The organism is Modestobacter sp. SSW1-42, assembly GCF_046635825.1.
Lineage (GTDB): Bacteria > Actinomycetota > Actinomycetes > Mycobacteriales > Geodermatophilaceae > Modestobacter.
Window position 1 is genome coordinate 595,557 of record NZ_JBISCA010000002.1, and the last position, 54,781, is coordinate 650,337.

Annotated in this window: 59 protein-coding genes and 1 pseudogene (2 of these 60 only partly in view); 20 read left to right on the plus strand and 40 right to left on the minus strand. The window is 76.0% G+C overall.

The window, feature by feature from the left end; all coding sequences use genetic code 11:
- The 12 genes from ACGBYP_RS08110 to ACGBYP_RS08165 form a co-directional block, all read right to left on the minus strand.
- Positions 1 to 427 carry the beginning of a cytochrome c biogenesis protein ResB gene (locus ACGBYP_RS08110; protein ID WP_411582822.1) on the minus strand. 1,214 nt of this gene lie to the left of the window's left edge, so the window shows 427 of its 1,641 coding nt (coding positions 1-427); its start codon is at positions 425 to 427; its stop codon lies off the left edge, out of view.
- A gap of 49 nt (positions 428 to 476) precedes the next feature.
- Positions 477 to 1,304 (minus strand): cytochrome c biogenesis CcdA family protein, encoded by an 828-nt coding sequence (locus ACGBYP_RS08115; protein WP_411582824.1) that lies wholly within the window; start codon positions 1,302 to 1,304, stop codon positions 477 to 479.
- 1 nt (position 1,305) lies between these two features.
- On the minus strand, positions 1,306 to 1,887 hold the full coding sequence (locus ACGBYP_RS08120; protein WP_411582826.1) for a TlpA family protein disulfide reductase: 582 nt from the start codon (positions 1,885 to 1,887) through the stop codon (positions 1,306 to 1,308).
- Positions 1,880 to 2,551 carry a histidine phosphatase family protein gene (locus ACGBYP_RS08125; protein ID WP_411582828.1) on the minus strand — a complete coding sequence of 224 codons (672 nt, stop codon included), beginning with the start codon at positions 2,549 to 2,551 and terminating at the stop codon, positions 1,880 to 1,882. The genes ACGBYP_RS08120 and ACGBYP_RS08125 overlap by 8 nt, the downstream gene beginning before the upstream one ends.
- Positions 2,548 to 3,915: a glutamate-1-semialdehyde 2,1-aminomutase gene (hemL, locus tag ACGBYP_RS08130; protein ID WP_411582829.1), complete on the minus strand. Its 1,368-nt coding sequence runs from the start codon at positions 3,913 to 3,915 to the stop codon at positions 2,548 to 2,550. Before hemL ends, ACGBYP_RS08125 begins: the two co-directional genes overlap by 4 nt.
- Positions 3,916 to 3,994: 79 nt before the next feature.
- Positions 3,995 to 4,996 carry a porphobilinogen synthase gene (gene hemB, locus ACGBYP_RS08135; RefSeq protein WP_411582830.1) on the minus strand — a complete coding sequence of 334 codons (1,002 nt, stop codon included), beginning with the start codon at positions 4,994 to 4,996 and terminating at the stop codon, positions 3,995 to 3,997.
- On the minus strand, positions 4,993 to 6,561 hold the full coding sequence (locus tag ACGBYP_RS08140; RefSeq protein ID WP_411582832.1) for a uroporphyrinogen-III synthase: 1,569 nt from the start codon (positions 6,559 to 6,561) through the stop codon (positions 4,993 to 4,995). Before ACGBYP_RS08140 ends, hemB begins: the two co-directional genes overlap by 4 nt.
- A gap of 73 nt (positions 6,562 to 6,634) precedes the next feature.
- On the minus strand, positions 6,635 to 7,570 hold the full coding sequence (gene hemC / locus ACGBYP_RS08145) for a hydroxymethylbilane synthase (protein ID WP_411582834.1): 936 nt from the start codon (positions 7,568 to 7,570) through the stop codon (positions 6,635 to 6,637).
- Positions 7,567 to 8,973: a glutamyl-tRNA reductase gene (locus ACGBYP_RS08150; RefSeq protein WP_411582836.1), complete on the minus strand. Its 1,407-nt coding sequence runs from the start codon at positions 8,971 to 8,973 to the stop codon at positions 7,567 to 7,569. The genes hemC and ACGBYP_RS08150 overlap by 4 nt, the downstream gene beginning before the upstream one ends.
- Positions 8,970 to 9,671: a redox-sensing transcriptional repressor Rex gene (locus ACGBYP_RS08155; RefSeq protein ID WP_411582838.1), complete on the minus strand. Its 702-nt coding sequence runs from the start codon at positions 9,669 to 9,671 to the stop codon at positions 8,970 to 8,972. Before ACGBYP_RS08155 ends, ACGBYP_RS08150 begins: the two co-directional genes overlap by 4 nt.
- Before the next feature lie 218 nt (positions 9,672 to 9,889).
- On the minus strand, positions 9,890 to 10,153 hold the full coding sequence (locus ACGBYP_RS08160) for a glutaredoxin family protein (protein ID WP_411582839.1): 264 nt from the start codon (positions 10,151 to 10,153) through the stop codon (positions 9,890 to 9,892).
- Complete coding sequence (locus ACGBYP_RS08165) at positions 10,146 to 11,750, minus strand: AMP-binding protein (protein ID WP_411582841.1); 1,605 nt, start codon at positions 11,748 to 11,750, stop codon at positions 10,146 to 10,148. The genes ACGBYP_RS08160 and ACGBYP_RS08165 overlap by 8 nt, the downstream gene beginning before the upstream one ends.
- Positions 11,751 to 11,959: 209 nt before the next feature.
- On the opposite strand from ACGBYP_RS08165, the gene ACGBYP_RS08170 reads away from it, so the two are divergent.
- The 3 genes from ACGBYP_RS08170 to ACGBYP_RS08180 all read left to right on the plus strand — a co-directional run bounded on the left by ACGBYP_RS08170 (position 11,960) and on the right by ACGBYP_RS08180 (position 14,941).
- Positions 11,960 to 12,562, plus strand: coding sequence for a sigma-70 family RNA polymerase sigma factor (locus ACGBYP_RS08170; protein WP_411582843.1), 603 nt, complete (start codon positions 11,960 to 11,962; stop codon positions 12,560 to 12,562).
- 103 nt (positions 12,563 to 12,665) lie between these two features.
- Positions 12,666 to 13,970, plus strand: coding sequence for a hypothetical protein (locus tag ACGBYP_RS08175; RefSeq protein WP_411582845.1), 1,305 nt, complete (start codon positions 12,666 to 12,668; stop codon positions 13,968 to 13,970).
- A 59-nt stretch (positions 13,971 to 14,029) separates the two neighbouring features.
- Positions 14,030 to 14,941 carry an HAD family hydrolase gene (locus ACGBYP_RS08180; protein ID WP_411582847.1) on the plus strand — a complete coding sequence of 304 codons (912 nt, stop codon included), beginning with the start codon at positions 14,030 to 14,032 and terminating at the stop codon, positions 14,939 to 14,941.
- A gap of 18 nt (positions 14,942 to 14,959) precedes the next feature.
- Here ACGBYP_RS08180 and ACGBYP_RS08185 read toward each other — a convergent pair whose 3' ends face one another.
- From ACGBYP_RS08185 to proC, 5 genes are all read right to left on the minus strand, one after another.
- Positions 14,960 to 15,868: a lysophospholipid acyltransferase family protein gene (locus ACGBYP_RS08185; protein WP_411582849.1), complete on the minus strand. Its 909-nt coding sequence runs from the start codon at positions 15,866 to 15,868 to the stop codon at positions 14,960 to 14,962.
- Positions 15,861 to 16,991: an NAD-dependent epimerase/dehydratase family protein gene (locus ACGBYP_RS08190; RefSeq protein WP_411582851.1), complete on the minus strand. Its 1,131-nt coding sequence runs from the start codon at positions 16,989 to 16,991 to the stop codon at positions 15,861 to 15,863. Before ACGBYP_RS08190 ends, ACGBYP_RS08185 begins: the two co-directional genes overlap by 8 nt.
- A gap of 10 nt (positions 16,992 to 17,001) precedes the next feature.
- Positions 17,002 to 17,100: a 30S ribosomal protein bS22 gene (locus ACGBYP_RS08195; protein ID WP_012854759.1), complete on the minus strand. Its 99-nt coding sequence runs from the start codon at positions 17,098 to 17,100 to the stop codon at positions 17,002 to 17,004.
- A gap of 214 nt (positions 17,101 to 17,314) precedes the next feature.
- Positions 17,315 to 17,533 (minus strand): helix-turn-helix domain-containing protein, encoded by a 219-nt coding sequence (locus ACGBYP_RS08200; protein ID WP_163609812.1) that lies wholly within the window; start codon positions 17,531 to 17,533, stop codon positions 17,315 to 17,317.
- A 539-nt stretch (positions 17,534 to 18,072) separates the two neighbouring features.
- A complete protein-coding gene (gene proC, locus ACGBYP_RS08205; protein ID WP_411582854.1) occupies positions 18,073 to 18,897 on the minus strand; it encodes a pyrroline-5-carboxylate reductase in 825 nt (274 codons plus the stop codon).
- 45 nt (positions 18,898 to 18,942) lie between these two features.
- On the opposite strand from proC, the pseudogene ACGBYP_RS08210 reads away from it, so the two are divergent.
- A pseudogene (locus ACGBYP_RS08210) lies at positions 18,943 to 19,245 on the plus strand (hypothetical protein); the annotation flags it as partial.
- A gap of 97 nt (positions 19,246 to 19,342) precedes the next feature.
- On the opposite strand, the gene ACGBYP_RS08215 reads toward ACGBYP_RS08210, so the two are convergent.
- Positions 19,343 to 20,347: a hypothetical protein gene (locus ACGBYP_RS08215; RefSeq protein ID WP_411582856.1), complete on the minus strand. Its 1,005-nt coding sequence runs from the start codon at positions 20,345 to 20,347 to the stop codon at positions 19,343 to 19,345.
- Positions 20,347 to 21,291 (minus strand): Ppx/GppA phosphatase family protein, encoded by a 945-nt coding sequence (locus ACGBYP_RS08220; RefSeq protein ID WP_411582858.1) that lies wholly within the window; start codon positions 21,289 to 21,291, stop codon positions 20,347 to 20,349. Before ACGBYP_RS08220 ends, ACGBYP_RS08215 begins: the two co-directional genes overlap by 1 nt.
- Positions 21,292 to 21,379: 88 nt before the next feature.
- Here ACGBYP_RS08220 and ACGBYP_RS08225 point away from each other — a divergent pair, with 88 nt between their 5' ends.
- Entirely contained in the window at positions 21,380 to 22,219 is an 840-nt protein-coding gene (locus ACGBYP_RS08225; RefSeq protein WP_411582860.1) for a hypothetical protein, read from the plus strand.
- Here ACGBYP_RS08225 and ACGBYP_RS08230 read toward each other — a convergent pair.
- Positions 22,115 to 23,191, minus strand: a complete 1,077-nt coding sequence (locus ACGBYP_RS08230) for a helix-turn-helix domain-containing protein (protein ID WP_411582862.1) — start codon at positions 23,189 to 23,191, stop codon at positions 22,115 to 22,117. The two genes, ACGBYP_RS08225 and ACGBYP_RS08230, sit on opposite strands and share 105 nt — an antisense overlap.
- A 331-nt stretch (positions 23,192 to 23,522) precedes the next feature.
- On the opposite strand from ACGBYP_RS08230, the gene ACGBYP_RS08235 reads away from it, so the two are divergent.
- Positions 23,523 to 23,750 (plus strand): DUF3072 domain-containing protein, encoded by a 228-nt coding sequence (locus ACGBYP_RS08235; protein ID WP_411582864.1) that lies wholly within the window; start codon positions 23,523 to 23,525, stop codon positions 23,748 to 23,750.
- A 238-nt stretch (positions 23,751 to 23,988) separates the two neighbouring features.
- Here ACGBYP_RS08235 and ACGBYP_RS08240 read toward each other — a convergent pair whose 3' ends face one another.
- The gene (locus ACGBYP_RS08240; protein WP_411582866.1) at positions 23,989 to 24,669 is read right to left on the minus strand and encodes a winged helix-turn-helix domain-containing protein; all 681 of its coding nucleotides are present in this window, start codon (positions 24,667 to 24,669) and stop codon (positions 23,989 to 23,991) included.
- Positions 24,666 to 25,994 carry a sensor histidine kinase gene (locus ACGBYP_RS08245; RefSeq protein ID WP_411582868.1) on the minus strand — a complete coding sequence of 443 codons (1,329 nt, stop codon included), beginning with the start codon at positions 25,992 to 25,994 and terminating at the stop codon, positions 24,666 to 24,668. Before ACGBYP_RS08245 ends, ACGBYP_RS08240 begins: the two co-directional genes overlap by 4 nt.
- 243 nt (positions 25,995 to 26,237) lie before the next feature.
- On the opposite strand from ACGBYP_RS08245, the gene phoU reads away from it, so the two are divergent.
- Positions 26,238 to 26,906 carry a phosphate signaling complex protein PhoU gene (gene phoU / locus ACGBYP_RS08250; protein WP_411582870.1) on the plus strand — a complete coding sequence of 223 codons (669 nt, stop codon included), beginning with the start codon at positions 26,238 to 26,240 and terminating at the stop codon, positions 26,904 to 26,906.
- Between the two features lie 78 nt (positions 26,907 to 26,984).
- On the opposite strand, the gene ACGBYP_RS08255 is transcribed toward phoU, so the two are convergent.
- The 3 genes from ACGBYP_RS08255 to mshA all read right to left on the minus strand — a co-directional run bounded on the left by ACGBYP_RS08255 (position 26,985) and on the right by mshA (position 30,680).
- Positions 26,985 to 27,740, minus strand: a complete 756-nt coding sequence (locus ACGBYP_RS08255) for a phosphoglyceromutase (RefSeq protein WP_411582871.1) — start codon at positions 27,738 to 27,740, stop codon at positions 26,985 to 26,987.
- A 98-nt stretch (positions 27,741 to 27,838) separates the two neighbouring features.
- Positions 27,839 to 29,086, minus strand: a complete 1,248-nt coding sequence (locus ACGBYP_RS08260; protein ID WP_411582873.1) for an aminotransferase class I/II-fold pyridoxal phosphate-dependent enzyme — start codon at positions 29,084 to 29,086, stop codon at positions 27,839 to 27,841.
- A gap of 202 nt (positions 29,087 to 29,288) precedes the next feature.
- A complete protein-coding gene (mshA, locus tag ACGBYP_RS08265; RefSeq protein ID WP_411582875.1) occupies positions 29,289 to 30,680 on the minus strand; it encodes a D-inositol-3-phosphate glycosyltransferase in 1,392 nt (463 codons plus the stop codon).
- A 127-nt stretch (positions 30,681 to 30,807) separates the two neighbouring features.
- Here mshA and ACGBYP_RS08270 point away from each other — a divergent pair, with 127 nt between their 5' ends.
- A complete protein-coding gene (locus ACGBYP_RS08270; protein ID WP_411582876.1) occupies positions 30,808 to 31,584 on the plus strand; it encodes an SDR family oxidoreductase in 777 nt (258 codons plus the stop codon).
- A gap of 54 nt (positions 31,585 to 31,638) precedes the next feature.
- Here the strand turns inward: ACGBYP_RS08270 and ACGBYP_RS08275 are convergent, their stop codons facing one another.
- Together ACGBYP_RS08275 and ACGBYP_RS08280 are read right to left on the minus strand one after the other, a co-directional pair.
- Positions 31,639 to 31,920: a hypothetical protein gene (locus tag ACGBYP_RS08275; protein ID WP_411582878.1), complete on the minus strand. Its 282-nt coding sequence runs from the start codon at positions 31,918 to 31,920 to the stop codon at positions 31,639 to 31,641.
- Complete coding sequence (locus ACGBYP_RS08280) at positions 31,917 to 32,951, minus strand: UDP-N-acetylmuramate dehydrogenase (protein WP_411582880.1); 1,035 nt, start codon at positions 32,949 to 32,951, stop codon at positions 31,917 to 31,919. Before ACGBYP_RS08280 ends, ACGBYP_RS08275 begins: the two co-directional genes overlap by 4 nt.
- Positions 32,952 to 32,991: 40 nt before the next feature.
- Here ACGBYP_RS08280 and ACGBYP_RS08285 point away from each other — a divergent pair, with 40 nt between their 5' ends.
- Positions 32,992 to 33,837 (plus strand): class I SAM-dependent methyltransferase, encoded by an 846-nt coding sequence (locus tag ACGBYP_RS08285; protein ID WP_411582882.1) that lies wholly within the window; start codon positions 32,992 to 32,994, stop codon positions 33,835 to 33,837.
- Here ACGBYP_RS08285 and ACGBYP_RS08290 read toward each other — a convergent pair.
- Positions 33,803 to 34,387, minus strand: coding sequence for a TetR/AcrR family transcriptional regulator (locus ACGBYP_RS08290; protein ID WP_411582883.1), 585 nt, complete (start codon positions 34,385 to 34,387; stop codon positions 33,803 to 33,805). The two genes, ACGBYP_RS08285 and ACGBYP_RS08290, sit on opposite strands and share 35 nt — an antisense overlap.
- Positions 34,388 to 34,458: 71 nt before the next feature.
- Between ACGBYP_RS08290 and ACGBYP_RS08295 the strand changes: the two genes are divergently transcribed.
- Positions 34,459 to 35,142, plus strand: coding sequence for an alpha/beta hydrolase (locus tag ACGBYP_RS08295; RefSeq protein WP_411582885.1), 684 nt, complete (start codon positions 34,459 to 34,461; stop codon positions 35,140 to 35,142).
- 4 nt (positions 35,143 to 35,146) lie between these two features.
- On the opposite strand, the gene ACGBYP_RS08300 is transcribed toward ACGBYP_RS08295, so the two are convergent.
- Entirely contained in the window at positions 35,147 to 36,097 is a 951-nt protein-coding gene (locus ACGBYP_RS08300) for a helix-turn-helix transcriptional regulator (protein ID WP_411582887.1), read from the minus strand.
- Positions 36,098 to 36,198: 101 nt separating this feature from the next.
- On the opposite strand from ACGBYP_RS08300, the gene ACGBYP_RS08305 reads away from it, so the two are divergent.
- The 4 genes from ACGBYP_RS08305 (at position 36,199) to ACGBYP_RS08320 (ending at position 38,552) form a co-directional block, all read left to right on the plus strand.
- On the plus strand, positions 36,199 to 36,630 hold the full coding sequence (locus ACGBYP_RS08305; protein ID WP_411582889.1) for a VOC family protein: 432 nt from the start codon (positions 36,199 to 36,201) through the stop codon (positions 36,628 to 36,630).
- Between the two features lie 62 nt (positions 36,631 to 36,692).
- Entirely contained in the window at positions 36,693 to 37,451 is a 759-nt protein-coding gene (locus tag ACGBYP_RS08310) for a maleylpyruvate isomerase N-terminal domain-containing protein (RefSeq protein WP_411582891.1), read from the plus strand.
- Positions 37,452 to 37,453: 2 nt separating this feature from the next.
- Positions 37,454 to 38,314, plus strand: a complete 861-nt coding sequence (locus ACGBYP_RS08315) for a spermidine synthase (RefSeq protein ID WP_411582893.1) — start codon at positions 37,454 to 37,456, stop codon at positions 38,312 to 38,314.
- A gap of 34 nt (positions 38,315 to 38,348) precedes the next feature.
- Positions 38,349 to 38,552: a PspC domain-containing protein gene (locus tag ACGBYP_RS08320; RefSeq protein ID WP_411582895.1), complete on the plus strand. Its 204-nt coding sequence runs from the start codon at positions 38,349 to 38,351 to the stop codon at positions 38,550 to 38,552.
- A gap of 12 nt (positions 38,553 to 38,564) precedes the next feature.
- On the opposite strand, the gene ACGBYP_RS08325 is transcribed toward ACGBYP_RS08320, so the two are convergent.
- From ACGBYP_RS08325 to ACGBYP_RS08355, 7 genes are all read right to left on the minus strand, one after another.
- Complete coding sequence (locus ACGBYP_RS08325) at positions 38,565 to 38,852, minus strand: DUF2516 family protein (RefSeq protein ID WP_411582897.1); 288 nt, start codon at positions 38,850 to 38,852, stop codon at positions 38,565 to 38,567.
- Positions 38,853 to 38,976: 124 nt separating this feature from the next.
- Entirely contained in the window at positions 38,977 to 39,732 is a 756-nt protein-coding gene (locus ACGBYP_RS08330) for a hypothetical protein (protein ID WP_411582899.1), read from the minus strand.
- The gene (locus tag ACGBYP_RS08335; RefSeq protein WP_411582901.1) at positions 39,729 to 40,214 is read right to left on the minus strand and encodes a helix-turn-helix domain-containing protein; all 486 of its coding nucleotides are present in this window, start codon (positions 40,212 to 40,214) and stop codon (positions 39,729 to 39,731) included. The genes ACGBYP_RS08330 and ACGBYP_RS08335 overlap by 4 nt, the downstream gene beginning before the upstream one ends.
- A 166-nt stretch (positions 40,215 to 40,380) precedes the next feature.
- Positions 40,381 to 41,358, minus strand: coding sequence for an asparaginase (locus ACGBYP_RS08340; RefSeq protein ID WP_411582902.1), 978 nt, complete (start codon positions 41,356 to 41,358; stop codon positions 40,381 to 40,383).
- Positions 41,359 to 41,471: 113 nt separating this feature from the next.
- Positions 41,472 to 42,038 carry an aerial mycelium formation protein gene (locus ACGBYP_RS08345; protein ID WP_411582904.1) on the minus strand — a complete coding sequence of 189 codons (567 nt, stop codon included), beginning with the start codon at positions 42,036 to 42,038 and terminating at the stop codon, positions 41,472 to 41,474.
- A gap of 58 nt (positions 42,039 to 42,096) precedes the next feature.
- Positions 42,097 to 43,206: a YgfZ/GcvT domain-containing protein gene (locus ACGBYP_RS08350; RefSeq protein WP_411582906.1), complete on the minus strand. Its 1,110-nt coding sequence runs from the start codon at positions 43,204 to 43,206 to the stop codon at positions 42,097 to 42,099.
- Complete coding sequence (locus ACGBYP_RS08355) at positions 43,203 to 43,658, minus strand: Fur family transcriptional regulator (RefSeq protein ID WP_411582908.1); 456 nt, start codon at positions 43,656 to 43,658, stop codon at positions 43,203 to 43,205. The genes ACGBYP_RS08350 and ACGBYP_RS08355 overlap by 4 nt, the downstream gene beginning before the upstream one ends.
- A gap of 38 nt (positions 43,659 to 43,696) precedes the next feature.
- Here ACGBYP_RS08355 and ACGBYP_RS08360 point away from each other — a divergent pair, with 38 nt between their 5' ends.
- The 3 genes from ACGBYP_RS08360 to ACGBYP_RS08370 all read left to right on the plus strand — a co-directional run bounded on the left by ACGBYP_RS08360 (position 43,697) and on the right by ACGBYP_RS08370 (position 46,985).
- Positions 43,697 to 44,542: an aminotransferase class IV gene (locus ACGBYP_RS08360; RefSeq protein ID WP_411582909.1), complete on the plus strand. Its 846-nt coding sequence runs from the start codon at positions 43,697 to 43,699 to the stop codon at positions 44,540 to 44,542.
- A gap of 71 nt (positions 44,543 to 44,613) precedes the next feature.
- Positions 44,614 to 45,924 (plus strand): Na+/H+ antiporter NhaA, encoded by a 1,311-nt coding sequence (gene nhaA, locus ACGBYP_RS08365; protein ID WP_411582911.1) that lies wholly within the window; start codon positions 44,614 to 44,616, stop codon positions 45,922 to 45,924.
- Positions 45,925 to 46,259: 335 nt separating this feature from the next.
- The gene (locus ACGBYP_RS08370; RefSeq protein WP_411582913.1) at positions 46,260 to 46,985 is read left to right on the plus strand and encodes a hypothetical protein; all 726 of its coding nucleotides are present in this window, start codon (positions 46,260 to 46,262) and stop codon (positions 46,983 to 46,985) included.
- Between the two features lie 66 nt (positions 46,986 to 47,051).
- On the opposite strand, the gene ACGBYP_RS08375 is transcribed toward ACGBYP_RS08370, so the two are convergent.
- Positions 47,052 to 48,758 (minus strand): DUF885 domain-containing protein, encoded by a 1,707-nt coding sequence (locus ACGBYP_RS08375; RefSeq protein ID WP_411582915.1) that lies wholly within the window; start codon positions 48,756 to 48,758, stop codon positions 47,052 to 47,054.
- A complete protein-coding gene (locus ACGBYP_RS08380) occupies positions 48,755 to 49,327 on the minus strand; it encodes an FABP family protein (RefSeq protein WP_411582917.1) in 573 nt (190 codons plus the stop codon). Before ACGBYP_RS08380 ends, ACGBYP_RS08375 begins: the two co-directional genes overlap by 4 nt.
- Before the next feature lie 269 nt (positions 49,328 to 49,596).
- On the opposite strand from ACGBYP_RS08380, the gene ACGBYP_RS08385 reads away from it, so the two are divergent.
- The 3 genes from ACGBYP_RS08385 (at position 49,597) to ACGBYP_RS08395 (ending at position 53,997) form a co-directional block, all read left to right on the plus strand.
- Complete coding sequence (locus tag ACGBYP_RS08385; RefSeq protein WP_411582919.1) at positions 49,597 to 50,445, plus strand: alpha/beta fold hydrolase; 849 nt, start codon at positions 49,597 to 49,599, stop codon at positions 50,443 to 50,445.
- Entirely contained in the window at positions 50,442 to 52,199 is a 1,758-nt protein-coding gene (locus tag ACGBYP_RS08390; RefSeq protein ID WP_411582921.1) for a putative bifunctional diguanylate cyclase/phosphodiesterase, read from the plus strand. Before ACGBYP_RS08385 ends, ACGBYP_RS08390 begins: the two co-directional genes overlap by 4 nt.
- Positions 52,200 to 52,479: 280 nt before the next feature.
- On the plus strand, positions 52,480 to 53,997 hold the full coding sequence (locus ACGBYP_RS08395) for an FAD-binding oxidoreductase (protein WP_411582923.1): 1,518 nt from the start codon (positions 52,480 to 52,482) through the stop codon (positions 53,995 to 53,997).
- Between the two features lie 103 nt (positions 53,998 to 54,100).
- Here the strand turns inward: ACGBYP_RS08395 and ACGBYP_RS08400 are convergent, their stop codons facing one another.
- Together ACGBYP_RS08400 and ACGBYP_RS08405 are read right to left on the minus strand one after the other, a co-directional pair.
- Positions 54,101 to 54,394, minus strand: a complete 294-nt coding sequence (locus ACGBYP_RS08400) for a DUF1416 domain-containing protein (protein ID WP_411582925.1) — start codon at positions 54,392 to 54,394, stop codon at positions 54,101 to 54,103.
- Between the two features lie 2 nt (positions 54,395 to 54,396).
- Positions 54,397 to 54,781, minus strand: the 3' portion of a protein-coding gene (locus ACGBYP_RS08405; protein ID WP_411582927.1) for a sulfurtransferase. 449 nt of this gene lie beyond the right edge of the window; only the last 385 of its 834 coding nucleotides appear in the window; its start codon lies off the right edge, out of view; it ends in the stop codon at positions 54,397 to 54,399.

The following is a 54,781-nucleotide window of genomic DNA, read 5'->3' on the forward strand; positions in this document are numbered from 1 at the left end:
GCGTGCCGTTCTCGGGCAGCCGCTGCAGGTGGCGGGGCGCCGGCGGCGGCGCGGTGAACAGCGTGCGGCCGTGCTCGATCGCCCGCGGCACGACGCAGCCGATGAGGGAGATGAACAGCAGCAGGTAGATCGCGGCGAACCACGGCGAGCTGAAGACGTCGAAGAGGAACAGCCGGTCCAGCCACGGCGCGAGCGTCGGGTGGTCGGTGAAGTACTGGCTGACGTTGGTGCGCGACAGCGAGCGCTGCGGCAGCAGCGAGCCCGGGATCGACGCGACCGCCAGCAGGAACAGCAGCATCAGCGCGGTGCGCATCGCGGTCAGCTGCCGCCACCAGCGCAGCAGCCGGTTGAGCACCCGGCGGCCGGGGGAGGGCCGGGACGGCGGGCTGGCCGGCGCCGACGGGCGCGGCGGGGCGGTGGTGGTCACCGGTCCTCCTCGCGGGCGCTGGTCGGGTGCGTGGGCATCGGGGTCGTGGTCACAGCGGCGCGGACTCCGCCAGGCCGCTGCTGGCCAGCCAGCTGCGCAGCCACCCCATGAGCTCGGTCCAGGCGCCGGTGACCAGCAGCAGGCCCACCGCGATGAGCACGAAGCCGCCGACCCGGGTGACGGTGCCGGCGTTGCGGCGCAGGAAGGACATCGCGCCCACCGCCCAGCGGGCACCCAGCGCGACCAGCACGAACGGGACGCCGAGGCCGAGGCAGTAGGCCAGGCCGAGGAACGCGCCGCGGCCCGGGGTCGCCTCGCTGAAGGCCAGGTTCTGCACGGCGGCGAGCGTCGGCCCCAGGCACGGGGTCCAGCCCAGCCCGAAGACGATGCCCAGCAACGGCGCGCCGGCCAGCCCGACGGCGGGGCGGGCCCGCAGCCGGGCGGTGCGCTGCAGGAAGGGCAGTCGGCCCAGGAAGCCCAGCCCGACCACGATGGTGACCACGCCCATCACCCGGGTGATCACGTCGTTGTGCTCGAGCAGCAACCGCCCCAGCCCGCCGAAGGCGCTGCTGATCGAGACGAAGACGACGGTGAAGCCGAGCACGAACAGCACCGCGCCCAGCACCATCCGGCCGCGGGTCGAGCGCTCGTCGTCCGTCGTCCGGACGGCGGTGGCGACCGAGCCGCCGGCCGGTGCGGGCGCGGGGGCCGTGGCGCGGGCGCCGCTGCCGACCAGGCCGGTGACGTAGGAGAGGTAGCCGGGGACCAGCGGGAGGACGCACGGCGAGGCGAAGCTGATCAGCCCGGCCAGCGCGGCGACCGCGGCGGCCACCAGCAGCGGACCGTCGCTGATCAGGTCCGTGATCCCCTCGACCATCTCAGGCCTCCGCCGTCAGCTGTGCCAGCACGGTGCGCAGGTCGTCCTGGCGCACCTCACCGGTGTACACCGCCGCGACGCGCCCCTGCCGGTCCAGCACGATCGTGGAGGGGATGGCGGCCGCCGGGTAGTCGCGGAACGCCAGCGCCACCCGGCCCTTGGGGTCGTACAGCGAGGGGAACGTGATGCCCTTGTCGGCCACGAACGCGTCGGCGAACTGCTGGTCGTAGTCCTTGACGTTCAGGCCCAGGAACTGCACCCCGTCGTCGCGGACCTCCTCGTAGACCTGCTGGAACTGCGGCGTCTCGACCCGGCAGGGAGCGCACCAGGAGCCCCAGAAGTTGAGCACCGCGACGTCGCCGGCGAGCTCGGTGGAGCTGAACGGCTCCCCGGTGAGCAGGGTGCCGGAGAACTCCGGCGCGCTGGCCCGCTGGGTGTCCGGGATCACCTCGGCGGCCGGCGTCCCGGCGACGAACCGGAACTCCCCGCCGTTGTTGACGTCGACCGCGTCCGCGCCGCTCGAGCAGCCGCCGAGCAGCGCGAGGGCGGCCAGCGCGGCCAGCCCGGCCAGCCGACTACGCACCGGGCACCGCGTCCGGGTCGGTGGCCCCGGCGGGCTCGGCGTAGGTGAGGCCGACCATCCGGTCGCCGTCGTAGGTGACCGAGGTGACGCTGGCCAGCCCACACTGCCGCTTGCGCGGGTCGTGGGCGTAGCTGCGGCCCTCCAGGTGCAGCCGGACCGTCCAGACCGGCAGCTGGTGGCTCACGCAGACCGCCTCGTGGCCGCGGGCGGCGTCCCGGGCGGTGGCGATGGCGCCGATCATCCGGGCGGCGATCTCGCGGTACGGCTCACCCCAGGACGGCTTCCACGGGTTGCGCAGCCGCCACCAGTTCTCCGGGTGCCGCATCGACCCGTCGCCGACGCCGAAGGTCTTGCCCTCGAAGGAGTTGCCGGCCTCGATCAGCCGCTCGTCGGTGGCGATCTCCAGCCCGAGGGCGTCGGCGATCGGCTGCGCCGTCTGCTGCGCGCGCTCCAGGGGGCTGGCCACCAGGTACGTGACGTCGCGGGTGGAGAACCACCCGGCCACGGTGCGGGCCATGCCCTCGCCGGCCTCGGACAGCCGGTAGCCGGGCAGCCGGCCGTAGAGCACGCCGGCGGGGTTGTGCACCTCGCCGTGCCGCATCAGGTGCACGACCGTCGTCTCAGGGCCGAAGTCGCGACTTCGGCCCTCATGGGGGGCGGTCACGGCTGGAGCTCCTCGGGGTTGCGGGCCTCGGCGGAGACCGGCGCTCCCCCGGCGGCGGCCGCGGCGGCCGAGGCGGCGGCCGGCAGCGCGGCCAGCACGTGCTCGACGGCCTCGTCGTCCAGCGCGGCGCTGACGAACCACGACTCGAACGCCGAGGGCGGCAGGTAGACCCCGCGGGCGAGCATGGCGTGGAAGAAGGCGGCGTGCGCGGCGACGTCCTGGGTGCGGGCGTCCTCGTAGTCGCGCACCTGGCGCTCGTCGGGGACGAAGAACACCGAGAACATCGAGCCGGCCTGCTGGACCCGGTGCGGGACCCCGGCCGCGAACAGCGCGGCGCTGGCCGCACCCCGCAGCACGGCGGCCACCGAGTCGCAGCGCTCGTAGACCTCGTCGGTGCACAGCCGCAGCGTGGTCAGGCCGGCGGCGACCGCGACGGGGTTCCCGCTCAGGGTGCCCGCCTGGTAGACCGGCCCGGACGGCGCCAGGTGGTCCATGACGTCGGCGCGACCACCGAAGGCCGCGGCCGGCATGCCGCCGCCCATGACCTTGCCGAAGGTGAACAGGTCGGCGTCCACCGGGTCCAGGCCGTACCAGCCCGCGCCGGTGACCCGGAAGCCGGTCATCACCTCGTCGACCAGCAGCAGCGCGCCGTGCGCGGCCGTGATCCGGCGCAGCGCGGCGTTGAAGCCGTCCAGCGGCGGGACGACGCCCATGTTGCCGGCCGCGGCCTCGGTGACCACGCAGGCGATCTCGGACCCGCGCTCGGCGAAGACGGCCTCGACCGCGGCGACGTCGTTGTAGGGCAGGACGATCGTGTCGGCCGCCGCGCCGGTGGTGACGCCGGGGGTGTCGGGCAGGCCGAGGGTGGCGACGCCGGACCCGGCCGAGGCCAGCAGCGCGTCGACGTGGCCGTGGTAGCAGCCGGCGAACTTCACGACGACCGGCCGGCCGGTGTAGCCGCGGGCCAGCCGGATCGCCGACAGCACCGCCTCGGTGCCGGAGTTGACCAGCCGCACCCGCTCGACCGGGGCGACCCGGCGGACGATCTCCTCGGCCAGCTCGGCCTCGGCGGCGGTGGGTGTGCCGAACGTGAACCCGCGCCGGGCGGCGTCGGTGACGGCGGCGACGACCTCGGGGTGGGCGTGCCCCAGGATCATCGGGCCCCAGGAGGCCACGAGGTCGACGTAGCGCCGGCCGTCGGCGTCGGTGATCCACGGACCGGAGCCGGAGGCCATGAACCGCGGGGTGCCGCCGACGGCCTTGAAGGCCCGGACCGGGGAGTTGACGCCGCCGGGGGTGACCCGCCGGGCGCGCTCGAACAGCTGCGCCGACGCGGGCGCCTCGTACGGGTAGGGCTCAGTCACGGTCCCACTCTCCCAGGGTCAGCTGTGTGCCCGGTGGCGCGCCCCGGACCCCCGGCGCACGGGGGTCCGGGGCGGTCACTCAACGGCGGAGCCAGTGGGCGGCCTCGACCGCCCAGTACGTGAGCACCGAGCCGGCGCCGGCTCGGCGGATGGCGGTGAGCGTCTCCAGGACAGCCCGCTCCCGGTCGATCCAGCCGTTGGCGGCGGCCGCCTCGACCATGGCGTACTCGCCGCTCACCTGGTAGGCCGCGACCGGGACGTCGACCGCCCCGGCCACCGCCGCGACGATGTCCAGGTACGGCCCGGCCGGCTTCACCATCACCGCGTCGGCGCCCTCGGCGAGGTCCTGACGGACCTCCCGCAGCGCCTCGGCGGTGTTCGGCGGGTCCATCTGGTAGGTCGAGCGGTCGCCGAACTGCGGCGCCCCCTCGGCGGCCTCACGGAACGGGCCGTAGAAGCCCGAGGCGTACTTCGCCGCGTAGGCGAGGATCGGCGTCTCGGTGTACGCACGGGAGTCGAGCCCCGCCCGGATCGCCGCGACCTGGCCGTCCATCATCCCGCTGGGGGCGATCACGTGCGCCCCGGCCTGGGCCTGGGCGATCGCGACCGCGGCGTAGCGGTCCAGGGTCGGGTCGTTGTCCACCACGCCGGCCGGGGTGACCACGCCGCAGTGCCCGTGGTCGGTGTACTCGCACAGGCACAGGTCGGCCATCAGCACGAGCTCGTCGCCGAGGTCGGCCCGCAGGTCCTGCAGCGCCACGTTGACGATGCCGTCGGCCGCGTCGGCCTGCGAGCCGACGGCGTCCTTCTCGCTCGGGATGCCGAACAGCATGAGCCCGCTGATCCCGGCCTCGGCCGCCTCGTGGGCGGCCTTCCGCAGGGAGTCGTGGGTGTGCTGGACGACGCCGGGCATCGAGCTGATCGGCTGCGGCTCGGTGATGCCCTCCTTGACGAACACCGGCAGCACCAGGTCGGCCGGGGACACCCGGATCTGCGCCGTCCACCGGCGCATCGCCGGGGTGGAGCGCAGCCGGCGTCCCCGGGCGAACCCGGGGTTGGCCCCGCCCTGGCCCGAGCTCACTTGGCGGCCTCGCCCTCCGCCTCGGCCCGGCGGGCCTGGGCGAAGGCGGCGAGCGCGTCGACCAACGGGCCGACGGCGGCGGTCTCGGGCTGGACGGCGACGCGCAGGCCGAACTCGACGGCGCTGGCCGCGGTGGCCGGGCCGATCACCGAGACGACGGTGCGGGCGTGCGGCTTGCCGGCGATGCCGACCAGGTTCCGCACGGTGCTCGAGGAGGTGAAGCACACCGCGTCGAAGCCACCGCCCTTGATCGCCTCGCGCACCGCGGCCGGCGGCGGCGCCGCCCGGACGGTGCGGTAGGCGGTGACGTCGTCGATCTCCCAGCCCCGGTCCTTCAGGCCCGCGGCGAGGGTCTCGGTGGCGATGTCGGCGCGGGGCAGCAGCACCCGGTCGATCGGGTCGAAGACGTCGTCGTAGGGCGGGAAGTCGGCCAGCAGGCCCTCGCTGGACTGCTCCCCGCTGGGCACCAGCTCGGGCACGATGCCGAACTCGCGCACCGCGTCGGCGGTCTGCTGGCCCACGCAGGCCACCTTGACCCCGGCGAAGGCGCGGGCGTCGAGGCCCAGCTCGGTGAACTTCTCCCGCACCGCGCGCACGGCGTTGGTGGAGGTGAAGACGATCCAGCCGTAGCGGCCGGTGACCAGGCCCTTGACGGCGCGGTCCATCTGGGCCGGGCTGCGCGGCGGCTCGACGGCGATGGTGGGCACCTCGACCGGCACGGCGCCGTAGGCGCGCAGCCGCTCGCTCATGTCGCCGGCCTGCTCCTTGGTGCGCGGCACCAGCACGCGCCAGCCGAACAGCGGGCGGCTCTCCCACCAGGAGAGCTTGGCGCGCTTGTCGACGGCCGCACCGACGGTGACGACGACCGCGCCGGCCAGGCTGTCGACCCCGGCGGACTTCTCGGCGACCGCGGACAGCTTGGCGGCCACGCTCTTCTGCGCGGTGCCGGTGCCCTCGGTGGTGACGACCACCGGGGTGCTGCCGGGCAGCCCGCCCTCGACCAGGCCGGCGGCGACGGCCGGCAGCTGCTCGGCGGCGGCCTGCAGCACCAGCGGGCTGCCGGTACCGGTGGCGGCGGCGGCCAGCGCGGCCAGCCGCTCCGGGCCCTCGCCGGTCGCGTCGAGCCCGCGCAGGTCGGCGTGCACCGAGCCCGCGCCCAGCGGCACGCCGGCGTAGGCCGGGACGGCGGTGCCCACGGCCACACCGGGGACGACGTCGAAGGCGACGCTGGTGCGGGTGACCGCCAGCGCCTCCTTCACCACGGCGTCGCTGGTGAACGGGTCGCCGGCGACGAGCCGGACCACCACGTTGCCGTTCTTGGCGCCGGCCACGGCGCTCTTGGCGACCTCGGCCGGCTCGCCGGAGACGATGCTCAGCTCGAGGTCGGGGTGGGCCTCCAGCAGCGCCTCGCGCACGGCGGCGGACACGTCGGGGTCGGCCAGCACCGTGTCGGCGCCGGCGATCGCCGCGCTGGCCCGGGTGGTGAGCAGCTCGGGGTCACCGGGGCCGGCGCCGACGAAGACCACCATGCCCTTGCCGGTGCCGTTCTTGCGTGAGCGCGTCATCGCGTGCTCCTGTTCTGAGCCCCTGAGGGGGTCGCTGCGGGTGGTACGGGACGGTTGGGGGTGCGGACGCCGGTCACCGGCTCAACGCCATGAGCGAGGCGGCACCGCGGTCGAGCAGCTCGGCGGCCAGCGCACGGCCCAGCTCGGCGGCCTCGGGGGCGGGCCCGGAGATCGAGCCCCGGACGCCGTCGCTGCCGTCGATCGCGGTGACCGAGGCGCGCAGGTAGAGCTCGGCGCCGCCGTCCTCGCCCTCGGCGAGCTCGGCGTACGCGGCGACGGGGGCGCTGCAGCCGGCCTCGAGCGCGGTCAGGACCGCGCGCTCGGCGGCCACGCAGGCCCGGACGGCGGGGTCGTCCAGGACCGCGACCAGCGCCATGACCCGGGTGTCGTCGGTGCGGCACTCCACGGCCAGGGCCCCCTGCGCGGGGGCGGGCAGCACCTGGATCGGGTCGAGGGTCTCGGTGACCGCCGACAGCCGGTCGAGCCGGGCCAGCCCGGCCCGGGCCAGGACGACGGCGTCGAGGTCGGCGTCGGGGCCCAGCGCGCGGGCCATCCGGGTGTCGACGTTGCCGCGGATCGGGACGACGTCCAGGCCGAGGCCCAGGGCGCGCAGCTGGGCCATCCGGCGCGGCGCCCCGGTGCCGACGCGGGCACCGGGCGGCAGCTCGCCCAGGGTGAGGCCGTCGCGGGCGACGAGGGCGTCGCGCGGGTCCTGCCGGGCCGGGACGGCGGCCACGGTGAGCCCCGTGGTCGGCGCGGTCGGGAGGTCCTTGAAGCTGTGCACGGCCAGGTCGACCGTGCCGGCGTGCAGGGCCTCGCGCAGCGCGGTGACGAACACCCCGGTGCCACCGAGCTGGCTGATCGCCTCGGTCGAGCGGTCGCCGTAGGTGCTGACGTGCACCAGCTCGACCGGGACGCCGCTGGCGGCGGTGAGCGCGTCGGCGACGTGCTGGGACTGGGTGAGGGCCAGCGCGCTGGCCCGGGTGCCCAGCCGCAGGGGGGCGGTCACGCGGCACCTCCGGGCAGGCCGTCGCCGGTGACGTCGATGCGGGGGTCCAGCGCCGACAGCGGGGTGCCGGCGGGCACCTGCGGGTCGACGGTGACCGCGTCGGACAGCGTCGTCCGGTCGCCGTCGGTGCTGCCGGACAGGCCCAGGCCGAACAGGGCGCGCAGCGCGTCGGCGTAGTCGGTGCCGCCCGGCGCGCTCGCCAGCTCCTTCACCCGCACCGTCGGCTCGTGCAGCAGCTTGTCGACCACCCGGCGCACGGTGCGGGCGATCTCGCTGCGGGCCTTGGCGTCCAGGTCGGGCAGCCGGGTGGACAGCCGCAGCAGCTCGGCGTCGACGACCTCGGCGGCCTGGCTGCGCAGCGCGGACACCGTGGGGGCCACGGCCGCGGCCTGGCGCTCGGCGCGCAGCAGCGAGGTCTCGAGCTCCACCAGCGCGTGCGCGGCGGCGATGTCGTCGGCGGCCACCGAGCCGGCGACCGGCTGCCCGGGGTGCGCGGCGCGCTCGCCCTGCAGCATGGCCAGGTCGACGAGGTGGACGCCGGGCAGCGCGGCGACCGCGGGCTCGACGTCACGGGGCAACGCCAGGTCCACGACGGCCAGCGGGCGGCCGACGCGGTCGCCCACCTCGTCGGTGCCGATGACGGTGCCGGTGGCGCCGGTGCAGGTGACCAGCACGTCGGCGGCGGCGATCTCCTCGGCGAGCCGGTCGAGGTCGGCCTGCCGCCCGCCGATCGCCTCGGCCAGCCGGGCCGCGCTGGCCGGGGTGCGGCTGCTGACGGTGACCGCGGCGCCCCGGCGGGCCAGGGTGGTGGCGGCCAGCGCGCCCATGGAGCCGGCGCCGACGACGAGCACGGGGCGGCCGGTCAGGTCGCCGAGCACGTCGGTGACCCGGTCGAGGGCGACCGAGACCAGCGAGGCGCCGGCCTTGTCGATGCCGGTCTCGGCGTGCACGCGCTTGCCGACCCGCAGCGCCCGCTGGGTGATCGGGTGCAGCTCGCGGCCGACCGTGCCCTCCTCCTGCGCCAGGGCGTAGGCGGCGCGGAGCTGGCCGAGCACCTGGGTCTCGCCCACGACCATGGAGTCCAGGCCGGCGGCGACGGTGCACAGGTGCCCGATCGCCTGGTCCTCGTAGTAGACGGTGACGTACGGGGAGAGCTCCTCGACGGTGGCGCCGGCGTGCCGGGCGAGCACCCGGCTGACGTCGGTGATGCCGCCGTGGAAGCGGTCGACCTCGGCGAAGACCTCGATCCGGTTGCAGGTGGCCAGCACCAGCGCCTCGGAGACGTGCTCGCTCTCGACGAGCTCGTGCAGGGTCTTGACCTTGTCGTCACCGGTCATGCTGACCTGCTCGAGCAGGGCGACCGGCGCGGTCTGGTGGCTGATGCCGACGGCGAGCAGGCTCATCGGGCACCCGCCCGGGCCGGGGCGGGCAGCCGGGGCACCACGTCGGTGACCCCGGGCTCCGGGTCGCGCTGCTGGTCCAGGAAGGCCAGCACCTGCAGTTCCACCGACAGGTCGACCTTGCGGACGTCGACCCCGGCGGGCACCGCCAGCGCCACGGGCGCGAAGTTCAAGATGCTCCTCACCCCTGCCGCGACGAGCCGGTCGCAGACCGACTGGGCCACCTCGGCAGGTGTCGTGATGACCCCGATGGAGGCCCGGGTCCGGGCCACGACGGTCTCCAGCTCGCTCACGGGTGCGACGGTCAGCCCGCCCACCGAGGAGCCGACCGTCGCGGGGTCGGTGTCGAGCAGGGCGACGAACTCGAAGCCCCGGCTCGGGAAACCGGTGTAGTCGGCCAGCGCGGAGCCCAGCCGGCCGGCGCCGACGAGCACGCAGGGCCGGGACCGGGCGCCGCCGAGGGTCTCGGTGAGCCGGTCACGGAGCCCGGCGACGGAGTAGCCCACGCCGCGGACGCCGCAGGGGCCCAGGTGCGAGAGGTCCTTGCGCAGGCCGGCGGGGTTGACGCCCGCGGCGGTGGCCAGCTCGCCGGAGGAGACGTGGCTGCGGCCACCGTCGGCGAGACCGGCCAGCACCCGCAGGTACACGGCCAGCCGGGCAACGGTGGCCTCCGGGATGTTCCGGGGCCGCGACTCGGGCACGGGCAGACTCCACAGCGTTCCGAGGGCGACCGGCGGGCAGCCGGGGACGCTCGGGGGGACTTCGGGAACGCGGGCGCGTCGGCGCCCGGCGAACGCAACGGTAACCGCTTGTGAACGCCTGAACAAAGTCGGCGAGGCCGTAACCGCAGGTCGGCAGGGTCTGCTGTGGTGAGGACCACGCCCGCGCCCGGCCCGGACCACCCGGACGGGTGGCGGGGTCAGGCCGGGCCGGGCGGCACCCCGAGGTCGCGGCGCAACCGCGGGACGTCGACGGTGAAGTGGCTGTGCTCCCGGCCGTCCAGGAGCACCACCGGCACCCGGTCGCCGTACTCGATCCGCAGCTCCACGTCGGCGTCGACGTCGACCAGCTCGACCCCGAGCCCGGCCTCGGCCCCGATCCGGGTGACCGTCTCGGCGGCCACCACGCACAGGTGGCAGTTCGCCCGGGTGAGCAGCTGCAGGCGGGCGCCGGGCTCAGTCACCGGAGACCGCCCCGGCGGCCCGGTCCTCGGCGGCCACGGCCCGCTCCAGGCCCAGCTCGCGCAACCGGGCCCGGCTGACCTTGCCGGCCAGCGAGTGCGGCAGCTCGGGCACGAAGTGCACCGCGACCGGGACCTTGAACCGGGCCAGCGAGCGAGCGGCGTGCGCACGCAGCTGCTCCTCGGTCAGCTCCGCGCCCTCGGTACGGACGACGACGGCGTGCACCGCCTCCCCGGTCGCCGGGTCGGGCACGCCGATCACCGCGCTCTCGGCGACCCCGGGGTGCTCGTCGAGGACCCGCTCCACCTCGCCGGGGTAGACGTTGAACCCGCGCACCAGCACCAGGTCGCGGCGCCGCTCGACCAGGTGCAGGTCGCCGTCGGCGTCGCGGTGGGCGATGTCGCCGGTGGCCAGCCAGCCCTGGGCGTCCGGGCCGTCGGCGCCGTCGGGCCAGTAGCCGCTGAACAGGTTGGGCCCGCGGGCGCACATCTCCCCCGCCTCCTCGGTGTCCTGGTCGCCGTCGGGGCCGACGAAGGGGTCGCCGAAGACGTCCTCGCGCACCCGGCTGCCCGGGTCGTCGCCGGCGGCCGGGCCGCCGGCGGTGTCGCGCAGGACGAGCTCGATGCCCGGCAGCGGCGCACCGATGCACTCGGGCTTGGCCCGCCCGGTCGCCAGCGTGCTGGCCAGCACCGGGGCGGCCTCGGTGAGGCCGTAGCCCTCCCAGACGGTGACCGCGGCACGGTCGCGCATCGCGGTGAACAGGGCACCGGGCATCGGGGCGGCGCCGCAGCTGGCGGTGCGCACGGCGGCGAAGCCGCGCCGCAGCACGGTGTCGCTGCCGGCGGCGTCGGCCAGCGCCAGCCAGGCGGCGTACATCGGCGGCGCCCCCAGGACGGCGGAGACCTCCTCGGCGCTCATCAGCGCCAGCGTCGCCGCCGGGTCGAACTCCTCGACCAGCACCCCGCAGGCGGCGGTGGCCGCGACCGTGCCCCAGCCGCTGTTGAAGCCGTAGACGTGGAACAGCGGCAGCACCAGCAGCACCCGGTCGCCGCTGCGCACCGGCGGCGGGTCGAGGGCGAGCAGCTGCCGCTGGTTGGCCAGCAGCGCCGCGTGGGTGAGCATCGCGCCGCGCGGGCGCCCGGTCGTGCCGCTGGTGTAGGCCAGCAGCGCCAGCGCCGACGGGTCGTCGGGGTCGGCCGGCGCCGGGCCGTCACCGGCCGGCGGGCCGACGCAGACCGGGACGCCGGCGAGGTCGGGCCGGTCGGCGGCGACCACCAGCAGGCCGGCACCGGAGTCGGTGAGCAGGTGCTCGACCTCGGGGTCGGTGTAGGCGGTGTTGACCGGGACGAGGACCAGCCCGGCCCGCAGCGCGCCCATCGCCGCGGCCACCCAGTCGACGCCGTTGGGCAGCTGCACCGCGACCCGGTCGCCGGCGCGCAGCCCACGGGCGACGTAGCCGGCGGCGGCCCGGTCGACCAGCGCGTCCAGCTCGGCCCAGGTCAGCCGCCGGTCGCGGTGCACCAGGGCCGGCGCGTCGCCCGCGGTGGCCGCCGCCCGGCGCACCAGCGCGGAGAACGTGCGCACCTCGTCGACCGGCACAGGGACCTCCGCGGGGGCAGCAGCCGTCTCGGACGGCGGGGACGTGGACGCAGCGGCACGATGTTGTCACCATGGTCGCCGGGCCGCACTGCGCCTGGAGCGGGCCGGACGGCTCGACGGGGGTGGGAGGGGTCGACACCAGCATGTCCCGTGCCCGGCCGGTCGCGCCTCCCGCCGCGCCGACGCCCCCGCCGACGGCCGTGGCACCGGTGCCCCGGCCGCGCGCGTCGCCCGCCCCGGTCCCGCCCGCGCCGCCGGCCGTCGAACAGGTCGACGTCTGGGAGCTCGTGCGCCGCGCGCAGGCCGGCGACGCCGAGGGCTTCGGCCAGCTCTACGACCGCTACGTCGACGTGGTCTTCCGGTTCCTGTGCTCGCGGGTCGGCGACCGGGCCACGGCGGAGGACTTCACCAGCGAGACGTTCGTCCGGGCGCTGCGCCGGATCGACTCGCTGAGCTTCCAGGGCCGCGACGTCGGCGCCTGGCTGGTCACCATCGCCCGCAACATCGTGCTCGACCACGTGAAGAGCAGCCGGTACCGGCTGGAGGTGCCCACCGCCGACATGCGGGACGCCGACCGGGCGACCGAGGGCCCCGAGGAGGCGGTGCTGCAGCGGCTGACCAACGCCGCGCTGCTCGCCGGCATCGCCCGGCTGTCGGAGGACCAGCGCGTGTGCCTGGCGCTGCGGTTCCTGCAGGGACTGTCGGTGGCCGAGACGGCGGCGGCGATGGGCAAGCGGGAGGGCGCGGTGAAGGCGCTGCAGCACCGGGCCGTGCGGCGGCTGGCCACGCTGTTGCCCGAGGGGCTGGAGTGAGCGTGCGATCGGTCACGCAGCGGTACCCCGTGACCACGGCGCGCGTCCTCTCGTTGACCGGTGCAGGACGGCGCCGTCGGTGCGGCGCGGGAGAGGGGGTGCGGTGACGGTGCGGCAGTCCGGGCCCGCCCCGCGCGACGCCACCGAAGGCGCCCTGCTCCGCCGGCTCGAGGCGCTGGCCGACGAGCACGCCGCCGTCCCGGACCCGGCGTACCGGGCCGCCACCCGCAGCCGGCTGGTGGCGATGGCCGCCGTCCGCACCCCCGGCCCGGCGCCGGGCGGCGTGCGTCGGCTGCTCGCGGCGGCCGGGGAGCGGCGGCGCCGTCGTCCGCGGCTGGTCGCCGGGGTGGCCGGCGCGGCGCTCGCCCTCACGGCGCTGGGCGGCGTCCTCGCCGCGTCGCAGGACGCCCGGCCCGGCGACCTGCTCTACCCGGTGAAGCGGGGTGGCGAGCAGACCCGGCTGTCGCTGGCCGCCGCGGACGAGCGCGGGCTCACCGAGCTGGGCTTCGCGACCACCCGGCTGCAGGAGGCCGGCGACCTGGTCGGCGTCAGCGTCGCGGCCGCGCCGACCACGGCCGGGAGCCCGGTCGTGCGGGCGGCCGGCCCGGACGCCGGCCTGCTCGTCGACACCCTGGCCGCGATGGACGCCCAGACCACCCACGGCACCGCGGACCTGACCACCGCGGCGGTCCAGCGGGACGACGCCGCCGCGGTCGAGGTGCTCGTCGGCTGGGCCGGGGCGCAGCGCGCCGGGCTCACCGCGCTCTCCCCCGCCGTGCCGGCCGACGCCCGGGACGCCGTCGCCGCCGCCGGCCGCCTGGTCGACGAGGTGGCCGCCCGCGGTGCCGCGCTGCGCGCGGCGCTGGCCTGCCCGGCCGGGCCCGCGACCGACGGCGCGGACGCCCTCGGCCCGCGACCGGCGCCCTGCGCGCCCCCGTCCGCCACACCGCCGACCACCGGTGAGCCGGACGCCTCCTCGGCGGCGAGCCGGACGACCGGCGCGCCCCGCACGTCGCCGTCCGCCCCCACCTCGCCCGGTGCGCAGTCCGGCTCCGGTGGCGGGGCGCCAGGTGCCGGGCTGCCGGTCACCGCCGTCCCGCGGCCGACCGGCAGCGCACCCCGGCCGGCGCTGCCCTCGCCCACGCTGCCGGCGCCCACGCTGCCGGGCCGGCCCGCGCCGTCGGTGCCGTCGCCGTCGCCGTCGGTGCCGTCGCCGTCGATGGCCCTGCCGTCCGTGCCCGCGCCGTCCGTGCCGGTGCCCACGGTGTCGCTGCCCCCGGTGCCCGGCCGCTCCGCGCCGGCGGCGACGTCGCCGGGGGCCGTGGTCCCGCTGCCGCCGGTCGTGCCGGGCGTGCGCGTGTGCCTCCCGCCGGTGGTCACCGTCGACTGCCGGCCCTCCGGCGGTTGAGCAGGCGGCGGCGTTAGGGTCGCCGGGACCGGGAGCCGAGGCTCGGAGGGTGGTGCGGAGTGGCGCGAGTCCCCTTCCTGCGGCGGGCTGCCCGCAGCCCGGTCGAGCTGGAGGACGAGGAGGCCCGCGCGCTCGTCGCCGGTGCGGCGTCCGCGGCCGCGGCGGAGACCGAGTACAGCGCGCCCGAGCCCGACCGCACGGCGGCGGCGTTCTTCGACGTCGACAACACGATGATGATGGGCGCCTCGCTGTTCTGGTTCGCCCGCGGTCTGGCCGCCCGCAAGTACTTCACCAGCCGCGACGTGGCCTCCTTCGTCTGGCAGCAGGCCAAGTTCCGGATCGCCGGCAGCGAGAGCGCCAGCGACATGCACACCGTGCGGGACAACGCGCTGGCGTTCGTGGCCGGCCGACCGGTGCAGGAGATCGTCGACGCCGGCGAGGAGATCTACGACGAGCTGATGGCCGACCGCGTCTGGTCGGGCACCCGGGCGCTGGCCCAGCAGCACCTCGACGCCGGGCAGCGGGTCTGGCTGGTCACCGCCACCCCGGTGGAGCTGGCCTCGATCATCGCCCACCGACTGGGGCTCACCGGCGCGCTGGGCACCGTCTCGGAGATCGTCGACGGCCGGTACACCGGGCGGCTGGTCGGCGAGATGATGCACGGGGAGTCCAAGGCGCAGGCGGTGCGGGCGCTGGCCGAGCAGGAGCACCTGGACCTGTCCCGGTGCACCGCCTACAGCGACTCCACCAACGACCTGCCGATGCTCACGCTGGTGGGCAACGCGGTCGCGGTGAACCCCGACGCCGAGCTGCGCGCCGTAGCCCGCTCCCGCGGCTGGACGGTCAAGGACTTCCGCACCGGCCGCAAGGCCGCCAAGATCACCGGCTCCACCGTCGGGGTGGCCGCGGTCTCCGGCGGCGTGGTGGGCGGACTGGTCGCCCTGCGCCGCAACCAGCGCTGGCCCTTCTGAGCCCGGCCGGGCGCCCGTTCAGCTGAAGACGGAGCGGCGCTGCAGCAGCAGGCGGTACAGCGAGTGCTGGATGGTCTCGCGGACCTGGTCGGTCAGGTTGAACACGACCATCGGGTCGTCGGCGGCCGCCGGGCCGTAGGACGCGGTCTCGATCGGCTCGCCGAAGGCGATGAACCACTTCGACGGCAGCGGGACCGCACCCAGCGGGCCGAGCAGCGGGAACGTCGGGGTGATCGGGAAGTACGGCAGCCCCAGCAGCCGCGCGGCGGTGCGGGCGTTGCCGATCATCGGGTAGATCTCCTCGGCGCCCACGATCGCGCAGGGCACGATCGGCACCCCGGTGCGCAGGGCCGCGCTGACGAAGCCGCCGCGGCCGAAACGCTGCAGGGTGTACCGCTCGCTGAACGGCTTGCCCACGCCCTTGAAGCCCTCGGGGAACACCCCGACCAGCTCACCGGCGCTCAGCAGCCGCTCGGCGTCCTCGTTGCAGGCCAGCGTGACACCGAGCTTGCGGGCCAGCGCCCCGATGAACGGGTACTGGAAGACCAGGTCGGCGCCGAGCAGCCGCAGCCGCCGGGCCGCGGGGTGGTCGTCGTGCAGGGCGACGGTCGTCATCAGCGCGTCGACCGGCACGGTGCCCGAGTGGTTGGCCACCACCAGCGCGCCGCCGACGTCGGGCACGTTCTCCAGGCCCTGGGTCTCGACCCGGAACCAGCGCTGGAACCACGGCCGCAGTGCGGGCAGCAGCAGGTGGTCGGTGAGGTCGGGGTCGAAGCCGAACTCGTCGGTGTCGTAGTCGCCGGTGACCCGGCGCGCCAGGAAGTCCAGCACCCCGGCCAGCTGCTCGTCCCAGCCCGGCGGCGCGGCCGGGGGCGGGGGCGGCTGCTCGCCGTCCGGGCGCAGCGGGATGACCCGGGCCTCAGGCATCGTGCACCGCCCGCAGCCCCGGGACCGAGGGGGCGGGCTGCTGCCGGCTGCCCCGCAGCGTGGCGACCAGGTCGCCCAGCACCGCGGCCCCGCGTGCGACCTGCCCGACCGCCGCGCGCGCCGAGGAGGCGGCCGTCGCGACGACCTCCGGCGGCACCACGGGCGACAGCGTGCGCCCGAAGTCGGCCAGCGCCTCGGCGGTGGTGAACCGCGGGGTGGCGCCGAACTCCTCGCGCAGCACCCGGGTGTCGACCACCCGGCCGGCGTCCAGGTGCCGCAGCTGGTCGGGCGACCACGGCGGCAGCCCGGCCTGCCGGGTCAGCCGCCCGGCCGAGCCGAGCGCGGGCTCGGGGATCGGCAGCGGCACGCGGCCGAGCCGGCGGACGGCCTGCGACAGCAGCACCGTGCCCTCGGCGGCGACGTTCACCGTGCCCACGTGGTCACCGGTGGCGGCGCGGGTCAGCACGGCCACCGCGTCGTCCTCGTGGAGCAGCTGCAGCCGGGCGTCGTGCCCCAGGACCGTGGGCACCACGGGCAGCCGGAGGAAGGCGGCGAGCTGGGAGTCGATCCGCGGGCCGATCACGTCGGTGAACCGGAGCACCGAGACGCCGACGTCGGGACGACGGCGGGCGAAGCCGCGCACGTAGCCCTCGATGTCGACGCTGTCCTTGGCGAAGCCGCCGGAGGGGACACGGCGGGCCTGCATCGTCTCGGTGAAGACCGCGGGGTCGCGCGGGCTGGACCCGTAGACGGCCGTGGTGCTCTTGAGCACCAGCCGGCGGACCCGGGGCGAGCGCTGGCAGGCAGCCAGCAGCTGCATCGTGCCGATGACGTTGAGCTCCTTCATCGACACCCGCCCACCGGGCGCGGCCGGTGAGGCGCTGATGTTCATGTGCACGACGGTGTCCACCGACGCCGAGTCGATGACCTTGGCGATCAGCGGGCTGCGGATGTCGGCGCGGACGAACTCCGTACGACCGAGGCGGCGGAGCACCTCGGGGGCCGGGGGGACGGTGTCCACCCCGATGACCCGGTCGATGCCCGGGTCGGAGGCGAGCTCGGCCGCCAGCGCGCCGCCCAGCCACCGGCTGACGCCGGTGACGAGGACGACCGCAGGCGGCACGAGCGTCAGCTCACTTCTTGTTGCGCCGCTGCACGCGGGTCTTCTTGAGGAGCTTGCGGTGCTTCTTCTTCGCCATCCGCTTGCGGCGCTTCTTGATGACCGAACCCATGTCCTGCTCCCGACGTCGTATCGCCGGCGTCCGGGGATGCGGACCGAGGTCGTTCCGCAGATCCGTCGTCCGGACACCGAGCGAGGTGCTCAGCTCGTGCGCGGCGGGCCCCCACCGGGGAGGCTGCGCCGCTCAGCGCACGAGACTACCCGGACGGTGACGTACCGGGACGGCCGCCTCGCGGGCTCCCCGCCGCGGACCGGCGGGAGGTGCTTCAGGCGATGTCGGTGTAGGCGTCGCGCAGGTACTCGTGCACGGCGCGCTCGGGCACCCGGAAGGAACGGCCGACGCGGACGGCGGAGAGCTCGCCACCGTGGACGAGGCGGTAGACGGTCATCTTCGAGACGCGCATGAGGGCGGCGACCTCGGCGACGGTCAGGAAGGCGACGGCGGCGCGGGGGGCCGGGACGGCGGCCTGGCGGCCGACGGGCACGGCGGCCGGGTGGGCGGCGGGCACGGGGCGCGACATCGAGGCTGCCGAGATGGGCCGGCCCATCGGACGCGGCGCCGGGACGCCGGGACGGGAGGTCTGGATGGTGGCGCGCTGGGGCATGGTCACGTCGTTCATCTCCGTAGTCAGCACGCTCCGTTGCCACCGGCTTCCCCACCGGCGGGCGTGTCACGTTCGTGCTGGAAAAGACCCTAGAGCGACCCGAGTGACGGAAGCGATGGGTGAAACGGACAGGCGGACCGGTCCGTCCTGGGCACAAGTGGACAGAGACACCGAGTGACCCTTCCGTGACGGCGTGTTGTCCCCAAGTCGACTCGTCCGACACAGGGCCCGTCCACAGGATTCTGGGGATAACCACACACGTGTGATTCACCTGGAGCCGGGTGGGACGAACGGTGCATCGCGCAACGGGAGCCGTGGGAACGGTGGGGTGGGTGGGTCTCACCGCCCCTTTCGTCGCACAGCGTGACGGGAAGCCGGAGCGGGGTGACGCCGGACCGCTGCAGAAGCGGTCCGGGTGCTCAGTCGGCCGCGCGGCCCAGCTCCACCGAACGGTCGTGGGCCGCCTCCAGGGCGGCGATCAGCGCCGCCCGCACCCCGTGGCGCTCCAGCTCCCGGACGGCGGCGATCGTCGTCCCGCCGGGGCTGGTGACGGCCTCGCGCAGCTGGACCGGGTGCTCGCCGGACTCCCGGAGCATCACGGCCGAGCCGTAGGCGGTCTGCACGATCAGGTCGGCGGCCAGGCTGCGCGGCAACCCGAGCAGGATGCCGGCGTCGATCATCGCCTCGACGAGGAAGAAGAAGTAGGCCGGCCCGCTGCCCGACAGCGCGGTGACCGCGTCCTGCTGGCTCTCCGGGACCCGGCGCACCGCGCCGACCGAGGACAGCAGCGCCTCGGCCTCGTCCAGGTGCGCGTCGGTGGCGTGCGCACCGGCCGACAGCACGCTCATCCCCGCCTCGACCAGCGCCGGGGTGTTGGGCATGACCCGCACGACCGGGGTGCCGGCCGGCAGCCCCGCCTCGATCCGGCCGGTGGGCACCCCGGCCGCCACCGACACCACCAGGTGCTCGGGGCCGACGTGCGGGGCCAGCTGCTCGACCAGGACGTCGACGTCCTGGGGCTTGACCGCGATCAGCAGCACCCGCGAGCGCGCCGCGGCCGTGGCCAGGTCGGCGACCTCCACCCCGTAGCGGGCGCCGACGGCGGCGGTGCGCTCCGGGCTGCGCCCCACCAGGACCAGGCCGGCCGCGCTGCCCGCCCGCCGGACCAGCCCGGCCAGCAGCGCCTCGCCGATCTTCCCGCCCCCGATGACGGCCAGCCCGCTGCGACCCGCTCCCGCGATCATGACCGCGACCGTAGTGCCCGGCGGTGTGTGCGGTCGGAGGCCGGGGTGGACGCGGCCGATGTCCGGAGAGCGGGACGGCACGCGGGAGGCGGTGCTCGCCACCGACGGCGTGGGGCAGGTCGAGCTCGAGCAGCCCGGGCAGGCGCTCGTCGACGCGGGGCGCAGCCCGAGCTGGTCGGCCCGGCGGCCGGCAGCGTCACCGCCCACCAGCACATCGAGCCCGTCGACGTCGCCCCGGCCGACGCCGGCCCCGCGGTCCACGACGGCCTGGTGCTGCCCGGCGGCGTCGCCGGTCAGCTCGTGCGCGCCGAGCCGGCCGCGGCGGCGTTCGTGCAGGCGTTGTCCGACGCCGGCGAGCCGGTGGCCGCGATCTGCCACGCCCCGTGGGTGCTCGTCGAGGCCGACGTCGAGCAGTCGCCCGCTGACCCGGGGTCTCGCCGCCGGCTCAGCCGGCGGCGAGCAGCCCGGCGGCCGGGGCGATGGTCAGCACGGTGCCGGCCAGCAGCAGGACCGCGAGCAGTGGGACGCCGGGCGCCCCCTCCCCGTGCCGCTGCCGCCAGACGTAGACGCCGGCGACCAGGCCGGTGATGGTCAGCGGGGCCACCACCATCGCGACATAGGGCAGGACGCCCCACAGCACGGTGAAGGCGAAGTACAGCCCGATGCCGACGGCGAGGGCGACCACGAGCTCGCCGACGAAGCGCGCCCAGGCCAGCGCGCCCTGCCGGCCGGTCAGCGGCTCGGCGTCGGCCGCGGCCAGCTGGGCCGCGGTGACCACGGGGATCGGGCCGGTGACCGGGTGCTCCGCGGCGCGGCGGGCCCGCTCGACGCTGTCGGGTAGGGCGGTCGAGCCGGTGGTCGACGGGCGGACCGCGGAGGTCGCGGGCCCGGTGCCGAACAGCGCGGGCGACTCGGCCGCGGGCTGGGCGGTCTCCGCGTCGCTCTTGCGCCGGCCGGTGCGCACCGGCGGGGGCGCGACGTCGGACCGGCCACCGAACCGGCCGGTGCCGGCGGGGCCGTCGCGGTCGTCGAGGTCCCGGGCGGCCGGCAGCGAGGCCGAGGTCGCAGCCGGGTCCGGCGTCCGGGCGGCGGGCGTGCGCGCGGGCGCGACCGGACCGGCCAGGCCGGCGGCCGGGCGGGAGGAGGGCTCGGGGGCCGGCGTCCAGGCCTGGCCCGCCGGACGGGACGCCGGGCGCGCGGCCGGTGCCTGCCCTTGGGCCCGGGCCTGCGCCTGGGCCGCCGCGCGCGCCGCGACCGGGCGCACCGGGGGGTCGGCCCGCGGGGTCCGCGGGGCGGACTCGACACGCGCCGAACGGCCGGTGGACTCGACGTCCTCGCCGGGGCGGCGGCGGCGGCCCGGACGGGTGCCGAGCTCGCTCTCCAGGCCGTGCTCGCGGAGGATCTCCGCGAGCGAGCGGACGCTGTACTCCCCCGAGTCGGGCTGCGACATCAGGCTCCCTCCAGCTGGTCCATCCGGCGGAGGATGACTCCCTCACGCAGTGCCCACGGGCAGATCCGGACAGACGTTACGTCCACGGCGCGCATCGCGGACTGCGCCACGACGGCACCGGCCGGGACCTGGTGCGCGCGTTGCGCCGACACGCCCTGCAGCTCGGCCAGCGCGGTGGACTCGATCCGGGAGACGAAGCCCAGCACCTGCGACAGCCCGGTGGCCGTCATCCCGCGGGGCGTGCGGAGCCCGGCCCCGGACGGCGCGGCGCCGGCGAGCCGGGCGAGGGTGCGGAAGGTCTTGGAGGTGGCGGCCACCAGGTCGGGCTCGCCGGCGGCGCGCAGCTTCCTGCCGACCGGGGCCAGGACGTCGGCGGCGTGTTCCTCGAGGGCGGCCAGCGCCTTGAGGTCGGGGCGGCCCCCGGTCTCGGCGTCGGGCAGGAAGCGCCGGGTCATCCGGCCGGCGCCCAGCGGCACCGACAGGGCGACGTCGGGGTCCTCGTCGATGCCCGTCGCGAGCTCGAGCGAGCCGCCACCGATGTCGAGCACCAGCAGCCGGCCCGCGCTCCAGCCGAACCAGCGCCGTACCGCCAGGAAGGTCAACCGGGCCTCGTCCTCACCGGTGAGCACCTGCAGGTCGACGCCGGTCTGCTCGCGCACCCGGCGGAGCACCGCAGCCCCGTTGTCGGCCTCCCGGATGGCCGAGGTGACGAAGGCCAGCAGCTCGTCGCAGCGCTGCTCGGCCGCCTGCTGCTTGGCCCGCAGCACCGCGTTGAGCAGCGTCTTCTCCCCCGCCTTCGAGAGCTTGCCGTCCTCGCCCACGTGCTCGGCCAGCCGCAGCACCGACCGGTCGTCGTGCATCGGCGTGGGGTGGGCACCCCGGTGCGCGTCCACCACCAGCAGGTGCACCGTGTTGGAGCCGACGTCCAGAACCCCGAGTCGCATGCCGCCAGTCTGCCTGGCCCCCTCCAGGGGCTCGCGCCGAGCGGAACGAGGCGTGAGCGGGAGGGGGTCCGGTCACTACGCTGCCCCGGTGGACCCGAGCACCGCCGTCGACCCGCCTTCCGAGGTCGGCCTGGACTTCCCCCGCGAGTGGATCGAGTTCTTCGACCCGGCCGACCCCGAGCACCTGGTCCGCGCCGACCTGACCTGGCTGACCAGCGCCTGGACCTGCGTGTTCGGCCGCGGCTGCGCCGGCGTGGTGGCCGGGCGCGCCGAGGACGGCTGCTGCAACCACGGCGCCTTCTTCACCGACACCGACGACCTGGAGCGGGTCGAGGCGTCCGTGGCCGACCTCACTCCCGCCGACTGGCAGCGGCACCCGGGCACCGCGCCCGGCCGCGACGACTGGACCGAACCGGACACCCTCGACGAGCCGGCCGACGGCGAGCCCGCCGAGCAGGCGCTGCGCACCCGGGTCGTCGACGGCGCCTGCGTCTTCCTCAACCGGCCCGGGCACCCCGCCGGCGCCGGCTGCGCGCTGCACGCCCTGGCGCTGCGCCAGGGCCGGCACCCGCTGGAGACCAAGCCCGACGTGTGCTGGCAGCTGCCGGTGCGCCGTGAGCAGGAGTGGGTCGACCGGCCCGACGACACCCGCGTGCTGGTCTCCAGCATCGGCGAGTTCGACCGGCGCGGCTGGGGCCCCGGCGGGCACGACCTGCACTGGTGGTGCACCGGGTCCCCCACCGCGCACGTCGCGGCCGAGCCGCTGGTGGAGACCTACGGCCCCGAGCTCACCGCGCTGCTCGGGCCGGCGGCCTATGCCGAGCTACGCCGGCTGACCGAGGCCCGCCTGGACGCCGGCCTCGTCGCGCCGCACCCGGCCAGCCCCCGGCCCGTGCCCGTGGAGCTGCACCGCCGCCGTCCCGGCTGAGCCGGCACCCGGGCGGAAGGTCTGCCGGTAGGCGCGCGGGGAGACCCCACGGCGCCGGGTGAACTGCTCACGCAGCCCGGCCGCGGTGCCGAAGCCCACCAGTCGGGCGATCTCCTCCACCGGGGCGTCGCTGCCCTCCAGCAGCGCCTCGGCCGCGGCCAGCCGCTGGGCCAGCAGCCAGGCGTGCGGCGTCGTCCCGGTGGTGGCCTTGAACCGGCGGGCGAAGCTGCGCGGGCTCATCAGGGCCCGGCGGGCCAGCAGCGGCACGCTGATCTCCTCGGCTAGGTGGGCGCGCGCCCAGTCCAGGACGACACCGAGCAGGTCGTCCTCGCAGCGGGCCACCGGGGTGTCGATGAACTGGGCCTGCCCGCCGTCGCGGTGCGGGGGCACGACCATCTCCCGGGCCAGCGCGTTGGCGGCGGTCGCGCCCCACTCGCGGCGGACCAGGTGCAGCAGCGTGTCGACGCCGGCCGCGGTGCCGGCGCCGGTGATGACCTGGCCGTTGTCGACGTAGAGGACCGCCGGGTCGACGCGCACGGCCGGGTAGCGGGCGGCGAGCTCACCGGCGAAGCGCCAGTGCGTGGTGGCCCGCGCCCCGTCGAGCAGGCCGGCCGCGGCGAGCACGAAGGCGCCGGTGCAGGAACTGATGACGGTGGCGCCGCGGGCGTGCGCGGCCCGCAGACCGTCGAGCAGCTGCGGCGTCGGGACGGCGTCCACGAGCTCCCACGCGGTGACCAGCACGACGTCGGAGACGGCGAGCCGCTCGAGCCCGTGCTCGACCAGGACCGGGATGCCCGTGTCGGTGCGGACGACGCCCGGGACCGGCGCGACCAGCGCGAAGTCGAACCGCGGCAGGCCCATCGCCCGGCGGTCGTAGCCGAAGAACTCCGCCACGACGCCCAGCCCGAAGCCACCGACCAGGCCGTCGTCGACCACCACGCTGACCACCAGGGGCTCGCTCGCCGTCGTCATGGCGCACACGATGGCAGAAGTGACGCGGTCGCGGTCAGCTCTGCCACTCGCCGTCCGGCCACGGCGCGGCCAGGGTCGGGGCATGCTCCTGATCACCTGCCCGTCACCCGCACCGACGAGCTCGTGGCCGAGCGGCACGTGCGGTCGGTGACCGACCACCCGACCCACGTCGCCCTCGCCGTGGCGTGCCCGTGCGACCTGGTGCACGTCCACCCCACCGGCTCCCGCTGGGAGCGGGCCCGCGCACGGGTGGCTGCCCGACCGGCAGACGAGCGGACAGCCGCCTGCCACCAGCGCGTGTGAGCACTCCGGGGCGGGGTACTTCGAACACATGAGCGAAGCCAACGCACCTGTGAACAGCGGCCAGCCCGGCGACCCCACCGCCGAGAAGGACCCCTCCGACTGGGTCACCGGCGGCGAGCCCGCCACCGGCGCCCAGAAGAGCTACCTCAACACCCTGGCCCACCAGGCCGGCGAAGAGGTCCCCGACGACATCAGCAAGGCCGACGCCTCGATCAAGATCGACGAGCTCCAGGAAGAGACCGGCCGCGGCAAGTGACGTGGCCGGCGCCAGGAGGCGCCGGCCAGCGCAGTGATCGCAACGACACCGTCACTGCCACCGGTGGTCGCCCCGGACGGCGGGCCCGCAGGGTCCACCTCCGGGGCGACGGGTCACGCCGCAGGCGGTCAGGCCGGACGGCGGGCCCGCAGGGTCCACCTCCGGCCTGACGGGAACGGCTCAGCGCAGGACGACCCCGCACGTGGCCGCGGTGGGAGGCCGGAGGCCGACAGTCCCACTAAGCCTCGAACTTGTACCCCAGCCCCCGCACCGTCACCAGGTAGCGCGGGTTGGCCGGGTCGGGCTCCAGCTTGGCGCGCAGCCGCTTGACGTGGACGTCGAGGGTCTTGGTGTCGCCGACGTAGTCCGCGCCCCACACCCGGTCGATGAGCTGGCCGCGGGTGAGCACCCGGCCGGCGTTGCGCAGCAGCAGCTCGAGCAGGTCGAACTCCTTGAGCGGCAGCGAGACCGGCGCCCCGTCGACGGCGACGACGTGCCGGTCGACGTCCAGGCGGACCGGGCCGGCGGCCAGGGTCGCCTCGGTGGAGGGCTCGGCCTCGGCGCCGCGCCGCAGCACGGCGCGCATGCGGGCGACCAGCTCCCGGGCGGAGTAGGGCTTGGTCACGTAGTCGTCGGCGCCGAGCTCCAGGCCGACGACCTTGTCGATCTCGGTGTCCTTGGCGGTCAGCATGATGATCGGCACGGAGCTCTTGGCCCGCAGCGACCGGCAGACCTCGGTGCCGGACAGGCCCGGCAGCATGAGGTCCAGCAGTACGATGTCGGCCCCGGCCCGATCGAACTCGACGAGCGCGTCCGTGCCGGTCGCGGCCACGACGGTGTCGTAGCCCTCCCGACGCAGCATGTAGGACAGCGCGTCGGAGAAGGACTCCTCGTCCTCCACCACGAGCACTCGGGTCATTGCCGTCCTCTCCTCGCAGCCCCTGCGGGGCCGTGGTCTGTGTTCTCCGGGGCCTCGACGCCGGTGGCGTCGCCGCCCCTGCCGGGGTGCAGCGGCGGGACCGGCGGGCGCTCGGGTGCAGCCTGGTCGGAAGGTTCCTCGGCGCCGGCGGCGAGCGGGATCCGCAGGGTGAACGTCGAGCCCAGGCCCTCCTCGCTCCACACCGTGACCGAGCCGCCGTGGTTGCTGGCCACGTGCTTGACGATCGCGAGGCCGAGACCGGTCCCCCCGGTGGCGCTGGCCCGGGACTGGTCGACCCGGTAGAAGCGCTCGAAGACCCGCGAGCGGTCCGAGCGCGGGATGCCGATGCCGGAGTCGGTGACGGCGATCTCGGCGAACCCGGACCGGGCCCGCGCGCCGACGGCGATCGTGGTGTCCGGCGGGCTGTAGGCGACGGCGTTGGCCAGCAGGTTGGTGAGCGCGGTGGCCAGCTGTGCCTCGGCGCCGCGGACGACGAGGCCGGGCTGGGCGGCGACGGCGAGCTGGATGTCCTTGGCCGCGGCGGCGGCGCGGGTGCGGTCGACGGCCTCGGCGACGACGGTGCCGACCGCGACCGGCACCAGCTCCGGCAGCGGCTCGGCGCCCTGCAGCCGGGAGAGGTCGATGAGCTCGCGCACCAGCCGGGCCAGCCGGTCGGCCTCGTGCTGCATGCGGGCGGCGAAGCGCTGCACGGTGTCCGGGTCGTCGGCCGCGCCCTGCACCGCCTCGGCCAGCAGCGCCAGGGCGCCGACCGGCGTCTTCAGCTCGTGCCCGACGTTGGCGACGAAGTCGCGCCGCACGGCCTCGACCCGGCGGGCCTCGGTGACGTCCTGCAGCACCAGGGCCACGGGGCCGGGCTGGACGACGGGCCCGGTGCCCAGCCGGATGCCGTGCACGCCCACCATCCGCGGCCCGGTGCCCACGAGGTCGCCGGGCAGGGCGACGTCGGAGCGGCGGCTGCCGGTCAGCTGCACGTTGCGGGCGACCTCGACCAGGCCGGGCACCAGCACCCGGTCGCCGCGCAGGATGCCCAGCGCCCGGGCGGAGGGGTTGGCCACGAGCACCGCGTCGTCGGGGCCCAGCACGATGACCGCGGGGTCCATCAGGTCCAGCAGCCGGCGGGCGAGCGCGCCCTCCTCCTCGGGGCGCAGCTCACCGCGGTCGTCGGCCTCCCTGGGGGCGCGCAGCCCGCTGCGACGGGCCTCCCGCCGCTGCCGGGCGCGCGGGGACCACACGGCCACTGCCACCGTCGCGGTGAGCAGCAGGCCGAGCACGAGGCCCACCAGCAGGGCGACCAACGGGTCCACAGCGCCGATGGTAGGCACGGACGGCCCGCTCTCCGACCACACAGGTGATCACCACCACCCCGGCGGGCGATTTGTTCACCGCCGCGCACCAGCCCGTTCACCGGCCAGCCGCCTCGGACCCGCGAGGCGGTCTCTACCCTCGGGACATCCGTGTCGTGCCCGGCCCTGGGCGCGCGCAGCTGGGGAGCGTCACCGCCGTCCGGCGCCACCTGGGCGTAGACGACGCCATGAGAGGAACCGACCGTGCGCGAGAGCTACCGCGAGGAACTGGACGACATCAACGCCTGCCTGGTGGAGATGTCCAACTCGGTGGGCTCGGCCATGAGCACGGCGACCACCGCCCTGCTCGACGCCGACGTGGCCCTGGCCGACCTGGTCATCGCCGGCGACGAGCGGATCGACGCCGTGCGGGAGAGCATCGAGGAGCGCTGCTTCACCCTGCTGGCCCGCCAGCAGCCGGTCGCCACCGACCTGCGCGCCATCACCACCGCGATGCGGATCGTGGCCGACCTCGAGCGGATGGGCGACCTCGCCGAGCACATCGCCAAGGTGGCCCGGATGCGCTTCCCGGAGCACGCCGTGCCGCAGGAGGTGCGCCCGATCTTCCTGGAGGCCGGGCACGTCGCGGAGAACCTGGTCGCCAAGGCCGGCACGGTGATCGCCAAGCGGGACGTCGAGGCGGCCGTCGAGCTCGAGGCCGAGGACGACGTCATGGACCAGCTGCACAAGTCGATGTTCCGCGAGCTGCTGAGCGAGGAGTGGCCGCACGGCATCGAGGCCGCCATCGACGTCACGCTGCTGGGCCGCTACTACGAGCGCTTCGCCGACCACGCGGTGAGCGTCGCCCGCCGGGTGGTCTACCTGGTCACCGGCGAGCGCCCGCTCAGCACCCCCGCCGCCGAGAGCCACTGAGCACGACGAAGGCCCCACCCGCCGAGCGGGTGGGGCCTTCGTCGTGCTCAGGCCTCGTCGCGGGGCGACGAGGCCCTCCTAGTTCTTGCCCTGGTTCTTGACGGCCTCGATGGCGGCGGCCGCGGCGTCGGGGTCGAGGTACTGCCCGCCGGCGGTGACCGGGCGCAGGTCGTAGTCCAGGTCGTAGCGCAGCGGGACGCCGGTCGGGATGTTGAGCCCGACGACCTCCGCGTCGCCCATGCCGTCGAGGTGCTTGACCAGCGCCCGCAGGCTGTTGCCGTGCGCGGTGACGAGGACGGTGCGCCCGGCGCGCAGGTCCGGCACGATCGCGTCGTACCAGTACGGCAGCATCCGGACGACGACGTCGGCCAGGCACTCGGTGGCCGGCCGCACCTCCGGGGGCAGGGCCGCGTAGCGCGGGTCGGCGTCCTGGCTGAACTCGCTGCCGGCCTCGATCGGCGGCGGCGGGGTGTCGTAGCTGCGGCGCCAGGTCATGAACTGCTCCTCGCCGTACTCGGCGAGCGTGGCGGCCTTGTCCTTGCCCTGCAGGGCGCCGTAGTGGCGCTCGTTGAGCCGCCAAGAGCGGCGCACCGGGATCCACTGCCGGTCGGCGGCGGCCAGCGCGAGCTCGGCGGTGGTGATCGCCCGCTTGAGCAGCGAGGTGTGCAGGACGTCGGGCAGCACGTCGTGCTCGGCGAGCAGCCGGCCGCCGCGGGCGGCCTCGGCGCGGCCCTTCTCCGACAGCTCGACGTCCACCCAGCCGGTGAACAGGTTGGCCTTGTTCCACTCGCTCTCGCCGTGGCGGAGCAGGATGAGGGTCCCAGAGGAGGTCACGCCGTCATCCTGCCCGACGGGGGCCGGTCCGGTCGGCCGGCCACCCTCCAGGGGCCCGCACCGGGCCTGCCAGGTGTGGGAGGAGGGTGGCCCTCCCTTCAGGCCATGGCGGCGACGTCGCGGCGGCGCGCCGGCGCGCGGGTGGCCAGGACGGCGGCGGCCACGATCTCGCCGGCGCGCACCAGCTGCTCCTCGGTGTGGGTGGCCATCGCCGCCAGCCGCAGCACGCCCTTGCCCCGCGGCACGGCCGGGTGCACGACCGCGTTCGTGTAGACACCGGCGTCGTGGGCGGCGGCCCAGGCGGCGCGGGTGACCTCGTCCTCCCCGGTGGGCACGGCGATGACCGCGCCCCGGCCGGGCAGCGGCGCGGCGCCGCACTCGGTGAGCACCCGGCGCAGCAGCTCGCCGTTGTCGCGCAGTCGCTGCATCCGCTCGGGCTCGCGGCGCAGGACGCGCAGCGAGGCCAGCGCCGCGGCGACCGCGGACGGGTCGTTGGCTGCGCTGAAGACGTAGGGCATCGAGGTGCAGCGGATGCCCTCGGCGACGGCCCGCGACGTCATCACCGCCCCGCCCACGCTGGCCAGGGACTTGCTGAACGCGACGGTGACCGCGTCGACCCGGTCGAGCACCCCGGCCTCCTCGGCGGCGCCGCGGCCGCCCTCGCCGAGCACCCCGAGCCCGTGCGCCTCGTCGACGACCAGCCGGGCACCGAACCGCCGGCACAGGCCGGCGATGGCCGCCAGCGGGGCGGACTCCCCGCTCATCGAGTAGACGCCGTCGACGACCACGACCGCGCCGGCCTCGGGGTCCAGCGCGGTCAGCCGCCGCTCCAGCGAGGCCGCGGAGTTGTGGGTGAAGCGCGCGACGGTGCCCCGGCTGGCCGCGGCGGCGGCGTGCAGGCTGGCGTGCGCGTGGGCGTCGACGAGCAGCACGTCGCCGGGGGCGCAGCTGGTCGACAGCACGGCGAGGTTGGCGTTGACCCCGGCCGAGGTCAGCACGGCGTCCTCGGTGCCGTAGTGCTCGGCGAGCTCCTGCTCGAGGGTGAGGTGCAGCCGCGTCGTCCCGTTGAGCATGCGGCTGCCGGCGGCGCTGGTGCCGTACTGGCGCAGCGCGCCCACCGCGGCCTCGACCACCTGCGGGTCGCCGGCCAGGCCGAGGTAGTTGTTGGTGCCCAGATTGATCCGGGTGCGGCCGTCGTCGAAGACGGTCATCGGCTGCGGCGCGCCCGCGGTGGGGACGGCGTGCGTCGCCAGGCCCTCGCGGTCGTGCCGCCGCAGCAGCGCGGCGAAGTCGCTGCGCAGCAGCGGGGCGAACGGGTCACGCCGGACCGGGTGGGCGTCGAACACGTGGCTGGCCTCCTCGTCGCCGCGAGGGGGCCGCGGCGGTGCTGCTCCGACCCTGAGGGTCGGCACGCTCCGTGGTCAACGATGATCGCTCGGTCCGGTCGAGGGTCACCCGACCCGGCGAGACACCCGTCACTCCTGCACCCGTGGTGACGGCACACGGCAGCATCCGGCCGGGTGGGTGTCACCCGGGAGAGCAGCCCGGTCAGCGGGCGCGCAGCCTCATCGGGGTGCGGAAGCGGTCGCCGGCGGCGCGGGCGACCTGCCGGGCGGCCCGGCGCGACTCGGCCGCGGAGCGCATCTCGGCCATGGCGGCGGCGTAGGCGTCGACCAGGGAGTCGGTCGTGCGGTCCCAGCTGAAGGCGCTGGCGTGCCGGCGGGCACCGGCGGCCAGCAGTTCCCGGCGGGCGAGCACCGCGCGGACGGCGGCGGCGTAGTCGTCGGGGTCGCGGGTGTCGACCAGCAGGCCCGAGACGCCGTCGTCGACGGCGGTGGGCAGGCCACCGACGGCGGCGGCCACCACGGGGGTGCCGCACGCCTGCGCCTCGAGGGCGACCAGGCCGAAGGACTCGTTGTGGCTGGGGACGACGGCCACGTCCGCGGCGCGGTAGTGGTCGGCCAGCCGCTCGGCCCGCTGCGGCGGCAGGAAGCGCACCACGTCGGTGATGCCGAGCGCGACGGCCAGCTCCTGCAGCCGCTGCGGCTCGGCCAGCCCGGAGCCACTGGGGGCGCCCACGACGAGCACCTGCAGGCGGCTGCGCAGCGCCGGGTCGGCGGCGAGCATCCGGGCAGCGGTCTCCAGCAGCAGGTCGGGCGCCTTGAGCGGCTGGATGCGGCCGACGAACAGCAGGACGACGGCGTCGGCGGGGACCCCGATCCGCTCCCTGGCCGCGCGCTGGTCACCGGGCGAGAAGCGCTGCAGGTCGACCCCGGGCGGGACGACGAGGGTGCGGCGCGGGTCGGCGTCGTAGAAGTCGACGAGCTGCCGGGCCTCCTCGGCGGTGTTGGCCACCAGCCGGTCGGCCTCGGCGACGACCTGCTCCTCGCCGATCACCCGGGCGCGCGGCTCGGGCTCGTCGCCCTCGGCGAGCGCGGCGTTCTTGACCTTGGCCAGGGTGTGCGCCGAGTGCACCAGCGGCACGCCCCACCGGTCGCGGGCCAGCCAGCCCACCTGGCCCGACAGCCAGTAGTGGGAGTGGACGACGTCGAAGTGGCCCGGCTCGTGCCGGGCCTCCTCGCGCAGGACGGCGGCGGTGAAGGCGCACATCTGCGCTGGCAGGTCGTGCTTGCCCAGGCCCTCGAAGGGGCCGGCGCTGACGTGGCGCACGGAGACCCCGGGCACCATCTCGACGACCGGCGGCTGGTCGCTGGACGTGGCCCGGGTGAACACGTCGACGGCGATGCCGCGCTCGGCCAGCCGGCGGGAGACCTCGACGACGTAGACGTTCATGCCGCCGGCGTCACCGGCGCCCGGCTGCTCCAGCGGGCTGGTGTGCACCGAGAGCGTGGCCACCCGGCGCGGCAGCACCGGGCCGGCGGCGGCCGGCGGGCCGGCGCGCCAGGGCGTGGGCTGGCGGGGATGACGGCGAGCGGGCACGGCACTCCTCCCCGCTCGGGCACCGGCCAGCCGGGACGTTCGCCTGCTGGGACGCATGTGGCTGGTGTGGCACCCGGTCGGGCACCCCTGTCTCGTTCCCAGTGTGCAACAGCGCCAGGATGGGCACATGTCCAGCCCCGTGCTCCCGCCGTCCCCCTTCCGTGGTCAGGGCCGCGTCGCCGTCGTCACCGGTGCCTCCAGCGGCATCGGCGCGGCCACCGCGGAGCGGCTGGCCGCCGACGGGTTCACCGTCGTCCTGGCCGCCCGCCGGGTCGAGCGGCTCACCGCCCTGGCCGAGCGCATCGGCGGGCGCGCGGTGGCCCTCGACGTGACCGACCAGGCCTCGGTCGACGCGCTCGCCGCCGGGCTCGACCGGGTCGACGTCCTGGTCAACAACGCCGGCGGGGCCTTCGACACCGCTCCCGTGGCCGAGGCCGACCTGGACTCCTGGCAGCGCACCTACGACGTCAACGTGCTGGGCACCGTGCGGGTGACCCGGGCGCTGCTGCCCGCGCTGCGCGCCTCCGGCGCCGGCGACGTCGTCTTCATGGGGTCGACCGCCGGGCTGATCAGCTACGAGGGCGGCGCCAGCTACACCGCGGCCAAGCACGGGGTGCACACGCTGGCCGAGACGCTGCGCCTGGAGCTGGCCGGGGAGCCGGTGCGGGTGATGGAGGTCGCGCCCGGGATGGTGAAGACCGAGGAGTTCACGCTCAACCGCACGCGCTCGCAGGAGAAGACCGACGCCGTCTACCGCGGTGTGCGCGAGCCGCTGACCGCCGCAGACGTCGCCGACGTCGTGGGCTGGCTGGTCACCCGGCCGCACCACGTCAACGTCGACCTGCTCGTCGTCCGCCCGCTCGCCCAGGCCGCCCAGCACAAGGTCGTCCGCGACGCCGACTGAGCCCGATGGAGTCCCAGCGCGCCAGGAACGCACCGCTGGGACTCCATCACCGGCTCACTCGGCGTGGTGGAGGAGGACCTCGTAGGCGCGGGTGACGCGGGCGGGGTCGGCGGCGGTGCCGCTGCGCTCGAACAGCGCCTGCGCGTCGGTGACCTCGGCGGTGGTCGCCGTCCCGGAGTTGAGCACCCGGGAGATCAGGCCGGACAGCGCCGCGTCGGCCTCCAGGCGCGCCATCCAACCCGTCATCTGCCGGGGGTCGGCGGGCATCGGGGCGGGCGTGCGCAGCGCGTCGTACAGGGCGCCGAGCTGCAGGGACTCGTCGGGTCGCATGCTCACGGCCGGACCTGCGTCGGCTCGGGCACCAGGGTGACGCCGAACTGCGTGCGCACCGCCGCCACGACCTCGCCGGCGAAGGCCATCAGCTCCGCGGCGGTCGCGCCGGGCTCGGTGGTCAGCGCCAGGCTGTGCCGCGACGACGTACCGACCCGCCCGGCCCGCGTGCCCCTGCCGTAGCCGGAGTGCTGCACCAGCCAGGCCGCGCTCAGCTTCACCTGCGCAGCACCGTCGGCGCCGACGCCGGCCGGCCAGGACGGGCACCCGGGCACCGCGGTGCCCACCGGGACGACGGGGTTGGTGAAGAACGAGCCGGCGCTGCGGGAGTCGGGGTCGGCGGGGTCCCAGACCATGCCCTTGCCGCGGCGCAGCTCCAGCACGGCGTCCCGCACCTGCGCCAGCGGCGCGGTCTCGCCGAGCTCGACGCCCAGCTTCTTGGCCAGCTCCGCGTAGCTGACCGGGCTGGAGGAGTCCGAGGCCCGCAGCAGGAAGGTCACCGACAGGACGACGAAGACACCGGGCCGCTGCTTGAGCATGCTGTCGCGGTAGGCGAAGGCCAGCTCGGCAGGGGTGAGCACCCGCTCGGCCCGCCGCTCCCGGTCCCAGACCCGCACGGCGGTGATCAGCGCGGCGACCTCCTGGCCGTACGCGCCGACGTTCTGCACCGGCGTGGCGCCGGTCGAGCCGGGGATGCCGGACAGCGCCTCCATGCCGGCGAGGTGCTCGGCGACGGTGAGGGCCACCAGGTCGTCCCAGGACTCCCCCGCCTCGACCTCGAGCTGGACGCCGTCGGCGGTGTCGGTGCGGGCCACCCCGGAGTTGCGGACCAGGACGACGTCGCCGGGCCAGCCGCTGTCGGGGGCGACGATGTTGGACCCGCCGCCCAGCACCAGCAGCGGGCGGCCGGCGTCGTCGGCGTCCCGGACGGCGGCGACCAGCTCGGCGCGGGTGGAGACCTCGACCAACCGGTCGATCGGACCACCGACGCCGAGGGTGGTCAGGTCCGAGAGGCGGGCGTCCCGGCGTTCCTGCACGCACCCACGGTAACGGCCCGTGCGGCTAACCTCGTCGTCCGTGAGCGACCACACCCAGCGTGCGTCGCTGCCCCCCGTGCGCAAGGCGCCCAGGCTGGCCGCCGGCCGGGCCCGCGCGCTCGGCCTGCCGACCCGCGGCACCACCAACGCCAACCGGCTGCGCCGGGTCGACCGCTGGCTGGTGGCCACCCAGGTGGCCCGGCTGCGCGACGCCGCCCGGCCGCTCGTGGTCGACCTGGGCTACGGCGCGTCGGCGGTCACGACGCTGGAGCTGATCGACCGGCTCGCCCCGGAGATCGAGGGCCTGGAGGTCGTCGGGCTGGAGATCGACCCCGAGCGGGTGGCCGCGGTGGCGGCCGACCGCGACCCGCCGCGGGTGGACTTCCGGGTCGGTGGCTTCGAGCTGGCCGGGCTGCGGCCGGTGCTGGTGCGGGCGTTCAACGTCCTGCGCCAGTACGACGAGGAGTCCGCCGGCCGCGCCTGGGACACCATGCGCGGCGCGCTGGCGCCCGGCGGGCTGCTCGTCGAGGGCACCTGCGACGAGTGGGGACGGCGCGCGACCTGGGTGGCTCTGGACGAGGACGGCCCCCTCACCCTGACCCTCGCCGCCCGGGTGTCGGACCTCGACCGGCCTTCGGACCTGGCCGAGCGGCTGCCGAAGGCGCTGATCCACCACAACGTGCCCGGGCAGCCGGTGCACACGTTCCTCACCGCGTTCGACGTCGCGTGGGCGGCGGCCGCCGGGCTGTCGGCGTTCGGCCCGCGGCAGCGCTGGGCGGCGGCGTGCGAGGCGCTGGCCGCCGACGGCTGGCCACTGCTGGGCCCGACCCGGCGCTGGCGGCACGGCGAGGTCACCGTCCGCTGGTCGGCGGTCGCCCCGACGTGACCTGTGGGTCGCCCAGTGACGCCACGAACGCCGCCCACGCCTGGTCGGCGCGCTCGGTGTCGCCGGTGGCGTCCAGGTCGAGGAACAGCCCGCGGATGACGGCCAGCACCAGCGTCGCGAGCTCCCGCCGGCCGATGGTCCGCAGCCCTCCCTCCAGCGGGACCAGCCAGTCCGTCGTGGCCTCCCGCCGGAAGCCGGGCCACAGCTGCTGCTCGGCGTCCTCCCGCAGCCGGTTGAACACCGCCAGGTACCGCTGCCCGTCCGGCCCGGTCATGCCGGCCCACGCGCGGGCCAGCGTCGTCCGGTAGTCCTCGTCCGGGCGCACGCGCAGCAGCGCCTCCCAGTCCCGCCGCTGGCGGGCCCGCGCCTGCCGCAGCACCGCGCGCAGCAGCGCGTCCTTCGTGCCGAAGTGGTACAGCAGCATCCGGGTCGAGGTGCCGGTGGCGGCGGCGAACGGCTCGAGCCGGTCGGGCAGGCCGCCGGCCAGCGCGGCATCGGTGCACGCGTCCAGCAGGCGCTCCCGGATCTCCGGCTGCTTGTGTCGACCCACGTCCGGATCTTTTCGCGTAACTGGCGGTACGTCTAGCGTCGGCCGCACAGTCCGACGTCGAGGAGGCTCAGATGCGAGTGGTGTTCGTGCACGGGGCGTGCGTCCGGGACGGCGCGTGGTGGTGGCACCGCACCGCCGCGCTGCTCCGGGCGCGGGGCGTGGCCAGCGTGGCCCCCGCGCTGCCCAGCTGCGGGGAGACCGGCGCGGCCGGCGCGGGGCTGGACGACGACGTCGCCGCCGTCCGGCAGGTGCTCCTGGACGGTGACGAGCCGACGGTGGTGGTCGGACACAGCTACGGCGGCATCGTCACCGCCGAGGCCGCCGCCGGCGTCGACGCGGTCGGGCACCTGCTCCTGGTGTCCAGCTACCTGCCCGAGGTCGGCGAGAGCCTGTCGACCTTCGGCGGCGGCCCGGAGCCGGCGCCCTTCCTCGATGTCGACGGTGGCACGTTCGGCGTCCGGCCCGAGCTGCTGACGACGACGTTCCTGCAGGACTGTCCCGAGGTGGCGGCCGACGCGCTCGCCCGGCTGGCCCGGCAGAGCGTCTCGGTGCTGGGGCGGCCGGTGCAGGCGGCCGCGTGGCACCACGTGCCCTCGACCTACCTGGTGTGCGCGCAGGACCGGGGCACCCCCGCGTCGGCGCAGCGGGAGTTCGCCCGGCGCGCCGGGACGATCGTGGAGCTCGACGCCGGCCACCACCCGTTCCTGTCCCGGCCGCAGGCGGTGGCCGACCTGCTGCTCGGCCTGGCGGTCTGAGCGGTCAGCTCCCGACCCGGGCGAAGCGCGCGGACAGCGTGCGGAAGGCCGCCGCGAGCTCCGGCGGGTCCACGGCGAGGACGTCGGTGTCGTAGCGGGCGACGGCGGCGGCCACCCCGACCCACGACCACGCGCCGATCGTCAGCCGGCAGCGGTCGGGGCCCAGCTCCTCGACGACGCCGTCGCCGGCGAACGGGGCCACCCGGGCGGCCGGCAGCCCGAGCTCGACGGTGCCGGTGCACGGCCAGCTGCCGGTCGCACCACCCCGGAAGGCAGCGTCCACGAACGTCGCGACGTCGCCGCCGGGCAGGGCACGCGGGGTGAAGCGCGGGCCGTTCGGGGTGCGCAGCGTCATCCGGTCGCAGCGGAAGGTGCGCCAGTCGTCACGGTCGAGGTCGAACGCGACCAGGTACCAGCGGCCGGCCCGGGCGACCAGCGCGTGCGGCTCCGCCCGCCGCGGTGCCGGTGTCCCCCCGTGGTCGAACCGCACCACCTCCCGGCGCCGGACGGCCGCGGTCAGCGCGACCAGCACCGCCGGGTCGACCTCCGCGGCCGCAGCCCCGGCCAGCGGGGTGACCTGGACGGCGTCGACGCGGTGCCGCAGCCGGGCCGGCATCACCTGGCGGACGGTGGTCAGCGCGCGCGCCGCGGCCTCGCCGATCCCCGCCCCGCTCGTGGCCGCCAGCTGCAGGGCCACGGCCAGCGCGACCGCCTGGTCGTCGTCGAACAGCATCGGCGGGAGGTCGGTGCCGGCGGCGAGGCGGTAGCCCCCGTCGGGGCCCTTGGACGCCTGGACGGGGTAGCCGAGCTCGCGGAGCCGGTCGACGTCGCGGCGCACGGTGCGCGCGGTGACGCCCAGCCGGTCGGCCAGCGTGGCCCCGGGCCAGTCGCGGCGGGCCTGCAGCAGCGACAGCAGGGTCAGCAGCCGGGACGACGTCCCGCTCGTCGGGGGCATGTCCCCATCGTGCCCGACAGTAGAGGACCGATCCTGTCCGCTACTGCTGACAACGTCCCTCTTGTGCCACCGACGGGGTGGCCGACAGCGAGGAGACCGGTATGAGCGTCACCACCACCACCCACCTGAACTTCCGCGGCCAGGCCCGCGAGGCGCTGGACTTCTACGCCGCCGTCTTCGGCGGGGAGGTCATGGCCTTCACCTTCGCCCAGGGCGGCGACGAGCAGGACGCCGCCGACGGGGCCGTGGCCGAGCAGGTCAAGTGGGGCGGCGTACAGGCCCCCAACGGCTTCGCGGTCATGGCCTTCGACGTCCCGCCGGGGCGGGCCTACGACGCCGGCACCGACGCCGTCTACGTCTCGGTGCGCGGTACCGACCCCGAGGAGGTCAGCGGGTACTGGCAGCGGCTCGTGGTCGGCGGCACGGTGCGGGCCCCGCTCGCCCCGGCCGGCTACGCCCCGCTGTACGGGATGGTCACCGACCGGTTCGGCGTGACCTGGGTGCTCGACGTCCTCCCGCCCTACAACGGCTGACCCCGGCCGGGAGCGGGTGGACCGTCCGGGCCACCCGCTCCCCGTGCGGCACGATGGACGACGTGCCCGACGAGCTCTTCGACCGCTGGACCGCTGCCGTCGAGCAGGAGGGCGAGCGGATCGGCGTCCTCGCCGAGGAGCTGGACACCGGGCGCACCCCGGCCCCCGGCGGCCTGCAGGCCCCGGTGCCCTGGGTGCCCGGCTGGACCGCCCGCGACCTCGTCGTCCACCTGGGTGGCGTGCACCGCTGGACCGTCGGCGTCCTGCGGGCCGGCAGCACCCGCCCACCCGACCGCGGCGCGGCCCACGAACCGGACGACGACCTGCACGGCTGGTACGCGCAGGGCCTGATCGAGCTGGTCGCCACCCTGCGCACCACCGACCCCGACGCGCCCGCCTGGCACATGAGCCCGGCGGCGAGCTCCACCGCCCGCGCCTGGGCCCGGCGGCAGGCCCACGAGCACACCGTCCACCGCCACGACCTGGAGGCGACCGCGGCGCTGCCCCTGTCCCCCGTCGACCCGGTGCTCGCCGGTGACGGGGTCGACGAGCTGCTGGCGATCGTGCTGCCCCGGTGGCAGCACCACGCGCCGCTGGCCACCGCCCGCGCCCGGGTCGGCGTGACCGCGACCGACCTCGGCCGCGCCTGGACCGTCGAGGTGGCCGACGGCGCCGTCCGGTGCACCGACGGCCCGGCCCCGGACGCCGACGCCGCCGTCAGCGGGACGGCGGCCCAGCTGCTGCTGCACCTGTGGGGCCGGCCGGGCGAGGTCACGGTGCACGGCGACCGGGCCGCCGAGACCCTGCTGCGGGGGCGCTGACGATGGGCCGCAAGGACCGCGCGCACCTGTCGGCCCTCCCGGGGCCGACCCAGGTCGCCGGCGGCACCGCCGAGCTGCTGGCCGACGCCGACCGGGAGGGCTCCTGGCAGCTGATGCTCGACGGCGTCCCGCAGTCGCACGTCGACCTGACCGACCCCTCCCACCTGGAGTTCGAGTACGTCCGCCGGATGGGCCACGTGCTCGACCTGGCCGCCGAGCCCGGTCAGGCGCTGGACGTCGTCCACCTGGGCGGGGGCGCGCTCACCCTGGCCCGCTACGTCGCGGTCACCCGGCCCGGCTCCCGGCAGCGGGTGGTCGAGCTCGACGAGCCGCTGACCGAGCTGGTGCGCCGCGAGCTGCCGCTGCCGCGGGACGCCCGGGTGCGGGTGCGCGCCGCCGACGCCCGCGAGGGGCTGGCCGCGCTGCCGGACGCCTCGGCCGACGTCGTCCTGGTGGACGTGTTCGCCGGCGCCCGCACCCCGGCGCACCTGACCACCGTGGAGTTCGCCGCCGACGTCGCGCGCGTGCTGAAGACCGGCGGCGTCACGGCGTGGAACGTCTCCGACGGCCCGCCGCTGCGCTTCGCCCGCGCGGAGGCGGCGACGCTGCGGGCGGTCTTCGGGCACGTGGCCCTGCTCGCCGAGCCGGGCACCCTGCGCGGACGGCGGTTCGGCAACACGGTGGCGGTGGCCTCCGACGTCGAGCTGCCGATCGCCGGGCTCACCCGCCGCTGCGCCGGCGACCCGATGCCGGCCCGGGTGGTCGACGGCGCCGAGCTGGACCGGTTCGTCGGCCAGGCGGCGCCGGTGACCGACGCCGACGCCCAGCCCTCACCCCAGCCGCCGGCCGGGATCTTCGACTGAGCCACGGGGGGCCTGGGCGCCGTAGGGTCGGGCGATGACCGCTCCCTCCTCCCGCCGGCTCACCCGCGACACCCGCCACAAGGTGGTGGCCGGGGTCTGCTCCGGCCTGGCCCGCAGGTTCGGGCTCTCCCGCGGTGGCCTGCGCCTGGCCTTCGTGGTGTCCTGCGTGCTGCCCGGGCCGCAGTTCATCGCCTACGTCGCGCTGTGGGTCCTCATGCCGGCCGACGACACCTACTGACGGCCGCGCGGGTCACCAGCTGTTGTTGCCCCGGTTGAGGCTGCGCACGGCGGGGCGCACGTCGACGAGGTAGACCACCGCGGCGACGACGGCCGGGAGGCCCAGGAAGCTCAGCGGGCCCATGACCCACAGCAGCAGCGTGGCGATGCCGGTGATGGCCAGCCACGCGGGCTTGCTGAGCTTGCCCGCGGCCACGAAGGACGCCGCCGGACGGATGACGGCGTCGACCAGCGCCCAGCCCGCCAGGGCCAGGGTCCCGAAGGTCACCAGGGTGTAGACGAAGCCGTCGAAGCTGCCCATGAGCCGAGGATAGGCGGGTCGCGCCACCGGCCGCCGGGGAACGCGCCCGCCTCCGGCCGGGGTGACCCGTCCGGGTGGGACGACGACGCCCCGGCCCCCGCGGTGCGGGGACCGGGGCGAGGCCTCACTTCGAGGTGCGGTCGCTCTTGGCCGGGACGGCGAGCGGGTCGGGCAGCGTCGCCTTGGCCGCGCGCTTGCGCGCCGGCTTCGCGGCGACGGGCTCCGCGGCCGCCGGCTCCACGGTGGCCGGTGCGTCGGCGGCGGCGTCGGCCACGGCGGCCTTCGTCGTCTCCGCGGCGTCCTGGACCTCGGCGGTGGCCGCGTCAAGGGCGGCGCCGGTGCGGGCCGCCGTCCGCTGCGCGACCGAGGTGACGGTGTCGGAGGCCTCGGCGACGGTCTCGCCGGTCTCCTCGAGGACGTCCTCGAGGCCGTCCTCGACGGCGTCCACGGCGCGCTCGGTGCGGGCGACCACCTTGCGGAAGGCCGGCTGGCGGCGCAGCTCGCCGACCAGCTGCTCGCCGCGGCCGGCCAGCTCGCCGACGGCGCCCAGCGCCTGGGTGCGGGCGGCCTCGACCAGGCCGGTGACGGTGCCCAGCACCGTCTCCGGGCGCAGCTCGGTCACCGTGGTGCGGGCCTGGACGGCGGCGCGGCGGGCCTGCTCGCGGGCGGCCTCGACCCGGGTGCGGGCCTCCTTGGCGCCCAGGTCGGCCTGGACCTGCGCCTCGCCGGGCAGCGCCTCCGCGCGGGCGCGCAGCCCGACGACGACGGTGCGGGCGCGGTCGACGGCGACGTCACCGGCGCCGATCGCGGCCAGCAGGCCGGTGCGGCCGGTCTCGACGAGGGTCTCGCCGTAGGACTTCAGGGTGTCGGTGCGGCTCATGCCGTCTCCTCCGTGGGGGTGGGGGTGGCCGCCGCCTCCTGCTCGCGGGCGAGCTGGGCGGCGTGTTCGCGGGCGTAGGTCTCGTACAGCTCCAGGAGCACGGCCTTGTGCCGCTCCGACAGCGCCTCGTCGCCGCGGATGGCGGCGACCGTGCCGGCGGTGCCCGAGCGGCGGTCGAGGATGCCGGCCTGCTCGTAGAGCGTCTCGGCAGAGATCTTCAGGCCCCGGGCGATCTGGGCCAGGATCTCGGCCGACGGCTTGCGCAGCCCGCGCTCGACCTGGGACAGGTAGGGGTTGCTCACCCCGGCCACCCGGGCCAGCTCGCGCAGCGACACCTGGGCCGCGCTGCGCTGGGAGCGGATGAACTCCCCGACCTGCGAGCTCACGGCCGCGGGCACGGTCTGCGCCTCGGCGGCCGCGGTCACCACGCTCTCGCGGACCGCGGTCACCTGCTCGCGGACAAACTCCGTGGGTCGCTGCACGGGGTCACCGTAGCCCGCGCTGCTAGCTCCTGCAAGCGCGCTGCTAGCAGCCTGGTCGCTACCGCACAGCGGGTCGACCCGCTCCAGCCGACGTGGAGCCGCGCCACGGCACGGATCCACGTCCGTTGGCCCGGGTCGACCCGGGTGGGCGCCGTCCGGACGCGGCTCAGGCCAGGACGTCGGACGGGCGGATGCGGCCGACGACGCCCTCGCCGCCGGAGACCGCGGTCGACGACCAGGGGGCGAGCGTCTCTGCGGGCACGCCCAGGTGCACCAGCCCGGCGCACAGCGCGGGCAGCCGGCCGCGGTCGCCGCCGTCGTCGAACTTGAGCGCGACGGCTCCGGCGCCGGGCAGCGCGGCCACGTGCACGCCGTCCGCCCCGCCCTTGACCAGCAGCCCGTCGACGGCCTGCATCAGCTCGGTGTCGTCGCGGCCGGTGCCGGCGACCAGCCACGGGTGGGCGCGCACCGCGTCGGCGACCCGGCGGCCGGCCGTGCCGGGCTCGGCGCGCACCAGCGACAGGACGCCGCGGGCCAGGCCGGTCAGCGAGATGGCGTGCTGGGGTGCGCCGCAGCCGTCGACGACCACAGCGGACACCGGGTCGCCCCCGGCCTCGCCCAGCCGCGCCTCGATCGCCTGCTGCAGCGGGTGCGCCGGGTCGAGGTAACCCTCGGTCGGCCAGCCGGCCGCCACGCAGGCCGCGAGCATCGCCGAGTGCTTGCCCGAGCAGTTCATGGCCAGCCGGTCGGGCGCGCGGCCCTCGACCAGCCAGTGCGCCCGCGTGCCCTCGTGGCCGGGCAGCGCGGGCGGGCAGCCGAGGTGGTCGGGGCCGAGCCCGGCGCCGGCGAGCACCTGCGCGGCCAGCTCGCGGTGGCCGTCCTCGCCGCTGTGCGACGCCGCGGCCAGCGCCAGCTCCCGGTCGTCGCGGGGCTGCCAGCCGGCGTCGAGGTAGACCGTCGCCTGGACCGGCTTGTTCGACGACCGCGGCAGCACCGGGCGGGTCACGTCACCGACCGACAGCAGCGGCGCGCCGTCGGCCCCGAGGACGACGAGCGCCCCCCGGTGCACCGACTCCAGCACGTCGGACCCGAGCCCGCCGCGCCACACCTCGACCAGCACCGGGTCCACCGGCCATGCGCTCATGCGCCCATCCTGCCGGGAGCTCCCCGGCCTGCCGGGCCGACCCCCGCTCGGCCCCGTCGCAGGGTCCCGCCGCGAGCCTGCGAGCGGTGGGGGGGGGGCGACGGGGTCCTTCGTCAGCCGTGCCGGGACTCGTCGGCGAGCAGCTGCGCCACGTCGGCCAGGCCCTCGCGGTACCGGCGGGCCAGCTCACCGGCCACGGCGTCCATCACCGACTGCACGCCGCGCCGGCGCTCGGACAGCGTGCGCTCGCCGGCGGCCAGCGACCGGGCGGTCTGCTCGAGCAGGTCGTCGGGCATCGACGGGACGTCGGTGAGGTCGGCGCCCGGGGCCAGGCTGTTCACCCAGGTCTCGAACTGCTCGGGCGAGGTGGGCTGCACGGTCTGGTGCCGGCCCAGGCCGTGGGCGGGGCCGCGGCCCTTCTCGGACAGGATCTCCGGCAGCAGGTCGACCAGCGAGCGGCCGTCGTGCTCGGCGCGGCGCTGGAGCTCGCGGCGCACGATGTCCAGCCGCCCCTGCAGCAGCCGCCGCGTGTAGGAGAGGTTGACCTCCTCCTGCTCGGCGCGGTGCCGCAGCGCCCGTACCTCGGCCATCGGCACGTCCTGGACCCCGTCGAGGAACGACGGGTCCAGCAGCTCGTCGACGCCGGCGCCGCCGGCAGCGGCAGGGGTGAGAGCAGTCATCGCGCGACCTCCGCGGGAGTGGGGACGAGGAGCGCCGGGGCGAAGTGCGTGCCCCGGGTCACCGGCCGATCGTCGCAGACCGGACCGCCCGGACGCGGTCGCGGGCCGCCGCCCGGGTGTCGTCGAGCTCGGCGGGGGTGTCGTCGGGGTCGACCGCGGCGGTCGCCTCACCGACCTTGAGCGCCGCGTCGGGGGCCAGCGACTGCTTGACCAGGGCGAGGGCGATCACGCCCAGCTCGTGGTGGCGCACGGCGGTGCCGAGCCGACCGACCTCACGGGTGCCGGCGGTGACCGGCGTCCCGGGGCGGGGCAGCGTCTCGCTCATGCCGTCCAGGTGCAGCAGCACCAGCCGGCGGGGCGGGCGCCCCAGGTTGTGCACCCGGGCGACGGTCTCCTGGCCCCGGTAGCACCCCTTCTCGAGGTGGACGGCGGTCTGCAGCCACTCGAGCTCGTTGGGGATCGTGCGGTGGTCGGAGTCGACCCCGGCCCGGGGACGGCGGGCCTCGACCCGCAGCGCCTCGTAGGCGTCGACCCCGGCGAGCACGGCGCCGGCGGCCAGCAGCTGGTCGGCCCGGGCGGCGAGCTCGGCGCGCGGCACGAGCAGGTCGACCACCGCCGCCGTCCCGTCGCCGATCGCGGGCATCCGGCGCACCCAGCCACCGCCCTCCAGCGGTGCGACCGCGTACGGCGCGGCCGGCACCGGCCAGCCCGCAGCGGTGAGCACCTCGTCGCCGCGCGGCCCGACCAGCGACAGCAGCGCCCACGCGTCGGTGGCCAGCGCCGGGTCGACCCGCAGCATGAAGCGCATCCGCTGCAGGAAGGTCACCAGCGCGGCACCCGTGCCCGGCTCGACGTCGCCCCAGGTGGTGCCGTCGAGCTCGGTGAGGACGACGTGGTGCTCGACGTGGCCCTGCGGGGAGAGCACCAGCGCCTCGGAGCCGGTGGCGTCGCCGAGGCGCTCCAGGTGCTGACTGGTGAGGCTGTGCAGCCAGCTCAGCCGGTCGGCGCCCGGGACGACGAGCACGTCGCGGTCGCTGCGGTCGACCAGCCCGGCCCCCTCGGCCAGCCGGCGCTGCTCGGGCAGCGGCTCGCCGTAGTGGGCGGCGACGGTGGCCGCCTCCTGGTCCAGGGCGACGGCGCCGGGGTGCTGCAGCAATGGGGAGCTCATGGCTTCTCCTTCTCCTCCGTGCAGGCTCGGCAGGTGCCGGACAGCGCCACGTGGCCCACGTCCAGGCTGAAACCCAGCTCGGCCCTCAGACGTTCCGCCGCCCCGTCGAGCACCCCCGGGTCGACCGAGCTGATCTCGCCGCAGGTCTGGCAGACCACGTGCACGTGCCGGTGCTGCTGCCCGGCGTGGTAGATCGGCGCCCCCTTGCCCAGGTGGGTGTGCCAGACCAGCCCGAGCTTCTCGAGCAGCTCCAGCGCGCGGTAGACGGTGGAGGTGTCGGGCGCGGCGCCGTCGGGGCCGGCGTCGGCGCGCAGCCGCGCGCCGATCTCCTCCGGGGTGCCGTGCTCCAGCGCGGACACCGCGGCGAGCACCCGCTGCCGCTGACTGGTCAGCCGCAGGCCCCGGGAGCGCAGCTCTGCGGCCAGCGGTGGGGCGCTCTCCGGTCCGGACACGCTGCCGAGCCTAGATCGCGGATGGCAGGGTGGACCGGGTGACGAGTCCTCGGGTGGCGGTCTGGCGGAACGGTGCGGCGACCGAGGTCGCCCCGGACGAGCCGGTGGTCACCGCGTTCGACCTGGGTCTGGGCCGCGGCGACGGCGTCTTCGAGTCCGCGCTGGTCGCCGGGGGCGCCACGCCGCACCTGGACGACCACCTGACCCGGTTGCGGCGCTCGGCGGGCCTGCTGGGCCTCGCCCATCCCGGGGACGACGCGGTGCGGGCCGTGGTGGCCGCGGCGGTCGCCAGCTGGCCGGCCGACGTCGAGGGCGCGTGCCGCGTGTTCCTCACCCGCGGGCTGGGCGACGGCACCCCGCCCACACTGCTCGCGCTCCTGGCCGCCGTCCCGGCCGAGACGATCCGGCAGCGCACCGAGGGCGTCGGCGTCGTCACGCTGTCGCTCGGCCTCCCCGCCGACTTCCGGGCGGGTGCGCCGTGGCTGCTGGGCGGGGCGAAGACGCTGTCCTACGCGGTGAACATGGCCGCCGGCCGGCACGCGCACTCCGTCGGCGCCGACGACGTCGTGTTCACCTCGCTGGAGGACCGGGTGCTCGAGGGCCCGACCTCGACGGTCGTGTGGGCCGCCGGCGGCGGGCTGCACACCCCACCGGTCGAGACCGGCATCCTCGCCGGCACCACCCAGGCCCGGCTGTTCGCCCGCGCGGAGGCCGACGGCTGGCCGACCGCGGTCACCCCGGGCACCGTCGCCGACCTGCACGCCGCCGACGCCGTGTGGCTGCTGTCGGGCATCCGCGGTGCCGCCCCGGTGACCCGGCTGGACGGCGTCGAGCGCGGCGACGCCGGGCTGTCCCAGCGGGTGCGGGAGCTCCTGGCCCGGTAGGGTCGCAACCGGTGCGCCGGGAAGTCTGGTCGGCAACTCCTCAGCCGACCCCGCACCCCGGAGCCGCCCCCGTGCCCAGCACCCTGTTCGCCCGCGGCTCGTACCGCGAAGCCACCCGCATCGCCGACGTCCTGCGCAAGGAGACGGTCGGCGGCGTCCTGCTCATGATCGGTGCGCTGATCGCGCTGGTCTGGGCCAACACCCCCTGGTCGGACTCCTACGCGTCGCTGCGCGACCTCGTGGTGGGCCCCTCGGACCTGTTCGGCCTGCACCTGGACCTGTCGCTGGGCACCTGGGCCGCCGACGGCCTGCTGGCGGTCTTCTTCTTCGTCGCCGGGCTCGAGCTCAAGCGCGAGTTCGTCGCCGGCGACCTCCGCGACCCGCGCAAGGCCGCGCTGCCGGTGGCCGCGGCGGTGGGCGGCATGGCCGTGCCGGCGCTGTTCTACGTGCTGGTCAACCTGCGCACCGGCGACGGCGCGCTGACCGGCTGGGCGATCCCCACCGCGACCGACATCGCCTTCGCCCTGGCGGTGCTCGCGGTCATCAGCACGCACCTGCCCACCGGGCTGCGCACGTTCCTGCTCACCCTGGCGATCGTCGACGACCTGTTGGCCATCACGATCATCGCCGTCTTCTACACGTCCACCCTGCAGGTGGTGCCGCTGCTGCTGTCCCTGGTGCCGATCGCGCTGTTCGGCGTGCTGGTGCAGAGGCGGATCCGCTCCTGGTACCTGTTGCTCCCGCTGGCCCTGGTCGCCTGGGTGCTCATGCACGAGTCCGGTGTGCACGCGACCGTGGCCGGCGTGCTGCTGGCCTTCACCGTGCCCGTCGTGCGCAGCGAGGCCGCCGGCGGCCCGGACGCGGGGCCCGGGCTGGCCGAGCACCTCGAGCACCGGGTGCGGCCGATCTCGCAGGGGCTCGCCGTCCCGGTGTTCGCGTTCTTCTCCGCCGGGGTCACCGTGGGCGGGCTCTCCGGGCTGGGGTCCGCGCTGTCCGACAGCGTGGCCATCGGCATCGTCGTCGGCCTGGTCGCCGGCAAGACCGTGGGCATCGCCGGGGCCACCTGGCTGGTCTCCCGGTTCACCCGGGCCGAGCTGGACCCCGAGCTGGGCTGGCCCGACGTGATCGGCCTGGCGATGCTGGGCGGGATGGGCTTCACGGTCTCGCTGCTCATCGGCGAGCTGGCCTTCGGGGCGGGCTCCCTGCGCGACGAGCACGTCAAGGTCGGTGTCCTCACCGGCACGCTGCTGGCCGCGCTGCTGGCTGCCGTGGTCCTCCGGCTGCGCGACCGCCGCTACCGGCTGATCGCCGAGCAGGAGGCCCGCGACGAGGACGCCGACGGCATCCCGGACGTCTACCAGCGGCCGTCCGCCGAGGGCTGAAAAAGGTCGTTGCGGGGCCCCCGATCGCGTCGTACCGTCGAGGTACACGAGAGAGGAGGTGGTCCCGAAGTTGATGACTTACAGGACGCGTGAGGTGGCTGTCCGCTAGCCGCCGTCCAGATGGGCCGCCCGCTCAGGACCCGTGGAAGACCCACGTGCACTGAGCAGCGGCAATCCCGCCCGTCCGTCGATGGCGGCGAGCGAGAACCGGACAGTCACCCGACCCCCAGGCTGCCGACGTTGTCCAGTCGGCCCGTGCGCAGCTCCCCCACTACGGTGGGGTCCAGCGCCACGGAGCAGCCTGGGGGTTGTCCGTTTGTCCGGGGAGGTCCGACGTGCAGTTCACCGGCCGGTCCGTCGCCCTGGACACCTCCGCCGGCATCTGGCTCGCCGAGTCCGCGCAGGCCGCCACGCCGGGCACCGTCGCCGCTCTGGTGCCCGCCTCGTTCGAGGCCTTCGCCCGGGTGTTCCACCCTGCCGTGCGCTACGTCGGCGACGACGACGTCGAGGTCCCCTGGGCCTCGGTCGCAGCGGCCAACGGCACCACCGCCCACCCGCTCATGCAGTGGGGCTCGGTCACTGGGGCGATGGAGTACTTCGAGAACGACGACCAGGCCCCGCTCTGGCACGGCGCACCCGCCCGCGGCCACCTGCCGGCCCCGGTCGCCGAGCGGCTCGTCGCCGTCCTCACCCGCTGGACGACGACCCCCGACGTCTGCTGGTTCGCCGTCGCCCAGGGCGGCGCGGTCATCACCGACCACCCGACCCTGGCGCTGCCCGGCCGCGAGTACTGGCTGATCAACGGCCCGATCGGGCTGGCCGCGGAGAACATGGCCGCCGAGCCGTTCGAGCAGAGCGCCAACGTGTGGTGGCCGGCCGACCGCGCCTGGTGCGTGGTCACCGACATCGACCTGGTCACCACCTACGTCGGTGGCAGCGCCGGCTGCATCGCCGACGTCCTGGCCGCCGAGGGGCTGGAGACCGCCCCCGCCGACAAGAAGCAGCGCACCACCTGGGACGCCGACCAGGTCAACCCTGCCCCCAGCGACGCCCCCGACTGAGGAAGGACCCCCTCGCCCCCCACCACGCGCGAGCGCGCGGCGGGCGCCTGCGAGGGGGCCGGACTGCTACAGCTGGGCGAGCTCGGCGGCCAGGTCGTCGAGGCCGAGGCTGCCCTGCGACAGCGCGGCCATGTGCCACGCCTTGAGGTCGAAGTCCGCACCCCGCGCGGCCCGGGCGGCGGCCCGGCCCTCCAGCCACGCCCGCTCCCCCAGCTTGTAGCTGATCGCCTGCCCGGGCATGCCGAGGTAGCGCACCAGCTCGCTGTCGAGGAAGTCGGCGTCCCGGCCGCAGTTCTCGCCGAAGAAGGCCCGGGCCAGCTCCGGCGTCCAGGGCTGCCCGCGGTGCTCGGCGACCGCGCCCTCGGCGTCGTCGGGGACCGGCAGCTCCAGGTGCATGCCGATGTCGACGACCACCCGGACGGCGCGCATCTGCTGGGCGTCCAGGTAGCCCAGCCGCGCGCCGGGGTCGGACAGGAAGCCCAGCTCGTCCATCAGCCGCTCGGCGTAGAGCGCCCAGCCCTCGAGGTTCGCGCTCACCCCGCCCAGGGTGGTCTGGTAGTTCGACAGGTCACCGGCGACGTGCACCCACTGCGCGAGCTGCAGGTGGTGGCCCGGGACGCCCTCGTGGTACCAGGTCGACACCAGGTCCCACAGCGGGAAGCGCTCCTTGCCCAGCGTGGGCAGCCAGGTGCGGCCGGGCCGGGAGAAGTCCAGCGACGGGCGGGTGTAGTACGGCGCGGCCGCGCTGCCGGGCGGGGCGATCATCGACTCGACCCGGCGCAGCGGCCCGGCGATGTCGAAGTGGACGCCGTCGAGGGCCTCGATCGCCTCGTCCATCATCGCCTGCAGCCGCTCGCGGATCGCGTCGACGCCGTCGACGGCCTCGCCGTTCTCCCCCAGCCAGCGCATGGCCTCCATCGGGGTCGACCCCGGGAGCACCTGCTCGGCCAGCTCGCGCTGCTGCACCAGGATCCGCTGGTGCTCGGCCCAGCCCCAGGCGTAGGCGTCCTCCAGCCCGCTGCCCGATCCCAGGTCCGAGCCGTTCCACGAGCGGGCGAAGCGCGCGTAGCGCTCCCGGCCGACGGCGTCGGGCGTGCCCTCGCACTGCGGGGCGTAGGTGTCGCGCAGGAAGTCGCGGACGGCGGCGACCGCTGCGTCGGCGGCCGCCGCGGCGGCGTCCAGGTCCGCGCGCAGCTCGTCGGGCCCGTCGGCGACGAAGCCGGCGAAGTAGGGGCCCTCGAGCCAGGCGTCGAGCTGGCCGATCACGGTGTGCACCTGCCGCGGGGCGGCGAACAGCCCGCGCTCGGCCCCGGCGGTGAGCGACTCCTGGTAGCCGCGGTAGGCCGCGGGCACCCGCACCAGCCGGCGGGCCACGACCGCCCAGTCCGCCGGCGTCGCGGTCGGCATCATCGAGAACACCGAGCGGATCGACTGCACCGGCGAGAACAGGTTGGACACCGCGCGCAGGCCCTCACCGGCCTCGTGCAGGGCGAGGGCGGCGGTGAGCCGCTCGCGCAGCAGCCGGGCGCAGCGCCGCTCGATCGGGTCCTGCTCCAGCGACGGGTCCGCGGCGAGCACCCGGTCCAGCTCGGCCAGCGTCGAGCGCATCAGCTCGGCCTCGGCCTCCTGCCCGGCCGGGGTGGTGTCGGGGAGGCGGTCGTCGCCGGGGCGGTTGCCCAGCCCGGTGGCGACGATCGGGTCGAGGTCGCAGACGGCCTCGACGTAGGCGTCGGCGACCTGCCGCGGGGTGGTGGGAGCAGCTGCGGTGGTCATCGGATCCGTTCCAGTCGGGCGGACATGGTGGGGCGCAGCGGCTGGTCGGTCGCCGCGCGGTCGACGGCGTACATCAGCGCGCCGTCGACGATGCCGTAGAGGCGGGTGGCCCGGCTGACGTCGGGGTGGTCGGGGGTGCGGGCCAGCACGTCGCTGGTCAGCTCCCAGCTGGTCGTCGTCCGGGCGGTGCCGACGTAGATCTCGACCAGGCCGGCCGGGGAGCTCACCAGCAGCTCGACCTCGTCGTCGCCGCGGGGCCGCCAGAAGCCCGACTCGCGGGTGTCGGGGCCGGCCACCCGGCCGTCGTCGGTGAGCCGCCAGGTGCGCGACTCGTAGGACAGGAAGTCGCGCCCGTCGTGGGCGAAGCGGATCCACTGGCCGAAGCGGTGGTCGCCGCCGGTGCCGGCGGCCTGGCCCTCGCCGTGCCACTCGCCCAGCAGCGGCAGCACCGAGAGCAGCTCGTGGGCGACCTCGGGGCCGGTGCGGACGTCGACGGTGTCGGGCACCGGCAGCTCGGTCGGCCCGGCGGCCGGGCCGTCGGGCAGGCCGGGCGGGACGGGCGCGCTCATCGGGCGTCCCCCCGCTCCGACTCGGTGCGGGTGAGCCGCCACGCGGAGGCGGCGAAGCCCAGCGCAGTCAGCCCGGTGAGGGTGACGAGCACCCAGGCGGAGACCAGACCCATGCCGCCACCGTAATCCGGCCCCCCGCGACGCACCGGGGGGAGGTCGGCTCACCCGCGCGGGGTGCCCGGCTCAAGTGCCGCCGCCCGGCCGCCGACATCCGTGGGGCACGACGGATCTCCAGCCACGTGGATCCGCAGACCCGACGAGGTGACCTGGTGTCGATCGACGCCGCGCTGCGACCCGCACAGCCCGCGACCGGACCGGTGACGGCGCGGCTCAACGTGACCTGGACCGGCCCCGCGGACGCACCCGCGGTCCTCTTCGCCCACGGCTTCGGCTGCGACCAGGGCATGTGGGACGGCGTCGTGCCGTACTTCGGCGACGACCACCACGTCGTCCGCTACGACCTGATGGGCTACGGGCAGTCCGACTTCTCCGCCTACGACCCGCAGCGGTACGCCACGCTCGACGGCCACGCCGACGACATCCTGGCCATCTGTGCCGAGCTGGACCTGCGCGACGTCACCCTCGTGGCGCACAGCGTGAGCACGATGATGGCCGTGCTGGCCGCGATCGAGGAGCCGCAGCGCTTCCGGCAGCTGGTCCTGGTGGCCGCCAACCCCTACTTCCTGCAGGACCCGGTCACCGGCTACGACGGCGGCTTCTCCGACGCCGACATGACCGAGGTCGCCGGCGCGCTGGACAGCAACTACTTCACCTGGGCCGAGGCGATGGCCCCGGTCATCATGGGCACGCCCGAGGCCCCGGAGCACGGCGAGCGGCTGACCGCGAGCTTCTGCCGGGTCAACCCCGACGTCGCCCGCCAGCTGCTGGGCACCATGTTCACCACCGACTACCGGCCGCTGCTGCCGCAGGTGACGGTGCCGACCGTGGTCATGCAGTGCCGGGCCGACGCGATGGTGCCGGCCCCGGTCGCCGGGTACCTGCACGACCAGCTGGCCGGCTCGACCCTGGTGCAGCTGCAGGCGCTGGGCCACTGCCCGCACATCAGCGCACCCGAGGAGACCGCAGCGGCCATCCGCGCCCACCTGCTCACGCCGTGACACCGGACTACGCGGACCTGTGGGAGCACGCCCCCGGCAGCCACCTGCTGCTGGACGACGACGGGCTCATCACCGCCGCGAACGCCACGTTCTGCGCATGGACCGGCCACGCGGCCGCCGACCTGCTCGGCCGGCCGTTCACCGCGCTGCTGCCGATCGGCGACCGGGTCCTGCACACCACGCACGCGCTGCCGCAGCTGATGGTCACCGGCCGGATCGCCGAGGCGTCCGTACAGGTGATCGGGGTCGACGGCGAGCGCCACCCCGCGCTGCTGAGCGCGACGCGGGTGACCGAGGGGCTGCCGGCGCCGGAGACCCGCATCGTGCTGGTGGACGCCCAGCAGCGCCGCCGGTACGAGGAGGAGCTGCTCACCGCCCGCCGGCGGGCCGAGGAGTCCCAGGCCCGGATCGCCGCGGCGGAGGCCGCGCTGACCGAGCTGGTCCACCACGACTCGCTGACCGGTCTGCTCAACCGGCCCGGGCTGCTGCACGCCCTGCACGGCCGGCTCGGCCGCTGCGGCGCCGACGCCACCGGGCCCGGGACGGCCGTGCCCACCGTGTTCTTCATCGACCTCGACGGGTTCAAGGCCGTCAACGACGGGCTGGGCCACAGCAGCGGCGACGAGCTGCTGCGGGTGGTCGCCCGCCGCCTGGAGGACGCCTCCCGCGCCGGCGCCGACGTCGCCCGCCTGGCCGGCGACGAGTTCGTCGTCCTGGACGACGTCTCCCCCGCCGGCACGAGGACCGTCGCCGCGCGGCTGCTCGACGTGCTCGCCGAGCCGGTCGTCCTGCAGGGCGTGGAGGTCGTGATCGCCGCCAGCCTCGGCAGCTGCGCGGCCGAGGTGCCCGTCGCCCCCGCCGACGTCGCGACCGCCGCCGACCTGGTGCTCCGCCGGGCCGACACGGCGATGTACCGGGCCAAGAGCCAGGGACGGGGGCGCTGGGAGGCGCACGTCCCCGGCAGCCCCGACCCCGCGGCCGACCGGCTGGTGCTGCTGGAGCACCTGCGCGGCGCCATCCGTGACGGCGAGCTGCGCCTGCACTACCAACCCCGCATGCACCTGCCCACCGGCGCGATCAGCGGTGTCGAGGCGCTGGTCCGCTGGCAGCACCCCACCCGCGGGCTGCTGCAGCCGATGGACTTCATCGACGCCGCCGAGGAGTCCGGGGTCATCCGCGAGCTGGGCGCGTGGGTGCTCACCGAGGCCGTCGCCCAGGCCGTCCGGTGGGACGCCGCGGGCGTGGCCCCCGGGCTGCAGGTGGCGGTCAACGTCTCCGCCCGCCAGCTGGCCGACGGCGACCTGGTCACCCGGGTGGCCGGCGTCCTGGCCCGGGCCGGGCTGCCGGCCTCCCGACTGGTCCTGGAGATCACCGAGACGGCGCTGATGAGCGACCCCGAGTCGGCGCTGGGCACCCTGCAGGCGCTCCGGTCGCTGGGCGTGCTGCTCGCCGTCGACGACTTCGGCACCGGGTACTCCAGCTTCACCTACCTCAAGCAGTTCCCGGTCGACGAGCTGAAGATCGACCGCTCCTTCGTGGCCGGCATGACCACCGACGACGGGGACCGGGCGATCGTGGCCAGCTGCGTGCACCTCGCCCACGCCATGGGGCTGATCGCGGTGGCCGAGGGCGTGGAGTCCCCGGCCGAGCACCAGGCGCTGCGCGCACTGGGCTGCGACCAGGCGCAGGGCTACCTGTTCAGCCGGCCGGTGCCGGCGGACGACGTGCCCTTCCCGGTCGCCGTCCCGGCCTGAGCGGTCGCCCGCACCACCTCGGCTCCGGGGGCTGTCCCCCGACGACGCCATGGCCGACCTCGCCGGCCTGCTCGGGCTGCGGCCACCGGGCTGAGCGCGACGACGGGGCGCCACCGCCTCACCCGGGTGGGCGACCGCCGTCCGGGCAGTGTCCCCGCGTCGGTCACTGACAGCGAGCCCTCCCTCGATCAAGCTGTCCCGGACCTCGCCGGGGGCGGGCGCGCAGCGTGCGCCGGACCCTCCCCCGTGCGGTCCCGCCACCCGAGGAGCGCACCCGCCGATGACCGCCACCGAGACCCCGGTGACCACCCCGACCAGCACCAGCACGGTCGGCACCGCGACCGCCGAGGCGCTGCGGGCCGCCACCGCCGTCGTCGGCCCGGCGCGGGCGCGCCACCACGTCGACGGGACCGGCACCGCTGTCCCGCTGGTCCGCGGCGCCAACGTCAGCATGTCCCGCACCCGCGACGTCCTCGGCGTGCTGCGTCCCCGCACGGTCGCCGAGGCCCGCCGGGTCGTCCAGGTCTTCGACCGGTTCCCCGGCGCCTGCGGGCTGCAGGCGATCAGCACCGGCCACAACTGGGGCCTGGGCTCCCGCGAGCCGGCGCACGACGACGTGGTGACCCTCGACCTGGGCGACCTGGCCGAGGTCCGCGCCCTGGACGTCGACCGCGGCTGGGCGGTCATCGAGCCCGGGGTCACCCAGGGGCAGCTCGCCGCCTGCCTGGCCGGCACCTCCCGGATGCTCAACGTGACCAACTCCGCCTCCACCACCAGCGTCATCGGCAACGCCCTCGAGCGCGGCGTCGGCTTCCGGGCCCAGCGCACCGACGACGTCCTGGGCCTGGAGGTGCTGCTCCCCGACGGCGAGCTCGTGCGGGTCGGCTGGTGGCCCGACGCCGAGCGGCACACGCCGGTCTACCCGCACGGTCTCGGCCCGGGGCTGGCCGACCTGTTCGTCCAGTCCGACCTGGGCATCGTCACCGCCGCCGCCGTCCGGCTGCTCCCCCGGCCGCAGGCCCAGCGGGTGGTGCGGCTGCGCTTCACCGACGCCGGGCTGGTGCCGGCGATGGACGCCATCCGCGACTGGCTGGTCGCCGGGCTGGTCGACGCCGTGCCCAAGGTCTACGACGCCGCCGCCACCACCCGCTACGGCGGCGACGGGTCGGCCGGGCAGTTCGTCGCCCACCTCTGCGTGGACGGCACCGAGCGGACGATCGACACCCTGGTGCAGCTCCTGGTCGACGAGGCGCACGCCAGCGGCGCGTTCGTCGCCGTGTCCGCCTCCGACGAGGACCGCGACCTCGTGGACGTCGACGTCGCGCACGACTTCGCCGGCGACCCGAGCCGCAACGACGCGGTGTTCGAGAAGACCTTCGGCACCACCCCCGCCGGGCTCGACGCGAGCGGGCACGGCTGGCTGTTCTTCCTCCCGCTGGTGCCGATGACCGGCGCCGACGTGGCCAGCGCGCACGGGCTCAAGGAGCGGATCGCCGCCGAGACCGGGGTGCGGTTCGGCTCGGTCGTGCACGTGCTGAGCACCGACTACGCGGACTTCGTCATGTCGGTGCGCTTCACCGCGGCCGACCGGGACCGGGTGCACGCCGCCCTCGACCTCGCCCACGAGCTGTTCGCCGAGGCCGGCTTCCGCCCCTACCGGCTCGACGTCGACCACGCCGCCTGGGTCGACCGGCTCGACCCCGACCCGGGGGCCCGGGCGCTGCTGGCCCGGCTCAAGTCCGCCCTCGACCCGCACGGGACGATCGCCACGAACCGCTACGGCGTCCCGGCCCGCTGACGCGACAGGGCCCGCCTCCCCGAGGGGAGGCGGGCCCTGTCCGGCCTGGCCCTCTTGCAGGGTCCCGCCCTGAGCCTGCGAAGGGCGGGGGGCAAGAGGGTCCTCACACGATGGCCAGCGTCGTCTCGTTCAGGCCGACGTCGGCGGCGATGCTGCGCTCGGCCCGGCCGACCGGCGACAGCGACCGGAGCGTCCACTCGCCGGGGGCGGCGAAGAACCGGAAGTGCCCCTCCGGGCTGGTCACCACCTCGGCGGTGAACTCGTCGGTCGCGTCGAGCAGCCGGACGTAGGCGCCGGCGACCGGCGACCCGTCGTGCCAGACCTGCCCCTGGATGACCGTCTGGGTCGTCAGGTCCACGCCGGCGAGACCGCCACCCTGCTCGGGGGCCCCGCACACGGTCAGGCGCCCTTCGCGATCGGGACGCCGACCAGGGAGCCGTACTCGGTCCAGGAGCCGTCGTAGTTCTTGACGTTCTGGTGGCCGAGCAGCTCGCGCAGCACGAACCAGGTGTGGCTCGAGCGCTCACCGATGCGGCAGTAGGCGATGGTGTCCTTGGCGGTGTCGAGGCCGGCGTCGGCGTACAGCTTCGCGAGCTCCTCGTCGCTCTTGAAGGTGCCGTCCTCGTTGGCCGCCTTGCTCCACGGCACGTTCACCGCGGTCGGGATGTGCCCGGCGCGCTGGGCACCCTCCTGCGGGAGGTGCGCGGGGGCGGTCAGCTTGCCGGCGAACTCGTCGGGCGAGCGGACGTCGACCAGGTTCTTGGCGCCGATGGCGTCGACGACC

Coding starts and splice junctions, on each gene's coding strand:
- ACGBYP_RS08140 (WP_411582832.1), bottom strand. CDS start 6,561: ATGACGCGCTCACGCAAGAACGGCACCGGCAAGGGCATGGTGGTCTTC.
- ACGBYP_RS08380 (WP_411582917.1), bottom strand. CDS start 49,327: ATGAGCGCGCCCGTCCCGCCCGGCCTGCCCGACGGCCCGGCCGCCGGG.
- ACGBYP_RS08305 (WP_411582889.1), top strand. CDS start 36,199: ATGAGCGTCACCACCACCACCCACCTGAACTTCCGCGGCCAGGCCCGC.
- ACGBYP_RS08115 (WP_411582824.1), bottom strand. CDS start 1,304: ATGGTCGAGGGGATCACGGACCTGATCAGCGACGGTCCGCTGCTGGTG.
- proC (WP_411582854.1), bottom strand. CDS start 18,897: ATGATCGCGGGAGCGGGTCGCAGCGGGCTGGCCGTCATCGGGGGCGGG.
- ACGBYP_RS08240 (WP_411582866.1), bottom strand. CDS start 24,669: ATGACCCGAGTGCTCGTGGTGGAGGACGAGGAGTCCTTCTCCGACGCG.
- ACGBYP_RS08350 (WP_411582906.1), bottom strand. CDS start 43,206: ATGAGCTCCCCATTGCTGCAGCACCCCGGCGCCGTCGCCCTGGACCAG.
- ACGBYP_RS08185 (WP_411582849.1), bottom strand. CDS start 15,868: ATGCCTGAGGCCCGGGTCATCCCGCTGCGCCCGGACGGCGAGCAGCCG.
- ACGBYP_RS08345 (WP_411582904.1), bottom strand. CDS start 42,038: ATGACTGCTCTCACCCCTGCCGCTGCCGGCGGCGCCGGCGTCGACGAG.
- ACGBYP_RS08320 (WP_411582895.1), top strand. CDS start 38,349: ATGACCGCTCCCTCCTCCCGCCGGCTCACCCGCGACACCCGCCACAAG.
- ACGBYP_RS08295 (WP_411582885.1), top strand. CDS start 34,459: ATGCGAGTGGTGTTCGTGCACGGGGCGTGCGTCCGGGACGGCGCGTGG.
- ACGBYP_RS08340 (WP_411582902.1), bottom strand. CDS start 41,358: ATGAGCGCATGGCCGGTGGACCCGGTGCTGGTCGAGGTGTGGCGCGGC.
- ACGBYP_RS08300 (WP_411582887.1), bottom strand. CDS start 36,097: ATGCCCCCGACGAGCGGGACGTCGTCCCGGCTGCTGACCCTGCTGTCG.
- ACGBYP_RS08230 (WP_411582862.1), bottom strand. CDS start 23,191: ATGACGACGGCGAGCGAGCCCCTGGTGGTCAGCGTGGTGGTCGACGAC.
- ACGBYP_RS08235 (WP_411582864.1), top strand. CDS start 23,523: ATGAGCGAAGCCAACGCACCTGTGAACAGCGGCCAGCCCGGCGACCCC.
- ACGBYP_RS08315 (WP_411582893.1), top strand. CDS start 37,454: ATGGGCCGCAAGGACCGCGCGCACCTGTCGGCCCTCCCGGGGCCGACC.
- ACGBYP_RS08150 (WP_411582836.1), bottom strand. CDS start 8,973: ATGAGCCTGCTCGCCGTCGGCATCAGCCACCAGACCGCGCCGGTCGCC.
- ACGBYP_RS08330 (WP_411582899.1), bottom strand. CDS start 39,732: ATGAGCCGCACCGACACCCTGAAGTCCTACGGCGAGACCCTCGTCGAG.
- ACGBYP_RS08325 (WP_411582897.1), bottom strand. CDS start 38,852: ATGGGCAGCTTCGACGGCTTCGTCTACACCCTGGTGACCTTCGGGACC.
- ACGBYP_RS08270 (WP_411582876.1), top strand. CDS start 30,808: ATGTCCAGCCCCGTGCTCCCGCCGTCCCCCTTCCGTGGTCAGGGCCGC.
- ACGBYP_RS08395 (WP_411582923.1), top strand. CDS start 52,480: ATGACCGCCACCGAGACCCCGGTGACCACCCCGACCAGCACCAGCACG.
- ACGBYP_RS08195 (WP_012854759.1), bottom strand. CDS start 17,100: ATGGGTTCGGTCATCAAGAAGCGCCGCAAGCGGATGGCGAAGAAGAAG.
- ACGBYP_RS08220 (WP_411582858.1), bottom strand. CDS start 21,291: ATGCGACTCGGGGTTCTGGACGTCGGCTCCAACACGGTGCACCTGCTG.
- ACGBYP_RS08215 (WP_411582856.1), bottom strand. CDS start 20,347: ATGTCGCAGCCCGACTCGGGGGAGTACAGCGTCCGCTCGCTCGCGGAG.
- ACGBYP_RS08375 (WP_411582915.1), bottom strand. CDS start 48,758: ATGACCACCGCAGCTGCTCCCACCACCCCGCGGCAGGTCGCCGACGCC.